At 69.5% G+C, this 55174-nt stretch carries 52 protein-coding genes (2 of these 52 running past the window's edge); 28 read left to right on the forward strand and 24 right to left on the reverse strand.

Translation table 11 applies throughout. The features are described 5' to 3' along the window. Positions 1 to 297 carry the 5' portion of a barstar family protein gene (locus GGR64_RS14020; RefSeq protein ID WP_184646582.1) on the reverse strand. Its footprint begins 165 nt before the window's first position, so 297 of the gene's 462 nt are visible here — the first part of the coding sequence; its start codon is at positions 295 to 297; the stop codon falls past the left edge of the window. Continuing rightward, a complete protein-coding gene (locus GGR64_RS14025; RefSeq protein ID WP_184646584.1) occupies positions 294 to 761 on the reverse strand; it encodes a ribonuclease domain-containing protein in 468 nt (155 codons plus the stop codon). Before GGR64_RS14025 ends, GGR64_RS14020 begins: the two co-directional genes overlap by 4 nt. Before the next feature lie 295 nt (positions 762 to 1056). Between GGR64_RS14025 and GGR64_RS14030 the strand changes: the two genes are divergently transcribed. Beyond that, a complete protein-coding gene (locus GGR64_RS14030; protein ID WP_048492197.1) occupies positions 1057 to 1668 on the forward strand; it encodes a superoxide dismutase in 612 nt (203 codons plus the stop codon). 436 nt (positions 1669 to 2104) lie between these two features. Here the strand turns inward: GGR64_RS14030 and GGR64_RS14035 are convergent, their stop codons facing one another. The 3 genes from GGR64_RS14035 to GGR64_RS14045 all read right to left on the reverse strand — a co-directional run bounded on the left by GGR64_RS14035 (position 2105) and on the right by GGR64_RS14045 (position 7279). Continuing rightward, positions 2105 to 2992: an endonuclease/exonuclease/phosphatase family protein gene (locus GGR64_RS14035; protein ID WP_167087781.1), complete on the reverse strand. Its 888-nt coding sequence runs from the start codon at positions 2990 to 2992 to the stop codon at positions 2105 to 2107. 180 nt (positions 2993 to 3172) lie between these two features. Further along, positions 3173 to 5428, reverse strand: coding sequence for a glycoside hydrolase family 3 C-terminal domain-containing protein (locus GGR64_RS14040; RefSeq protein WP_184646585.1), 2256 nt, complete (start codon positions 5426 to 5428; stop codon positions 3173 to 3175). 78 nt (positions 5429 to 5506) lie between these two features. Next, the gene (locus GGR64_RS14045) at positions 5507 to 7279 is read right to left on the reverse strand and encodes a M14 family metallopeptidase (RefSeq protein ID WP_184646586.1); all 1773 of its coding nucleotides are present in this window, start codon (positions 7277 to 7279) and stop codon (positions 5507 to 5509) included. A gap of 421 nt (positions 7280 to 7700) precedes the next feature. Between GGR64_RS14045 and GGR64_RS14050 the strand changes: the two genes are divergently transcribed. Further along, entirely contained in the window at positions 7701 to 9257 is a 1557-nt protein-coding gene (locus tag GGR64_RS14050; protein ID WP_184646588.1) for an oligopeptide:H+ symporter, read from the forward strand. Between the two features lie 8 nt (positions 9258 to 9265). Continuing rightward, the gene (locus GGR64_RS14055) at positions 9266 to 9901 is read left to right on the forward strand and encodes a rhomboid family intramembrane serine protease (protein WP_184447679.1); all 636 of its coding nucleotides are present in this window, start codon (positions 9266 to 9268) and stop codon (positions 9899 to 9901) included. A gap of 148 nt (positions 9902 to 10049) precedes the next feature. Here GGR64_RS14055 and GGR64_RS14060 read toward each other — a convergent pair whose 3' ends face one another. Continuing rightward, entirely contained in the window at positions 10050 to 10256 is a 207-nt protein-coding gene (locus GGR64_RS14060) for a hypothetical protein (RefSeq protein ID WP_160970717.1), read from the reverse strand. A gap of 215 nt (positions 10257 to 10471) precedes the next feature. On the opposite strand from GGR64_RS14060, the gene GGR64_RS14065 reads away from it, so the two are divergent. From GGR64_RS14065 to GGR64_RS14075, 3 genes are all read left to right on the forward strand, one after another. Further along, positions 10472 to 10756, forward strand: coding sequence for a GNAT family N-acetyltransferase (locus GGR64_RS14065; RefSeq protein WP_184646590.1), 285 nt, complete (start codon positions 10472 to 10474; stop codon positions 10754 to 10756). 103 nt (positions 10757 to 10859) lie between these two features. Next, positions 10860 to 11687, forward strand: coding sequence for a DUF3298 and DUF4163 domain-containing protein (locus tag GGR64_RS14070; RefSeq protein ID WP_184447680.1), 828 nt, complete (start codon positions 10860 to 10862; stop codon positions 11685 to 11687). 137 nt (positions 11688 to 11824) lie between these two features. Then, positions 11825 to 12343 (forward strand): MarR family transcriptional regulator, encoded by a 519-nt coding sequence (locus tag GGR64_RS14075; protein ID WP_184646592.1) that lies wholly within the window; start codon positions 11825 to 11827, stop codon positions 12341 to 12343. 27 nt (positions 12344 to 12370) lie between these two features. Here GGR64_RS14075 and GGR64_RS14080 read toward each other — a convergent pair whose 3' ends face one another. Together GGR64_RS14080 and GGR64_RS14085 are read right to left on the reverse strand one after the other, a co-directional pair. Continuing rightward, positions 12371 to 13153 carry a hypothetical protein gene (locus GGR64_RS14080; RefSeq protein WP_221236217.1) on the reverse strand — a complete coding sequence of 261 codons (783 nt, stop codon included), beginning with the start codon at positions 13151 to 13153 and terminating at the stop codon, positions 12371 to 12373. Further along, positions 13150 to 13683: an RNA polymerase sigma factor gene (locus tag GGR64_RS14085; RefSeq protein WP_160970710.1), complete on the reverse strand. Its 534-nt coding sequence runs from the start codon at positions 13681 to 13683 to the stop codon at positions 13150 to 13152. The genes GGR64_RS14080 and GGR64_RS14085 overlap by 4 nt, the downstream gene beginning before the upstream one ends. An 83-nt stretch (positions 13684 to 13766) precedes the next feature. Here GGR64_RS14085 and GGR64_RS14090 point away from each other — a divergent pair, with 83 nt between their 5' ends. Together GGR64_RS14090 and GGR64_RS14095 are read left to right on the forward strand one after the other, a co-directional pair. After that, a complete protein-coding gene (locus GGR64_RS14090; protein ID WP_260303024.1) occupies positions 13767 to 15068 on the forward strand; it encodes a S8 family serine peptidase in 1302 nt (433 codons plus the stop codon). Between the two features lie 104 nt (positions 15069 to 15172). Then, on the forward strand, positions 15173 to 15958 hold the full coding sequence (locus tag GGR64_RS14095) for a hypothetical protein (protein WP_184646594.1): 786 nt from the start codon (positions 15173 to 15175) through the stop codon (positions 15956 to 15958). 181 nt (positions 15959 to 16139) lie between these two features. Here GGR64_RS14095 and GGR64_RS14100 read toward each other — a convergent pair whose 3' ends face one another. Then, a complete protein-coding gene (locus GGR64_RS14100) occupies positions 16140 to 18326 on the reverse strand; it encodes a M3 family metallopeptidase (protein ID WP_184646596.1) in 2187 nt (728 codons plus the stop codon). 333 nt (positions 18327 to 18659) lie between these two features. Here GGR64_RS14100 and GGR64_RS14105 point away from each other — a divergent pair, with 333 nt between their 5' ends. Continuing rightward, complete coding sequence (locus GGR64_RS14105; RefSeq protein WP_184646598.1) at positions 18660 to 19151, forward strand: glutathione peroxidase; 492 nt, start codon at positions 18660 to 18662, stop codon at positions 19149 to 19151. A gap of 260 nt (positions 19152 to 19411) precedes the next feature. Here GGR64_RS14105 and GGR64_RS14110 read toward each other — a convergent pair whose 3' ends face one another. The 3 genes from GGR64_RS14110 to GGR64_RS14120 all read right to left on the reverse strand — a co-directional run bounded on the left by GGR64_RS14110 (position 19412) and on the right by GGR64_RS14120 (position 22602). Next, positions 19412 to 20191 carry a ferredoxin--NADP reductase gene (locus GGR64_RS14110; protein WP_184646600.1) on the reverse strand — a complete coding sequence of 260 codons (780 nt, stop codon included), beginning with the start codon at positions 20189 to 20191 and terminating at the stop codon, positions 19412 to 19414. 103 nt (positions 20192 to 20294) lie between these two features. Beyond that, positions 20295 to 20693 (reverse strand): hypothetical protein, encoded by a 399-nt coding sequence (locus tag GGR64_RS14115; RefSeq protein WP_184646602.1) that lies wholly within the window; start codon positions 20691 to 20693, stop codon positions 20295 to 20297. Positions 20694 to 20718: 25 nt separating this feature from the next. Beyond that, entirely contained in the window at positions 20719 to 22602 is a 1884-nt protein-coding gene (locus GGR64_RS14120; protein WP_184646604.1) for an ABC transporter ATP-binding protein, read from the reverse strand. Between the two features lie 149 nt (positions 22603 to 22751). Here GGR64_RS14120 and GGR64_RS14125 point away from each other — a divergent pair, with 149 nt between their 5' ends. Beyond that, a complete protein-coding gene (locus GGR64_RS14125; protein WP_160969458.1) occupies positions 22752 to 23012 on the forward strand; it encodes a hypothetical protein in 261 nt (86 codons plus the stop codon). Between the two features lie 701 nt (positions 23013 to 23713). Here GGR64_RS14125 and GGR64_RS14130 read toward each other — a convergent pair. The 3 genes from GGR64_RS14130 to GGR64_RS14140 all read right to left on the reverse strand — a co-directional run bounded on the left by GGR64_RS14130 (position 23714) and on the right by GGR64_RS14140 (position 26341). Next, a complete protein-coding gene (locus GGR64_RS14130) occupies positions 23714 to 24616 on the reverse strand; it encodes an arginine deiminase-related protein (RefSeq protein WP_184646606.1) in 903 nt (300 codons plus the stop codon). Positions 24617 to 24934: 318 nt separating this feature from the next. After that, positions 24935 to 25375: a carboxymuconolactone decarboxylase family protein gene (locus GGR64_RS14135; protein ID WP_184646607.1), complete on the reverse strand. Its 441-nt coding sequence runs from the start codon at positions 25373 to 25375 to the stop codon at positions 24935 to 24937. Positions 25376 to 25459: 84 nt separating this feature from the next. Beyond that, entirely contained in the window at positions 25460 to 26341 is an 882-nt protein-coding gene (locus tag GGR64_RS14140) for an RNA polymerase sigma-70 factor (protein WP_184646610.1), read from the reverse strand. Positions 26342 to 26442: 101 nt separating this feature from the next. Between GGR64_RS14140 and GGR64_RS14145 the strand changes: the two genes are divergently transcribed. From GGR64_RS14145 to GGR64_RS14160, 4 genes are all read left to right on the forward strand, one after another. After that, positions 26443 to 27963, forward strand: a complete 1521-nt coding sequence (locus tag GGR64_RS14145; RefSeq protein ID WP_184646612.1) for a fumarate hydratase — start codon at positions 26443 to 26445, stop codon at positions 27961 to 27963. A gap of 109 nt (positions 27964 to 28072) precedes the next feature. Then, complete coding sequence (locus tag GGR64_RS14150; protein WP_184646614.1) at positions 28073 to 28708, forward strand: glutathione S-transferase family protein; 636 nt, start codon at positions 28073 to 28075, stop codon at positions 28706 to 28708. Between the two features lie 333 nt (positions 28709 to 29041). Next, a complete protein-coding gene (locus GGR64_RS14155; RefSeq protein ID WP_260303025.1) occupies positions 29042 to 29431 on the forward strand; it encodes a DUF2946 domain-containing protein in 390 nt (129 codons plus the stop codon). A gap of 35 nt (positions 29432 to 29466) precedes the next feature. Beyond that, positions 29467 to 31521: a TonB-dependent copper receptor gene (locus tag GGR64_RS14160; RefSeq protein WP_184646618.1), complete on the forward strand. Its 2055-nt coding sequence runs from the start codon at positions 29467 to 29469 to the stop codon at positions 31519 to 31521. A 258-nt stretch (positions 31522 to 31779) separates the two neighbouring features. On the opposite strand, the gene GGR64_RS14165 is transcribed toward GGR64_RS14160, so the two are convergent. Both GGR64_RS14165 and GGR64_RS14170 read right to left on the reverse strand, forming a co-directional pair. After that, on the reverse strand, positions 31780 to 32931 hold the full coding sequence (locus tag GGR64_RS14165) for a phospholipase A (RefSeq protein ID WP_160969448.1): 1152 nt from the start codon (positions 32929 to 32931) through the stop codon (positions 31780 to 31782). A gap of 142 nt (positions 32932 to 33073) precedes the next feature. Then, positions 33074 to 33559: a DUF456 domain-containing protein gene (locus tag GGR64_RS14170; RefSeq protein ID WP_160969447.1), complete on the reverse strand. Its 486-nt coding sequence runs from the start codon at positions 33557 to 33559 to the stop codon at positions 33074 to 33076. Positions 33560 to 33797: 238 nt separating this feature from the next. Between GGR64_RS14170 and GGR64_RS14175 the strand changes: the two genes are divergently transcribed. Continuing rightward, the gene (locus GGR64_RS14175; protein WP_184447695.1) at positions 33798 to 34016 is read left to right on the forward strand and encodes a cold-shock protein; all 219 of its coding nucleotides are present in this window, start codon (positions 33798 to 33800) and stop codon (positions 34014 to 34016) included. Between the two features lie 75 nt (positions 34017 to 34091). On the opposite strand, the gene GGR64_RS14180 is transcribed toward GGR64_RS14175, so the two are convergent. Further along, the gene (locus GGR64_RS14180) at positions 34092 to 34574 is read right to left on the reverse strand and encodes a glycine zipper 2TM domain-containing protein (protein WP_184646621.1); all 483 of its coding nucleotides are present in this window, start codon (positions 34572 to 34574) and stop codon (positions 34092 to 34094) included. A gap of 343 nt (positions 34575 to 34917) precedes the next feature. Continuing rightward, positions 34918 to 35346 carry a cytochrome c gene (locus GGR64_RS14185; protein WP_184646623.1) on the reverse strand — a complete coding sequence of 143 codons (429 nt, stop codon included), beginning with the start codon at positions 35344 to 35346 and terminating at the stop codon, positions 34918 to 34920. Positions 35347 to 35472: 126 nt separating this feature from the next. On the opposite strand from GGR64_RS14185, the gene GGR64_RS14190 reads away from it, so the two are divergent. Next, a complete protein-coding gene (locus tag GGR64_RS14190; protein ID WP_184646624.1) occupies positions 35473 to 36285 on the forward strand; it encodes a tRNA threonylcarbamoyladenosine dehydratase in 813 nt (270 codons plus the stop codon). A gap of 6 nt (positions 36286 to 36291) precedes the next feature. On the opposite strand, the gene GGR64_RS14195 is transcribed toward GGR64_RS14190, so the two are convergent. The 3 genes from GGR64_RS14195 to GGR64_RS14205 form a co-directional block, all read right to left on the reverse strand. Next, on the reverse strand, positions 36292 to 37698 hold the full coding sequence (locus GGR64_RS14195) for an EAL domain-containing protein (RefSeq protein WP_184447698.1): 1407 nt from the start codon (positions 37696 to 37698) through the stop codon (positions 36292 to 36294). A 471-nt stretch (positions 37699 to 38169) separates the two neighbouring features. After that, positions 38170 to 38964 (reverse strand): TatD family hydrolase, encoded by a 795-nt coding sequence (locus GGR64_RS14200; RefSeq protein ID WP_184646627.1) that lies wholly within the window; start codon positions 38962 to 38964, stop codon positions 38170 to 38172. Between the two features lie 5 nt (positions 38965 to 38969). Next, positions 38970 to 39206, reverse strand: a complete 237-nt coding sequence (locus tag GGR64_RS14205; RefSeq protein WP_048491350.1) for a DUF6116 family protein — start codon at positions 39204 to 39206, stop codon at positions 38970 to 38972. A 173-nt stretch (positions 39207 to 39379) separates the two neighbouring features. On the opposite strand from GGR64_RS14205, the gene GGR64_RS14210 reads away from it, so the two are divergent. The 6 genes from GGR64_RS14210 to GGR64_RS14235 all read left to right on the forward strand — a co-directional run bounded on the left by GGR64_RS14210 (position 39380) and on the right by GGR64_RS14235 (position 45120). Next, positions 39380 to 40195 carry a glycine zipper 2TM domain-containing protein gene (locus GGR64_RS14210; protein WP_184646628.1) on the forward strand — a complete coding sequence of 272 codons (816 nt, stop codon included), beginning with the start codon at positions 39380 to 39382 and terminating at the stop codon, positions 40193 to 40195. A 100-nt stretch (positions 40196 to 40295) separates the two neighbouring features. Beyond that, positions 40296 to 41471, forward strand: a complete 1176-nt coding sequence (locus GGR64_RS14215) for an acyl-CoA dehydrogenase family protein (protein WP_184646630.1) — start codon at positions 40296 to 40298, stop codon at positions 41469 to 41471. A gap of 48 nt (positions 41472 to 41519) precedes the next feature. After that, positions 41520 to 42059, forward strand: a complete 540-nt coding sequence (locus GGR64_RS14220; protein ID WP_184646632.1) for a GNAT family N-acetyltransferase — start codon at positions 41520 to 41522, stop codon at positions 42057 to 42059. A 101-nt stretch (positions 42060 to 42160) separates the two neighbouring features. Next, on the forward strand, positions 42161 to 42838 hold the full coding sequence (locus GGR64_RS14225) for a glutathione S-transferase family protein (protein WP_184646634.1): 678 nt from the start codon (positions 42161 to 42163) through the stop codon (positions 42836 to 42838). 52 nt (positions 42839 to 42890) lie between these two features. Then, positions 42891 to 43445, forward strand: a complete 555-nt coding sequence (locus tag GGR64_RS14230) for an NADPH-dependent FMN reductase (RefSeq protein WP_184646636.1) — start codon at positions 42891 to 42893, stop codon at positions 43443 to 43445. A gap of 256 nt (positions 43446 to 43701) precedes the next feature. After that, positions 43702 to 45120: a replicative DNA helicase gene (locus GGR64_RS14235; protein WP_184646638.1), complete on the forward strand. Its 1419-nt coding sequence runs from the start codon at positions 43702 to 43704 to the stop codon at positions 45118 to 45120. An 82-nt stretch (positions 45121 to 45202) separates the two neighbouring features. On the opposite strand, the gene GGR64_RS14240 is transcribed toward GGR64_RS14235, so the two are convergent. Beyond that, positions 45203 to 45697 carry a hypothetical protein gene (locus tag GGR64_RS14240; RefSeq protein WP_167087769.1) on the reverse strand — a complete coding sequence of 165 codons (495 nt, stop codon included), beginning with the start codon at positions 45695 to 45697 and terminating at the stop codon, positions 45203 to 45205. Positions 45698 to 46210: 513 nt separating this feature from the next. Here GGR64_RS14240 and GGR64_RS14245 point away from each other — a divergent pair. The 3 genes from GGR64_RS14245 (at position 46211) to GGR64_RS14255 (ending at position 49982) form a co-directional block, all read left to right on the forward strand. Further along, positions 46211 to 47632: a deoxyribodipyrimidine photo-lyase gene (locus GGR64_RS14245; protein ID WP_184646640.1), complete on the forward strand. Its 1422-nt coding sequence runs from the start codon at positions 46211 to 46213 to the stop codon at positions 47630 to 47632. 95 nt (positions 47633 to 47727) lie between these two features. Further along, positions 47728 to 49182, forward strand: coding sequence for a wax ester/triacylglycerol synthase family O-acyltransferase (locus tag GGR64_RS14250; protein WP_184646642.1), 1455 nt, complete (start codon positions 47728 to 47730; stop codon positions 49180 to 49182). 95 nt (positions 49183 to 49277) lie between these two features. Continuing rightward, on the forward strand, positions 49278 to 49982 hold the full coding sequence (locus GGR64_RS14255; protein WP_160969419.1) for an OmpA family protein: 705 nt from the start codon (positions 49278 to 49280) through the stop codon (positions 49980 to 49982). Between the two features lie 90 nt (positions 49983 to 50072). Here GGR64_RS14255 and GGR64_RS14260 read toward each other — a convergent pair whose 3' ends face one another. Beyond that, a complete protein-coding gene (locus GGR64_RS14260) occupies positions 50073 to 51170 on the reverse strand; it encodes a LysR family transcriptional regulator (protein ID WP_184646644.1) in 1098 nt (365 codons plus the stop codon). 347 nt (positions 51171 to 51517) lie between these two features. On the opposite strand from GGR64_RS14260, the gene GGR64_RS14265 reads away from it, so the two are divergent. The 3 genes from GGR64_RS14265 to GGR64_RS14275 all read left to right on the forward strand — a co-directional run. Further along, positions 51518 to 52291 (forward strand): SDR family oxidoreductase, encoded by a 774-nt coding sequence (locus tag GGR64_RS14265; protein ID WP_184447707.1) that lies wholly within the window; start codon positions 51518 to 51520, stop codon positions 52289 to 52291. Continuing rightward, complete coding sequence (locus GGR64_RS14270; RefSeq protein WP_184646646.1) at positions 52288 to 53493, forward strand: efflux RND transporter periplasmic adaptor subunit; 1206 nt, start codon at positions 52288 to 52290, stop codon at positions 53491 to 53493. Before GGR64_RS14265 ends, GGR64_RS14270 begins: the two co-directional genes overlap by 4 nt. A 140-nt stretch (positions 53494 to 53633) precedes the next feature. Then, positions 53634 to 55174: the start of a multidrug efflux RND transporter permease subunit gene (locus GGR64_RS14275; RefSeq protein WP_184646648.1), read on the forward strand. It continues 1630 nt past the right edge of the window; only the first 1541 of its 3171 coding nucleotides appear in the window; its start codon is at positions 53634 to 53636; its stop codon lies beyond the right edge, outside the window.

Consider the following 55174-nt stretch of genomic DNA (forward strand, 5'->3'; position numbering starts at 1 on the left):
CCCGGCGTCCTCCAGCAGCAAGGCGTAGCCGCGCGGCGAGGGCAGCCAGGACAGGTCGCGCAGGCCATCGGTGAGCGCGTCCCAGTTGCGGCCGAAGCCGGGTGGGAAGTCCAATTGCGCGGCCAACCGCATCAGCAGCATGGCCTTGCCGGTGCAACCGTCCAGGTCGATCCGGCACAGCCGCAGGCCGGCGTCGCGGGCCAGGGCGGCGACGCTGTCCAGGTCGCGGTTGGCGACGCGATACACGCCGGAGGCAGCCGGCTCGGCCAGGTTCAGCGCGAACGGGAAGCCGCTCATGGCGTCGGCCCCGCACCGCCGACCTGGAAGCTGCGGAAACTGTCGTAGTGGTCGTCGCTGTAATACCAGACCTGCGGCGGCGTGCCGCCGGTGACGATGCGGCGCGCGCCGCGATGCGACAGGCCGGGGGTATCGACGGTGTACTCGCGGTAATAGCCGCGCGGTTGCGTCGGCAACCGGTGCTCGCGGTTGCCGAACACGCTGCCATCCTGGCGATGCGGGAACGGGCCGCCACGCAGGATCAGCACCACCGTGGCGCGCGCTTCGGGCGGCAGAAACGCCGGCAGTTCCGGCGATGCCGCGTCGGCGGGCGTGGAGTTGCCGGGTGCGGTGTATGGGGTCTTTGCGGCGGCGTCGAGCGAGGGCGCGAATTGCTGGTGCGGCGGATGCTGCAGCCCGCGGATGCCCCACAGCCCGCCGACCAGCAACACGATGGCGGCGATCAACAGCACGGGCTTGCGCATGGACTCTCCTGCAGGAACGGCAGCGGCGCGCGGCATGGCGCCATCGCGCACAGTATGGGCCGCCCTGCCTGTTCCCGCTCTAAACGCCGCCGGTCACGCCTGTGACGCGTGCGATTCACATCCGACTAACCGGGGCGTGGGGCATGGTAGGCGCCGATTCGTAAGGCCGGCCGGCACCGCCGCCGCGGGATGGGACGATGTTTCCCCAGCCGCGCCCTTGGTAAGGTTGCCGACCGTCCCTACCATTGCTCACGCAACGCTCGTCCTTTCGACGGCGAAAGTCCAGGAGAACCGCATGGCCTACACCCTCCCCAAGTTGCCCTACGCCTACGACGCGCTGGAACCGCACATCGATGCGCAGACGATGGAGATCCATCACACCAAGCATCACCAGACCTACATCAACAACGTCAACGCCGCGCTGGAAGGCACCGAGTACGCCGATCTGCCGATCGAGGCGCTGGTGTCCAAGCTGAAGTCGCTGCCGGAGAACCTGCAGGGTCCGGTGCGCAACAACGGCGGCGGCCATGCCAACCACTCGCTGTTCTGGACGGTGATGGCGCCCAATGCCGGCGGCACCCCGAGCGGCGACGTCGGCAAGGCGATCGACAGCGAGCTGGGCGGCTTCGACAAGTTCAAGGAAGCTTTCACCAAGGCCGCACTGACCCGCTTCGGTAGCGGCTGGGCCTGGCTGAGCGTCACCCCCGACAAGAAGCTGGTGGTCGAGAGCACCGCCAACCAGGACAGCCCGCTGTTCGAGGGCAACACCCCGATCCTGGGCCTGGACGTGTGGGAACACGCCTACTACCTGAAGTACCAGAACCGCCGTCCGGACTACATCGGCGCGTTCTTCAACGTGGTCGACTGGAAGGAAGTGGAGCGCCGCTACCACGCCGCGATCGGCTGATCGCGCGTCAGCGCCGCAGCAGCAAGAAGGCCGGGTTCGCCCGGCCTTTTTTTGTGTGTGTCAGACAGAAGCGCTGGTAGTGCGGGCGGGGCGTGGCAGCGAGGTGCGGAGAGGCAGGTTGGCACGTGCCTTCGCGCGCGTGAGCAGCGTGCTTCGGCAGCGATGGCGGTCTGCGCCGCATCGGCCACCGCTTGCGCCGCTGCGTCGCCAGGGCACCTCGAACAACCTAGGGACGCACCTGTAGGAGCGGCTTCAGCCGCGATGGGCGTTACCGGGAATGCCCGTCGCGGCTGAAGCCGCTCCTACAACAGATGCGGTGATGCGTGACGAAGGCAGGGCATTAGCGGTGCACGATCGTTGCGTGCAATGGCACACCGCCGGTCCATCCCCACGCGCCGTATCGCACGGCGTGCGACCACGTCCAGCCTGCCGTCCGCTACGGCGCCGGTTGCAGCGATGTCGGCATCGGGTCCAGCGGCTGCAGTGTCATCAGCAGGCCACGCGTGCCGGCTGCAGGCAGGCCCGGCGCCGGCGCGAACAGGCGTGCGCCGCGCAGCGGGCGGAAGTGGCCGCGTTCGAAGAACACGTGGTCGGCCGCCGCCGTCGTGGCGGGTGCCCGCACGTCGATCCGGTTGCGTGGCGACTCGCCGCGCACGCTGCCGTCCTCGAAGCGCACCGCCAGCGGCGCCAGTTCGGGCGCGCGCGCTGCGGCGAAGAAGCCGCCCGCCAGCAGCGAAGGCACGCCCTCGGCGGTGGCATCGATCCATGCCATCAGATCCTCGGCCTGTTCGCGGCGGCTGGCGCTGCCGTCGCGCGCGGCGTGCAGTCGAGTGAAGTACAGGTTCACCGGCTGCCCGTGCAGGTCCACCCGCACCAGGCCGGCCACGCTGTAGTCCTCCAGCGGATGCAGCAAGGTCTCGGCTTCCTCCAGCACCGGCAGGCGGGTCAGCAGCGCGTTGCCGCGGCGTTGCGGTCGGCTCGGCGGATCGGGGCTGATGAAGTGGCAGTGGTAGCCCAGGCGAGCCGCCAGCCATTGCGCCTGGTTCGGCATCTCCGGTGTCTGCAGCACTTCCTGCAGGGCGATGGCGTCGGGGTGCAGCCGCTGCAGGGCCACCACGATGCGCTCGCGGCGCGCGGGCCAGTCGTCGCCCTCCTGCGCCTGGCGTGGATCGACGGCGAGCGTGAGGGTGACCACGGTAAGGGGGCTGTCCGGCGCTGCCTGGACCGTCGGCACCGCGTCGGTCATCGCCTGCGCCTGTGCCAATGCCGCCACGGCCAGCAACAGCCAGCCGGTGCGATGCCATTGGAAGACGCGGGGATTCATGTGGCGATGCTACGGCGCAGGGTCTCAGGGTTGCGTATACAGCCGGCGGCGCTGCGGCAGCCGCCACACAATCGTTGCTGCGCACGTCGCGATCGCGAACATCGCCCCGCCGCCGGCGCGCACAGGCGCGGAGGCGGGGCGGGAACCGAGCCGAGGCGCGCGGGCGCCGCAGCCCCTCGCTCAGTGCTGCAGCACGCCGTCCTTCAGGTGCAGCGGCGCGCGCGCTTCCACCTGCGTCGCCGAACGGCCCAGCAGCAGCTCGTAGTCGCCGGCGGCGATGTGCCAGTGGCGCTTCTTCGGATCGAAGTCGGCCAGGGTCTTGGGCTCGGCGACGATGCTGACGTGGCGGCTCTCGCCCGGCTTGAGCATCACCTTGTCCCAGCCGACCAGGCGGATCGGGGCGTGGTGGCCCTGCGGCAGGCGCAGGTACAGCTGCGGCACGTCGGCGCCTTCGCGATCGCCGGTGTTGCGCACATCGAAACTGGCGACGACGTGGCTACCGTTGGCCTGCACCTTGAAGTTCGAGTAAGCGAACGTGGTGTAGGACAGGCCATAGCCGAACGGATACACCGGCTCCAGGCCGCGCGCGGCGAACCAGCGGTAGCCGACGTTGGCGCCTTCGATGTTGTAGTCGACGTTGCTCCCCGGCGGTTGCGCCGGCTTGAAGCCCAGGCCGGGAATCGACGGCCGCGGCAGTTGCGACACGTCGCGCAGCCAAGTCACCGGCAGGCGGCCGGACGGATTGACCTCGCCCAGCAGCAGCCGCGCCAGACCTTCGCCGCCGCGGATGCCCGGGTACCAGGCCTCCAGCACCGCCGGCACCTGCTGCAGCCACGGCATCGCCACCGGGCCGTTGGTCTCCAGCACCACCGCCGTCTTCGGGTTGGCCTTGACCACCGCCGCGATCAGTGCGTCCTGCTTGTCGGGCAGGGCGATGTCCGGCAGGTCCACCGATTCGGCCGACCATTGTGTGGCGAACACGATCGCCACCTCGGCCTCGCGTGCCAGCTTGGCCGCGGCCGCGGGATCGTCGCCGCTGGCGTAGTCGATCTGCGCATCCGGCAAGGCCTTGCGCAGCGCCTGCAGCGGCGAGGACGGATGGAACATCACCGGGCCCGGCCAGGTGGTCGGGGCAATTCCCGGCACCGCGTTGCCGCCGTTGACGGTGACCCCGACCATCGAGGAACCGCCGCCGCCGATCACACCCTTGTCGGCATGCCCGCCGATCACTGCGATGCGGCGCAGGTTGCGCGACAGCGGCAGCAGCTTGCCCTCGTTGCGCAACAGCACCGTGCCTTCCTCGACCACGCGCTGCGCGGCCAGGCCGCCGGCGGCATCGTCGATCGGCTGGTGCTGCGGCGGGTTGTCGAAACTGCCGGTGGCGATGAAGGCGCGCAGGATGCGCTTGACCATGTCGTCCAGGCGCGCCTGCGGCACGGTGCCGGCGGCCACCGCCATGCGCAGCGGCTGGTCGAAGTACACCGCCTTGTCGAACACTTCGCCGGCCGACTGCTGGTCCAGGCCGGCCAGCGCCGCCTTGGAGCCGCTGTGCACGCCGCCCCAGTCGGACATCACGTAGCCGGGGAACTTCCACTCCTGCTTCAGCACCTGGTTGAGCAGGTAGTCGTGCTCGCAGCCGTACACGCCGTTGATGCGGTTGTACGAACACATCACCGAGCCGGGCTGGCCGATCTTCAGCGCCAGCTCGAAGGCCAGCAGATCCGATTCGTGCATGGCCTGTTCGCCGATGTCGGCGCTGTGGGTGTTGCGCCCGGTCTCCAGGTCGTTCATCGCGAAGTGCTTCATGGTCGAGACCACGTGCTGGCTCTGCACGCCGCGGATCGATTCGCCGACTAGTACGCCGGCCAGCAGCGGATCTTCGCCGGCGTACTCGAAGTTGCGGCCATTGCGCGGGTCGCGCTGCAGGTTGACGCTGCCGGCCAGCAGCACGTTGAAGCCCTGCTGCCAGGCCTCGCGGCCCATGGTGGCGCCGCCAGCGAAGGCCAGCTCGCGGTTCCAGGTGGCGGCGGTGGCGGGGCCGGAGGGCATCGCGGTGGCGTGGTCGCCGGGGCGGATGTTGCCGGGGTTGGTCACGCCGACGCCGGCATCGGCCAGCTGCTGTGCGGGGATGCCCAGGCGTTCGACCGCCGGCACGTAACCGGCCGAGCCGGTCGCGCCGGGCGGACGCGGGCCGCCGTCCTTGCCCAGGCCGAAGTAGCTGTGCAGCATCTGGAACTTCTCGTCCGGGGTCATCGCCTGCACCAGCAGCGCGGCGCGCCGGTCCGGCGACAGGCTGCGGTCGTTCCAGGGACGCTGCGCAGCAGCGGCGTTCGGCGTGGACGCCGTGCCCGCGGCCGTCGCCGGCGGCGCGGCGGAGGCGGAGGCGGGCGAGGCCAGCGCGAGGGTCAGGCAAAGGGATCCTGTAAACGTTTTCATATCGGGGCGAACAGCCTCTCTAGCAGATAAAGGGAAGGCGCATCGGGGGGAGTCGGGGGGGGAGGGCGGAACCGCGCGTCAGGACGGTGCTTCGTCGCTGCGCATGACCGGGTACAGGCGGTAGCGCTCGTCCCAGGAGCTGTGGCGGCGGTAGAAGAACTCCAGCCGCGCTTGCGGGTCCTTGGCGAAGGCCGCGTCGTGTTCGAGCTTGTCCTCGAACTCGGCCTTGAGCGCCGGGTCGCTGGCCAGCATCTGCCGCGCCACGTCCTCGGCGACGTAATCCTCCATGTATTCGGCGCGCTCGAACGCGCTGTTGAACTCGCCCCATTGCAGCAACGAGTCCGGCGCCTGCGGCTCCAGCAGCGCCATCAGCAGCCGCGCCTTGGGCTGGGCGATCGGCACGAACAGCGCGCCGGCGCCGACTGCGCGGGTCTCGGGTTTCCAGGTGCCGGTGACGCTGAGCCGCTGGTGGCCTTCGGACGAGCGCGCGGCGAAGCTGGCGTCGTCGGCGCGGAAGGTCTGCACCGGCAGGGTGGCGTCGTGGTCCAGCGTGCGGAAGGCAATGCCGTGCTGGCGCAACTTGGCACCGACCAGGGCGGCCTGCGCCGCCGGCACCAGGTAGCCGGCGCGCGGCGCGGCGACTTCGACGCTGGGCACGATCTGGTCGCGCAGCGGCACGCGCCATATCTGCGGGGTGCGCTCGTCGTAGCGGGTCATCAGCGCGCCGGAGACCGGCGAGAGCGTGCGCGTATAGGCGTAGCCGCGGAAGTCCACCAGGTGCGAGGCGTCGGTGGTGCGGTAGTCCAGCGCCACGGTCTTCCCTCCCAGGGCTTGCGCGCGCACGTCGGCGGCCAGTGCGTCGGCGCGCCACTGCGCACCGTGCCGCGCCACCTGCTGCAGTACCGAGACGATGGTGTTGCGGGTGATGCGCACGCGCTCGGGGTAGCGCTTCCACGAATGCGTCTCCACCAGCATGCCGAAGCGGTTGCGCAGCTGAAAATAGCCGTGCGAAAAGCGCGGTGTCGGCACGCCGTCCTCGAAGCCGGAGGTCGGGTCGTCGTTGACCACGAACGAGGGGTAGTAGGGCAGCGGCAGCGAGCCCTGCCGCTTCAGGTCGGCGAGCACGCCGTCGCGCAGGCGCAGGCCGTCGCCACGCAGCGCGGTGTCGCCGGCGTGCAGCGGTTCCACCTGGATCGACACGTCGTGCTCGAACTGCGCGCCGTCGGTGACGTGCAGGTCCACGTACAGCAGCGGATCCCATTGCTCGACCAGGCGCAGCATCGCCTGCATCTCCGGCGCATCGGCCTTGACGTAGTCGCGGTTGAGGTTGAGGTTCTGCGCGGTGGTGCGCCAGCCCATCTGCTCCGGGCCGCGCTGGTTGGGCCGGTTCCAGGCGCCGAAGCGCTCGTGTCCGTCGACGTTGAACACCGGCACGAACAGCCACACCTGCTTGTCCAGCGCGCCGCGCGCGGCCTGGCCGTCGAGCAGCTGGCGCAGCGCGAGGAAGCCGGCGTCCTTGCCGTCGATCTCGCCGGCATGGATGCCGCCCTGGATCAGCACCACCGGCAGCTTGCGCGCCTGTGCGGCGGCGGGATCGAATGCGCCGGAGGTGGACACCGCCAACGCCTTCATCGGCCGGCCTTCCGGCGTGGTGCCGAAGTCGAAGCAGCGCACCGCGTGCGGATAGCGCTGCGCGAACGCATCGCACAGCGCGATGGTTTCGGCGTAGCGGCCGGTGCGCGCGAACCCGCTGCGCTCGGCCTCGGTGGACAGGCCCGCCTCGCTGGCCAGCGATGGCATGCTGCACAGCAGCATCGGCAACAGCAGGGTGGCCAGCCAGGCTCGGATCATCTCGGCACCGTGTCGGAACAGACCCCCATGATGCGGGCAGCGCGCCGATTGCGAAAGCACCCTGGGGCGTGTCACCCATTCCCGAGCATGCTGCGCCGCGCTTGCGCGTGCCTGTGGAAAGGAAGAGCGAGGGCGTGGACGTGCGTCCACGCCCGAGCGATGACGCGGCCACGGGCGCGCGCAAGCGCGGCCCTTCGGGTTGGGCCTGGCAGGCGTGCTGCCGGCGTCGCGCGGCTTGACCTGGCCAGTCAGGCGCTGCGCCACGCAACGCCGGCAGCGCGCCTGCCAGACCCAACGCGGCATACTCGGGAATGGGTGACACGCCCTAGCGGTTCGATTCGCCGGAACGTTGGGGTAACCTTCTGAAAATTTTGCCTGGACGAGGGCCCGTGAGCAGCCAAGCCACCACGAGACACGCCGCATGAGCGCGGCGCAAGAGCGCGCCACCACGCGCATGCCGCGGCAGATTCCGTACATCATCGGCAACGAGGCCTGCGAGCGCTTCAGCTTTTACGGGATGCGCAACATCCTGGTGCAGTTCCTGATCACCTCGCTGCTGCTGCAGGAAGTGACCGCGCCCGGCCGCGAGGCCGAGGCCAAGCACATCATGCACAGCTTCATGATCGGCGTGTATTTCTTCCCGCTGCTCGGCGGCTGGCTGGCCGATCGCTTCTTCGGCAAGTACAGCACCATCCTCTGGTTCAGCCTGATCTACTGCGTGGGACACCTGTGCCTGGCGCTGTTCGAAGGCCACCGCAACGGCTTCTTCCTCGGCCTGGGCCTGATCGCGCTGGGCGCGGGCGGGATCAAGCCGCTGGTGGCCTCGTTCATGGGCGACCAGTTCGACCAGGGCAACAAGCACCTGGCCAAAGTGGTGTTCGACGCCTTCTACTGGATCATCAATTTCGGCTCGCTGTTCGCCTCGCTGCTGATCCCGCTGGCGCTGAAGAACCTTGGTCCGGCGTGGGCGTTCGGCATCCCCGGCATCCTGATGCTGGTGGCGACCCTGGTGTTCTGGGCCGGGCGCCACCGCTACGTGCGCGTGCCGCTGCGGCCCAAGGATCCGCACGGCTTCGCCCAGGTGGTGCGCACCGCGCTGCTGCGGCAGGCGCCGGGGCAGGGGCGTCCCGGGCTGGCCCTGGCCGGCGTGGCGATGCTGCTGGCGCTGGGCACCTTCGCGCTGGTGCCGACGCTGGGCCTGGTGATCTGCCTGTGTCTGGCGCTGGTGCTGCTGCTGGCCGGCATCGGCGGCGGCACCTGGTGGCAACTGGAGCGCGCCCGCGCGGTGCATCCGGACGCCGCGGTGGACGGCGTGCGCGCAGTGTTGCGGGTGCTGGTGGTGTTCGCGCTGGTCACCCCGTTCTTTTCGTTGTTCGATCAGAAGGCCTCGACCTGGGTGCTGCAGGGCCAGCAGATGCAGATGCCGGCATGGTTCAGCGCCTCGCAGATGCAGGCGCTGAATCCGGCGCTGGTGATGCTGCTGATCCCGTTCAACAACCTGGTGCTGTACCCGCTGCTGCGCCGGCGCGGTTACGAGCCGACCGCGCTGCGGCGGATGACCGCCGGCATCGCCTTCAGCGGCCTGGCCTGGATCGTGGTCGGCAGCCTGCAGGTGATGATGGATGGCGGCGACGCCTTGTCCATCGCCTGGCAGATCCTGCCGTATGCGCTGCTGACCTTCGGCGAAGTGCTGGTCTCGGCGACCGGCCTGGAGTTCGCCTACAGCCAGGCGCCGCAGTCGATGAAGGGCGTGGTGATGAGTTTCTGGAACCTCACCACCACCGTCGGCAACCTGTGGGTGCTGCTGTCCAACGCGGCGGTGCGCAATGACCGCGTCACCGCGCACATCGGCAGCACCGGGCTCAGCGAGACCGCGTTCCTGATGTTCTTCTTCGCCGCCTTCGCTTTCGTCGCCGCACTGCTGTTCGGGCTGTACGCGCGCCGCTACCGCATGGTCGACCACTACCGCCCCGCCTGAGACCCCGCATGCCCTCCGTCACCCCCGTCAACCTGATCCTGATCGTCCTTACCGTGCTGGTGTCGTGGGCGGCGTTCAACAACCGCCGGCTGCTCGACCGGCTGATTCTGTGGCCGCCGGCGGTCGATCGCCACAAGCAGTACGACCGGCTGGTGACCTACGGCTTCATCCACGCCGATTTCCCGCACCTGCTGTTCAACATGGTCACGCTGTACTTCTTCGGCGGCCCGATCGAGGTGCTGATGGAGCGGCTGACCGGCAACATGCTGGTGTATCCGCTGTTCTACCTGGCGGCGCTGGTGGTCTCGATCCTGCCCAGCTACCTGAAGAACCAGAAGAATCCCAACTACATGAGCCTCGGCGCGTCGGGCGCGGTGTCGGCGGTGCTGTTCGCCTTCATTTTGATGGCGCCGTGGACCGGGATCTTCTTCTTCTTCATCCCGATTCCGATCCCCGCCATCCTGTATGCCGTGTTCTACGTCGGCTACAGCATCTGGATGGACCGCCGCGGCGGCGACAACGTCAACCACAGTGCGCACCTGGCCGGTGCGGCGTTTGGCGTCATGTTCCTGCTGATCATGGAGCCGTCGGTGCTGCAGCACTTCCTCGGTGAGCTGGCGAACCCGCGCTTCGGGCGGGGGTGATACGCGGCGCGGCGGTGCCTGCACGGCGGTGCGCGATCGGCACCTTTCGGATGCGGTGCATCAGGTGGACGCAGGGCGTCAGTGCGCTCGTGGACCACCGTATCGCGGACAGGCTGGCTGCGGCGGCGCGTGCGGCCGCCGTCGCCGCTCAGCGGGTCTGCTGGCCGCGCAGCTGCACCTTGGCGCTGCCGATAGCCGCGTTCTCGTAGGTGACCTTGAGGCGCTGGTAGACCTCGTCGTCGAGCTGCTGGAACTCGCCGCCATGATGGTCGCCGCTGACCGACAGTTGGAACAGCCCTTCCAGCAGGGAGGCGTTGTGGTCGCCCTGGTTGTATTTGTTCTCGTTCTCGCTCATGCGCGTGGCTCCCTGTTGGATCGCTGCGTGATGGGAGGTGCAACTCCCATGCCAGGTTTTCGTCCTGTCCTGGCGGTATCGGCCGCGCGCGGCACGACTTGAGCGGCGTCCGGGTGACGCGCCGCGTCGGCGGCGTGACGCGGTGAGGCACGTGTTTCACATGGCCACGGCGAACCGCAGCGGACACTGCGTCCTCCGCTACACAGCCAGCCCTCATGTCCGAACCCACCGTCCCGATCGCGCACGATCCGCAGCAGCGGCGCTTCACCCTGGAGGTCGACGGCCACCGCGCCGAACTCGATTACGTGCTGGAGCAGGGGCGCATGGTCATCACCCACACCGGGGTGCCGACGTCCATCGGCGGGCGCGGCGTGGCGGCGCAGCTGGTCACCGCCGCGCTGGACCACGCGCAGGCGCAAGGCTGGAAGGTGGTGCCGGCGTGTTCGTACGCGGCGGTGTTCATCCAGCGGCATCCGCAGTACGCCGCGCTGCTCGCCTGAGCGCGCAGCATCGCAACGGCGCGATAATGCGCGCCAATCCACAGATATCGCAGGAACAGGGGCAGTCGACGTGAGTAGGGCAGAGACGATGGGCAACGGGCGGATGGCATGGACGGCACTGGCGGTCGCGGCGGCGCTGGCACTGGCCGGCTGCAAACGCGAGGAACCGGCCGCCGCACCGGCGCCCGCCGCGGCACCGGCACAAAGCGAAGCCGCCGCGCCTGCGGAGCCGGCGCAGACCGCACCGCCGGAACTGAAGGACATCGTCGAACACAGCCCCAGCTATGTGGTCGGGATCACCTTCCCGCCGTCGATCAACCGTTATCCGGGATTGGCCGACGCGGCCAACCGCTATGCGCAGAGCGCGCGCAGCGAGCTGATGGAAGCGGTCGACGGCCTTGGCAACGATCGCCCGCGCGCGCCCTACGAACTGTCGCTGCAGTTCGAGATGCTGCTGGAGCGCCCGGACCTGGTCGCGCTGAGTGCCGACGGCAGCCGCTATACCGGCGGCGCCCACGGCGAGCCGCTGGTGGCGCGCTGGGTGTGGCTGCCGCAGCAGCAGCGCATGCTCACCGCCGAGACGCTGATCCCGGATGCGACGCACTGGAAGCAGGTGGCCGACTATGTCGCCGCGCAGCTGCGCCAGGCGGTGCAGACACGGGTCAATGCCGAGCAGGTGCCGCCGGAGGATCAGGACGAGCAGGTGCGTAGCGCCAGCAAGATGATCGCCGAGGGCACCGAGCCGCAGCCCGGCAATTTCAGCCAGTTCCAGCCGCTGGTCGACGCAGCGGGCAAGATCACCGCCTTGCGCTTCGTGTTCCCGCCGTACCAGGTGGGGCCGTATGCCGATGGCACGCAGACCGTGGACGTGCCGGCCAGCGTGCTGCGCGAGCTGGTGGCGCCGGAGTACGCGCCGCTGTTCGCCGCCTGAGAGGTCGCCACCGCGCCGGCGCACGACGGCGCGTGGCGCATGGCGTGCACAGCGCGCCAGAACGCAACGCATGCCCTCGTCGTGGCGGGGCGCAATGGTTAGCATTGACCGCTTCCCCCACTTGCAATCGATTTCTCATGGGCAGTTTTGATCAGACCGAGCGGCGCGTGGCGCACACCTGCGCGCGCTATCCGGCCTTTCCGCGCGAGCCTGCCGTCCTGGTCCGGCTGGTCAAGCATCTGTACAAGCGCGTGCATGCCAACGCCAGCGGCGTGCTCAAGGAATACGGCATCAGCCCGCCGGAATACGAGATTCTGATGATGCTGTACGGCACGCCCGAGCAGCGCATCACGCCCACCGAGGTGGCCGAGGCCGCCAGCGAGAAGCCGGCCAACATCACCCGTCTCACCGACAGCCTGTGCAGCAAGGGACTGCTGTCGCGCACTGCCAGTCCCGACGACCGGCGCAAGGTCGCATTGACCCTGCAGCCGGACGGCATCGCCCTGATCGAGCGGCTGCTGCCGGACGTCTGCGCGTTCCTGGATACGGAGACGGCGGCGCTGGATGCCGGCGAGCAGCAGCAGTTGGAGATGCTGCTGAAGAAGATGCTGGCCGGCATCGATGGCCTCGATGCCGCAGCCGAGCCGATGACCTAGGCCGCGCTGCCTGCGGGGTGGGGCCGCCTAGCGCCAGCCGCGCGCCCGCGCGCGCTGTTCGCCGTCGGCATCCAGCGCCTCGCCGACGATGCGCGCATCCACCGCTTGCAGCACCGCGGCCGGCATCGGGCTGGCCGCCATGCGCATGCCGCTGCCATCGTGACTTTCGCTGGCGGGCACCAGCAACTCCACCCGCCATGCGCCATCGCGCTGGCAGGCCAGGCCGGCGCTGGCGCTCGGCAGGGCGAAGGTGCGGCAGTAATGGCCGTCGCGATCGCGGAAGCTCAGGCCGATGCGAACGCCGCCCTGGGGTTGGCCGGACAGCTGCTGCGCCAGTGCCTGCGCCAGCACGCCCTCGGCGACGCCCCCCTGTGTTGCGGCGACGGTCGGGCGCGGCGCAGCGCCCTGCGGCAATTGCCGCTGCGCGATCCACAGCCCCAGCAGCAGCGCCGCCGCCAACGCCGCCGGCAGCGCCCAGCGGCGGCGTGCACGCGGCCGCAGTGGCGTCGGCCGGCTCGCATGCGCCGTCGCCTGGACGGGCGGGGGAGATGACGCAGCGACAGCAGCGTCCTGGTCGGGCGCTTCGGCCGGTCGCGCGCGCGCGGCGGCGAGCAGGCGCTCTGGCACCTCCTCGTCCAGCACCGGCGCGAAGCCGGCAAGCAACCGCGCCTGCAGGCTGCGCAGCCGCTGCAGGGCCTGCGCCAGTTGCGGGTCGGTGCGTAGCGCCGCTTCCACCTGGGCGGCCTGCGCCGCATCCAGTTCGCCGTCGGCGTAGGCCTGCAGGGTGAGTGCATCGATCGTGCTGTTCATGCGGTCGCCTCCAGTGACGCTTGCAGGGCTTCGCGACCGCGCGCGAGCCGGCTGGTGAGTGTGCCGAGCGGAATCTCCAGCACCGCCGCGGCGTCCTTGTAGGACAGGCCTTCGATCAGCACCAGCGCGATCGCCAGGCGTTGTTCCTCGGGCAGGCCGGCCATCGCCGCCTGCACCGCCATCCAGTCCTGCTGCCGCTCCAGCGGCGTGTCGCCGACGTGTTCGCCCTCGGCGGCATCGACGAACACCTGTCGCCGTCGCCGCTGCGCCCGTACCTCGTCGATCCAGGCGTGGCGAATGATGCCGTACAGCCAGTACTGCAGCGGCGTCTCCGGCCGCCATTGTTCGGCGCGGCGCAGTGCGCGTTCGATCGCGATCTGCAGCAGGTCGTCGGCATCCTCGCGATGGCCGGCGACGGCACGCGCGAAGCGCCGCAGTTGCGGCAGCAGGGTACAGATGCCGTCGCCGACGGCGGCCGTGGGATCGGCGTGCATGTGGGGGATACGTTCGGCGGAGGCGTTTTCTTCCATGGGCGCGGCGCGGCGTTCACGGCATGTCGGAATGGCTGGATTAGTGTGGCACGCCAACAGGGGCGGGCGACGGAGCGGGGGGCATGGCGACGGGTAGGCGAATGCGCTGGATGGCGGCGGCCTTGCTGGCGGTGGCGACACCGGCATTGGCGCAGCTGGCGCTGCCATCGGCGGGCGGGCTGGTGCAGGACGTCACCCAGGGCGTGCACAGCGGCATGGATCGGTTGGGACAGTCGATGCAGGACGCGCGTGGCGATCTCGAACGGCTGCGCCTGAAACGCCTGCAGGCGCTGCTGCGCAGCGATCCGCGTGGGTTGGAGCGCGACGAGGGCGGCGCCGTGGTGATGCGCGGGCAGGTGGTGGCGCTGGAGCCGGACCCAGCCGCGTTGCAGGCGGCGCAGGCGGCCGGCTTCGCCGTGTTGGAGCAGCGCAGCTTCGGCGAATTCGGCCTACGCTTGGTGGTGCTGCAGGTGCCGTCGGGCCTGTCCACGCGCCGCGCGTTGCAGCAATTACGCGAGCGCGATCCGCAGGGTCAGTACGACTACAACCACGTCTACAGCGGATCGGCCGCGACGCCACCAGCACCAGCACCTGCCAGCGCGCCCGCGGCACCGGCAGCCGCAAGCGCTGCGGCGGGCGGATTCGTGGTCGGCCTGATCGATAGCGGCGTGGACGCGTCGCATCCGGCGCTGGCCGGCGTGCAGGTGCAGACCTGGGGCTGCGGCGGGCAGGTGCGCGCGCAGCCGCACGGCACGGCGGTCGCCTCGCTGCTGGCCGGCCGCGCGGTGGCGCACGGGCCGTTCGCGCGCACGCTGTATGCGGCCGATATCTACTGCGGGCAGGCCGACGGCGGCACCGTGGTGGAGTTGGTCGGCGCGTTGGCGTGGATGGCGCAGCAGCAGGTGCCGGTGATCAATATCAGCCTGATCGGCGGCCCCAACCGCGCCTTGCAGCTCGCCGTGCAGCGCATGCTCGCGCGCGGCCATGTGCTGGTCGCAGCGGTGGGCAACGACGGCCCGGCGGCACCGCCGCTGTATCCGGCCGCTTATCCCGGAGTGATTGGCGTCACCGCGGTGGATGCGCGTGCGCGGGTGTTGCCGGAGGCCGGGCGAGGACCGCAGGTGGCCTTCGCCGCGGTCGGCGAATTGATCGCCGCGGCGCCGCAGGGCCGTTGGCAGACGCAGCGCGGCACGTCGTTCGCCGCGCCGCTGGTAGCGCGGCTTGCTGCGCAGGCGTTGCCGCAGCCGGATCCACAGGCGGCCGCGCAGGTGCGTGCCCAGTTGCAGGCGCAGGCGCGCGATCTCGGTGCGCCTGGCGCCGATCCGGTATACGGCGCCGGGCTGCTCGGCGCGGACCTGCCGCTGCAGCGCGCGCCGGGCGGCTGAACGCATTCTGTCTGCGCCGATCCCGGCCGGGATGTTCTGCGCCGTTCGACACGTAGGACCAGGTGAGAGCCGCAGATGGCCTGCGGCGTCATGAGGAGAACGCGATGAACGGCAAGACTCTGTTGGCGAGCGCGGTGCTGGTGGCGACAGTGGCGCTGACCCCGGGTGTGGCCGGCGCGCAGGTGCTGGGCGGCGCGGGCAGCGTGGGCGGTGCCGTCAACGGCACGCTGGGCGGCCTGGGGGGCGGCAGCCTCGGCGGCAACGGAATGGGGGCGGGCCGCCTGGACGCCGGGGTTCCGCTGGATCGGGCGCGCAGCGGCATCGAGCAACAGTCGCAGCGTACGCGGATGGCGGCACAGCGGGCGGCGGCGCGTGGCGCGGCCACGGCGGACGGTGCCGCGCAGCGCGCGGGCACCGCGGTGAACGAGGGCCGGACGCTGGCCGGCAACGCTGCCGCCAGCGGCAATGCGGCGGCACGGAATACGGCCGGTAGCGCGATGGGCCAGGCCAATGCTGCGCTCGGCGCGGCGCGCAGCGCGGTCAATCCCACTGCGACGTTGTCCACGGCTGGCAATGCCGCTGGTGCAGTCGATGGCATGGCCGGTCACGGTGCGGGCGCGGCGAATGCGGCCGGCAATGGCGGTAGCAACGGTGCCGTCAACGGTGCTGGTCTGCCCACGGTGCCGGCGCTGTCCGGGAGCGGCCATGCCACTGGTGCGGCCAGCGGCAGCGCGTCTCATAGCGCAGGCACGCGTGGCGGGTCGGTGTCGGGCCAGGCGGGTGCGGGCGGCCAGGGCGGTGCGCAGGCCGGCACCGGTCAGGCGCAGGGACAGGCCGGCGGCGCGGCCTCGTTGGGCGTCAGCGTCGATGCCTCCGGCAACGGCCAGTAGCCGCTTGCGGACTGCACGCGGCGCACTGCGTGTCGCCGCTGAAATAGCAGGCTGAAAAACACGACGCCCGGCTGGGCCGGGCGTCGTGCGTGTTGCGTCTTGCGGTTGGTCGCGGGTGTCTTCCGCCGCGATGTCGTCGCGAGGTGGCGGCACGGCCGCGTGGGCCAGGCCGCGATGCGCCTCAGCGCGCGCTCGGCGTCGCCGCCGGCGTGGCGTTGAGGCCGCGCTTCTCCAGCAAGGGTTCGATCTGCGGTGCGTGCCCGGCGAAGTCCTGGAACAACTGCATCGCATCGACGCTGCCGCCGCGCGAGAGCAATGTCTTGCGGAAGCGGTCGCCGTTGGCGCGGCTCAGCCCGCCGTGCTGCTTGAACCACTGCTGGGTGTTGGCGTCCAGCACTTCGGACCAGATGTAGGCGTAGTAGCCGGCCGCGTAGCCGCCCATGATGTGGCTGAAATACGGCGTGCGGTACCGCGGCGGCACCGGCGCATAGGCGATGCCGTCGGCGGCCAGCGCCTTGGCCTCGAAATCCATCACGTCCGATGCCGGCGGCACCTGGCCGGCGCTGAGCTGGTGCCAGCGCTGGTCCAGCATCGCCGCACCCAGGTACTCGGTGGTGGCGAAGCCCTGGTTGAACTTGGCGGTGGCCACCACCTTGTCCAGCAGCACCTGCGGCATCGGCGCGCCGCTCTGGTAGTGCTTGGCGTAGTGCTTGAGGATGGCCGGATCGTCGGCCCACATCTCGTTGACCTGCGAGGGGAACTCGACGAAGTCGCGCGGCACGCTGGTGCCGGAGAAGTATGGATACTTCACGTTCGAAAACATGCCGTGCAGCGCATGGCCGAACTCGTGGAACGCGGTGGTGACTTCGTCCCAGGTCAGCAGGGTCGGCTGGCCGGCCGGCGGCTTGGGGATGTTGAGGTGGTTGGCGACCACCGGCTTGTCGCCGGTCAGCGCCGACTGCGACACGTAGGAGCTCATCCACGCGCCGCCTCGCTTGGACTCGCGTGCGTACATGTCGGCGATGAAGATCGCCAACTGGCTGCCGTCGGCGTCGAACACGTCGTAGACCAGCACGTCGTCGCGGTAGGTGGGCAGGTCGGTGCGCTGCTTGAAGGTCAGCCCGTACTCCTGGTTGGCGGCGTAGAACACGCCATTTTCCAGCACGTTCTTCAGTTCGAAGTAGGGCTTGAGCTGGGCCTCGTCGAAGTCGTACTTGGCCTGGCGCACCTTCTCGGTGTAGTAGGCCCAGTCCCAGGCTTCGAGCTTGAAGCTGGGCTTGCCGGCGGCCTTCTGTTCCTGGTCGATCATCGCCTGCAGGTCGGCGGCCTCGCGCTTGGCGTTGGCCACCGCGGCCGGGGCCAGCTTGCCGAGCATGGCGTTGACCGCTTCGGGAGTCTTGGCGGTCTGGGTTTCCAGCGAGTAGGCGGCGTGGTTCGGGTAGCCGAGCAGCTTGGCACGGTCGGCGCGCAGGGTCATGATCCGCGACACCAGCGCGGTGTTGTCGTACGGGCCGCCGTGGCTGCCGCGCGACACCGAGGCTTCGTAGATCTTCTGCCGCAGCGCGCGGTCCTTGAGCTGGGCCAGCGGCGGCTGGCCGGTGGTGTTGAGCAGGGCGATCACGTACTTGCCGTCGAGCTTGCGCGCCTTGGCCGCTTCGGCGGCCGCGGCGATCTGCGCATCGGACAGGCCGTCGAGCTGCTTGACGTCGTCCACCACGACCGCGGCGGCGTTCACTTCGGCCAGCACGTTCTGGCTGAACTTGGTGCCCAGTTCGGCCAGCTCGGCGTTCATCGCCTTGAGCTTGGCCTTGTCCGCGTCGTTGAGCTTGGCGCCGTCGCGGACGAAGTCGCTGTGGTACTTCTCGATCAGGCGCACGCCCTCCGCGTCCAGGCCGAGCTGGTTGCGGGTGTCGTACAGGGTCTGGATGCGCGCGAACAGCTTGGGGTTGAGCGCGATCGCGTCGCGGTGCGCGGCCAGCTTGCCGGCGTACTCGGCCTGCAACTGCTTGCGGGTGTCGTTGGTGTCGGCACCGACCAGGTTGAAGAACACGGTGGTGGCGCGGTCCAGGACTTGCCCGCTCTTCTCCATCGCCACGATGGTGTTGTCGAAGGTCGGCTTGGCCTGTTGGTCGGCGATGGCCTGGATTTCCTTCAACTGCTGCGCCATGCCGGCGTCGAACGCGGGGGCGAAGTCGCTGTCCTTGATCTTGTCGAACTGCGGGTAGTGCAGCGGCAGCGGGCTCTCGGCGAAGAACGGGTTGGCCTGCGTGGCCGCCGTGGCGGCGGTGGGCGTGGTGGCTGGAGCGGCGTAGGCGGGCATGGCGAGTCCGAGCGTGGCGGCGAGGGCAAGGGCGAGGCGAGAGGTCATCAAGCGGTATCCGCAATCATGGTGATCGGGCAGGCTACCCCAGGCAAGCAGGCGTGGCCTGTGACGAAAGCCATGGGAGCGCTGCAGCATCGACGCTTGTTTCTCAGGGCTTTGCGGCATTTGGCGTGAACCTTGATGCAGTGCGCTCTCATGCGCGGCTGCGCCGGTGAAGGCGGTTGCATGGGTGTTGCGCTGGCAGTGTGTTGCCTTGTCCGCGCGAGCGCCTGCGATGCTGGCTTGCGCGTGTAGTCCGGCCTGCTGGCGACGCGTGCGGGCACCGCGTAGGATCGCGTCGAACCAGCGCCGCCGCGGCGCGCCGCAGCACGAGGAATCATGGACACGCCGACCACCGCCTACGCCTTCACCGCGACCACGCTGGACGGGCAGACGCAGCCGCTCGCCGAGTACACCGGCAAGGTGCTGCTGATCGTCAATGTCGCCTCCAAGTGCGGTTTCACGCCCCAGTACGCCGGGCTGCAGGCGCTGTGGCAGCGCTATCGCGAGCGCGGACTGGTGGTGCTGGGCTTTCCCTGCGACCAGTTCGGCCACCAGGAACCGGGCGATGCCGCGGAGATCCGCCAGTTCTGTTCGCTCAGCTACGACGTCGATTTCCCGATGTTCGCCAAGGTGCAGGTCAACGGCGACGGCGCGCATCCGCTGTGGCGCTGGCTCAAGCAGCAGAAATCCGGGCTGCTCGGCATCGCCGCGATCAAGTGGAATTTCAGCAAGTTCCTGATCGGCCGCGACGGCCAGGTGCTGGCGCGCTATGCGCCGACCGACAAGCCGGAAGCGCTGGCGGCCGATATCGAGCGGGCGCTGGGCTGACGATTCGACCGCAAACGCCCGGCGTGGTCCCGAATGCCGGGGTGGTTGCCTTGCCCTTGTGGTAGGGACTTCAGTCCCGACGCCTTTGACTCGAACGCGTCGGGACTGAAGTCCTTCCCACACACGATTTCGCCACTATTGCGCTTTGGCCTGCCGCCATGTCGCTTATGCCGGTAGGAGCGGCTTCAGCCGCGATGCGCTTTACCGGTAAAGCCTGTCGCGGCTAAAGCCGCTCCTACGACGGGAGACGCGCAGCGCCGTTACTTCTCGACGAACGCGCGCTCGAACACGTAGTGGCCCGGCGAGCCGATGCGCGGCGAGGCGACGAAGCCGCGGGCGTCCAGGGTGTGGCGCAGGTCGGCCAGCATCTGCGGGCTGCCGCAGATCATCGCGCGGTCGTGTTCCGGGTTCAGCGGCGGCAGGCCGAGGGTGCGCTGCATCTCGCCGCTCTCGAGCAACTCGGTAAGGCGGCCGCGGTTGCGGAAGTCTTCGCGGGTCACTGCCGGGTAGTACAGCAGCTTCTCGCGGATGGTCTCGCCGAGGAACTCGTGCTGCGGCAGTTCCTTCTCGAAGTAGTCGCGGTAGGCCAGATCCTTCTCGAAGCGCACGCCGTGGGTGAGGATCACCTTGTCGAAGCGCTCGTAGGTTTCCGGGTCCTTGATCACCGACAGCCACGGCGCCAGGCCGGTGCCGGTGCCCAGCAGGTACAAATGGCGGCCCGCGTGCAGGTCGCTGATCAGCAGGGTGCCGGTGGGCTTCTTGCCGACCAGTACCGAATCGCCGGGCTTGATGTGCTGCAGGCGCGAGGTCAGCGGGCCGTCCGGCACCTTGATGCTGAAGAACTCCAGCTGCTCTTCCCAGTTGGCGCTGGCGATGGAGTAGGCGCGCAGCAGCGGCCGCGTCTCCGTCTCCAGGCCGATCATCACGAACTGGCCGTTGTCGAAGCGGAAGCCGTCGTTGCGGGTGGTGGTGAAGCTGAAGTAGTCCTCGGTCCAGTGGCGGACATCGAGCACCGTTTCGGGGCCAAAAGCGGAAGACATGCCGTTGATCGTGATGGGGAAGGAACGGCGGCCATTCTACCCCATGCCGGCTCAAATGAGATCAAATCTCATTTGTGGCCCGGTGCCGATCACGCGATCCGGCTTACTTCTCGAACGAGACCTCGTAGGACAGGTATAGCGGCGCCTGCGGCGGTGCCAGCAGCGGGCGCTGGCGCAGGAAGCGCTCCAGGCACAGCGCCAGCGGGGTGGTGCCGTTGCGCCAGCTGGCGCCGACGCTGCCGTCGGCCTGCACCTGCACCACCACGGTGAACGGCGAGGTGTCCGGACGCGGCGTGGCGCAACTGGCTACACCCTCGTCCAGTGCCGCGCGCTGCAGGGTCTGCAGGCGCTCCTGCATGGCCGCCGGCAGGGCGGCCTCGTCGCGGTCGGCCAGGGTCTTGGCCGCGGCGTAGTCGGAAGGCGCCGGCGTGTCCGCGGCGGGAGCGGCGAGTGCCGGGACGGCGAGGGCGGCGGCGAACAGGCAGGACAGGGTGCGGAGCATGGCGGTGTCGGAAGGGGCGGACAGGCTAACGATACCCAGCGGCCTGCAGTTCGAACAGCTCCGCGTAGCGGCCGCCCTGCGCCATCAGTTCGTCGTGGGTGCCGCTGGCCTCGATCCGGCCATCGGCCAGGACCAGGATGCGGTCGGCCATGCGCACGCTGGAGAAACGGTGCGAGATCAGCACCGCGGTGCGGTTGTCGGACAGTTCCTTGAAGCGCTGGAACACCTCGAACTCGCTGCGCGCATCCAGCGCGGCGGTCGGCTCGTCGAGGATCATCACCTGCGCGTCGCGCATGTAGGCGCGGGCGATGGCGATCTTCTGCCACTGCCCGCCGGACAGGTCCACGCCGGTCTTGAAGCGGCGCCCGATCACCTGCGCGTAGCCCTGCGGCAGGCCGTCGATCAGCTCGGCGGCCATCGCCCGTTGCGCGGCGGCGCGGATTCGCGCCGCGTCGTCCAGCGCGTCGACCTGGCCGACGCCGATGTTCTCGCCGGCGCTGAAGTGGTAGCGCACGAAATCCTGGAAGATCACCCCCAGGTTGGCGCGCAGGTCGTCCAGGTCGTAGTCGCGCAGGTCGCGCCCGTCGAGCAGGATGCGGCCCTCGTCCGGGTCGTACAGCCGCGCCAGCAGCTTGACCAGGGTGGTCTTGCCGGCGCCGTTCTCGCCGACCAGGGCCAGCACCTCGCCGGCGCGCAGCGCGAAATCCAGGTGCCGCACCGCCCACTGCTCGGCGTCCGGGTAGCGAAAGCCGACGTTCTCGAACACGAAGCCCTGCACGATCGGCCGCGGTACCGGCACCGCGCCCGGACGGCTGCGGATCTCCGGGACGATGCGGAAAAACGAGTACAGATCGTCCAGGTACAACGCCTGCCCGGCCACCTGCGAGAAGCCGATCAGCAGACCTTCCAGCAACTGCCGCAGGCGCAGGAAGCTGCCGGCCAGGAAGGTCAGGTCGCCGATGCTGAAATCGCCGCGCACGGTGCGCCAGGCGATGTAGCCATAGGCGCCGTAGTAGCCCAGCGTGCCCAGCGCCGCCAGCACGGTGCCCCACAGCATGCGCTTGCGCGCCAGCGCGCGGTTGGCCTGGAAATAGCGGTCGGCCAGGGCGCGGTAGCGGGTGATCAGGAAGTTGTGCAGGTTGAAGATCTTCACTTCCTTGGCGGTCTCGACGCTGGCGCCGAGCTGGCGCAGGTAGTCGAGCTGACGGCGTTCGGCCGTCCACTGGAAGTTGAGCGAATACCCCAGCGCGTTGAAGTGCGCCTCGCCGATGAAGGCCGGCACCAGCGCCACCGCCAGCAGGGCGATGAGCCACGGCGCGTACACCAGCAGGCCGACCGCGAAGCTGGCCACGGTGATCGCATCCTGCACCTGGCCGAACAACTGGCTCATCAGGTTCATGCGGCCCATGGTCTGGCGCCGCGCGCGGTCCAGCCGGTCCTGTTGTTCCGGGTCCTCGAAATCCTCCAGGTCCAGCTGGGCGGCATGCTCCATCAACTGCACGCTGGTGGTGTTGTTGAACAGCTCCGACAACAGCGTGTCGGCATAGCTGACCAACCGCCCGAGCAGGTCCGAGGCGATCGCCAGCGCCAGCTCCAGGCCCAGCAATTCCAGCAGCCGGTTCAGGCGGCCGCTGGCCAGGGCCTGACCCAGCGAGTCGAACCCGGGCGATTGCCCAACCAGGTGGATGGCCTCGTCGATGATCAGCTTGCCCACGTACAGCGAGGCCACCGGCAGCAGCGCCCGGATCACGCGCAGGCCGATGCTGCTGAGGGTCAGCCAGCGGCTGGTCTGCCAGATCTGGCGCAGGAACGGCGGCAGGTTGCGCATCGCGTCGAAGCGCTCGCGCAGGCTTGGGCCGGTGGCGGGCGCGGTGCGGGCGCCGCCATGGGAAGGGGAGGTAGATGCCATCGGCGCATTGTGCCGGGGGCGGGCGTGCGCGGGGAGTGTGGACTGCGCCGGGGCCGAGGCTGCACCGGCGCTGACGCCGGTGGCTGGCGCGCGATGTCTGAAGACGAGGAGTGGCTTAGCATCGTGGATGTCCAGCCAAGGCCGTTGCCATGTCCGATCCTGCCGCGCCTGCATTTGCCCGCCTGCGTGCGCACATGCCGTCGTGGCGCGAACTGCTGGGCTGCACGATTTTCGCCTTGGTGGCCACCGCGCTGCTGCTGTGGGGCAACGCCGCCGTGTTGGTGTTGACGCTGTCGTATGTGGCTTTCGCGATCGGCTACAGCCTGTTTCGCTTGTTCGGCGGGCGCGGCGGCATCGATCTCGAACAGTTGTGGCGCGATGTGCTCGATGCGGTACTCGGTCTGTGCTGATGGGGGCTGGTTGCGGCTGGCCTGTCCGGCGCGGCGCCATGTCATGCGGCGTCTCCGTACCCTCACCCCAACCCCTCTCCCGGTGGGAGAGGGGCGAGCGCTTTTCCTTCTCCCGCCGGGAGAAGGTGCCCCGAAGGGGCGGATGAGGGTACGGGCGAAGCCTCGAAATGCTTGCTACCGCCAAGCGTTCCATGGCGGCCGTACCCTCACCCCAACCCCTCTCCCGGTGGGAGAGGGGCGAGCGCTTTTTCCTTCTCCCGCCGGGAGAAGGTGCCCCGAAGGGGCGGATGAGGGTACGGGCAAAGCCTAGAAATGCTTGCTACCGCCAGGCGTTCCATGGCGGCCGTACCCTCACCCCAACCCCTCTCCCGGTGGGAGAGGGGCTAGCGCTTCCCTTCTCCCTGCGGGAGAAGGTGCCCCGAAGGGGCGGATGGGGGTACGGGCGAAGCCTCGAAATGCTTGCTACCGCCAGGCGCTCCGTGGCGGCCGTACCCTCACCCCAACCCCTCTCCCGGTGGGAGAGGGGCTAGCGCTTCCCTTCTCCCTGCGGGAGCAGGTGCCCCGCAGGGGCGGATAAGGGTGCGGGCGAAGCCTCGAAATGCTTGCTACCGCCAGGCGTTCCATGGCGGTCGTACCCTCACCCCAACCCCTCTCCCGATGGGAGAGTGGCTGATTCTGCGTCTCACGGGAGCATCTTTGGCTTATTCGTCCAGCCGCAGCGTCAGGCACTTGGCGGCGCCGCCGGCCTTGAGGAATTCGTCCAGCGGGGTCTGCACCACGCGGTAGCCGATCGCGGCCAGCGCGGCGCATAGCGTGGGCGAGGCGCGGTTGAGCAGCAGGGTGTCGTCCAGGTCCACCGCGTTGCAGGCGAAGGCGAGGGCGTCGGCCTCGCCGACGGCGATGCGCCGCGAGGCCGGGATGTGCTGGGCGATCGCCTGCTGCGCGTCGGCATCGAACGCGGCCGGGTAGTACAGCAGGTAGCCGTCGCGCAGCGGGCAGAAGCAGGTGTCCAGGTGATAGAAGCGCGCGTCGACCAGGCGCAGCGGCACGACTTCGATGTCCAGCAGGTCGGTCAGTTCGTGCGCGGCGGCCAGGTCGCTGCGGTGGCCGTGGCCCATCCACAGCCGGCGTGCGCCGCGGTCCAGCAGTGCGTCGCCGGCGCCTTCGAAATACACCTGCTCCGGCAGTTCGCGGATGCGCAGCCCGGCCTGGCGACACCAGGCGGTGAACAAGGCTTCCTCGCCACGGCGTTCGGCGTGGCGGAAGCGGCTGGGCACGAAGCGGTCGCCAAGCACCAGGCCGGCGTTGGCGCTGAACACCATGTCCGGCAGCCCCGGGGCGGCGGCGATGCAGTCGACGCGCGCTCCTGCCGCCTCGGCGGCGGCCACCAGCGCGTTCCACTGCGCCTGCGCCCGCTCGCGGCTGGCGGCGTGGACGTTGCCTTCCATCCAGGGGTTGATCACGTAGTCCACCGCGAAGTGCTGCGGCGCGCACATCAGCAGGCGGTGGCCATGGCCGGCGGCGCTGCGGAACTGCGGCTCGGGGGAGGCGAGGGCCAGGTCGGTCTCGTCGGCCAGGCCGCCAGCAAGGACGTTCTCGATCATGCGCGCACTCCGCGTCGGGGATGCGCGCCACGCTAGCGGCGCCGTGTTGCGAGGACATGTCGGCGGACTGGTGGCGGGATTGGGGATTCGGGATTGGGGATTCGTGCAAGCAGAACCGCGCGCGCTGCGGGTCTGCTGGCGTCGGCGTGCGTGGTCGTGGTCCAGCGGCGAGCAACCGGGAGTTTTGAAACGCCACGCATCCTTGCCGACTACGCGATCCTGCCCCCGATTCCCGATTCCCGATTCCCGATTCCCGATTCCCCAATCCCCAATCCCCAATCCCCAATCCCCAATCCCCAATCCCGGCGCGCAGCGCCTTTACGGCAGCGCCGGCTGCAGACCCACGCCCAGCCGGTTCCAGGCGTTGATCACCGCCACGGCCATGGTCAGGGCGCTGATCCCGGCCGGATCGAACTGCGCCGCCAGCGCGTCGTAGACGGCCTGCGGCGGCGCGCCGGCGGGCAGCGTGGTCAGCGCTTCGGCCCAGTCCAGCGCGGCGCGCTCGCGTGCGTCGAAGAAGCGGCTGTCGCGCCAGGCGGCGAGGGTATCGAGCTTGCGTGGCTCGGTGCCGGCCTTGCGCAGGGCGCTGGCATGCATGTCGATGCAGTAGGCGCAGCCGTTGAGTTGGGAGACGCGCAGGAACACCAGTTCGGCGAGGGCGCTGCCGAGCACGCCATCGTGCACGTGCTGGCTGGCGGTCAGCAGGGCACGGAACGCTTCGGGTTCGTGGCGGGTGTAGTCGATGCGATGGAAGTGCATGGTGGGTCGCTCATGGCGGCCACCGTGGCCGCCTTCCCCTCCAGGACGCACCTATGCGTCGCGGCGTGACAGCGCCGCCGCAGGTCATTCGCGGCTGGCTGCAGGCGGCGCGGTCGGGGCCGGCAGCTTGTCCGGGTTCATCAGGGTCAGCACCTCGGCGATGCGCTCGCCGTCGATCAGCAACAGCGTCGCCGACTGCAGGCGTGACCCCAGGAAGCGTAGGATCGCCGGTTCGCCATTGACCGTGCCGATCCGCGTTTGCAGGCCCAGGTCGCGCCGCGCCAGCGCCCAGTACAGCCGGCCGATGCGCTCGGCGCCGTGCAAGGGGCGCAGGCTGGCGGTGACCTTGCCGCCGCCGTCGGAGCGCAACTGCGCGTCGGCATGCAGCAAGGCGGCGATGGCGGCGCGGTCGCCGCGCTGCGAGGCGTGCAGGAAGCGCTCCAGCAACTGGCGGTGGCGCTCGGGGGTGACCGCGAAGCGCGCCTGGCCCTGGCCGAGCCGCTCGCGCGCCCGGTGCACCAGTTGCCGGCAGCCGGCCTCGCTGCGTTCCAGGGCGCGGCCGATCTGCGCGTAGTCGTAGTCGAACGCCTCCTTCAGCAGGAACGCCGCGCGCTCGTGCGGGTTCAGCCGCTCCAGCAACGCCAGGAACGCCACCGACACCTGTTCGGCGCGGTCGTGGCGCTCGGCCGGGTCGGCGTCGTCGGCGATCTCCAGCGGCTCGGGCAGCCACGGGCCGACGTAGTGGACGCGGGCGCTGCGCGCCGCGCGCAGGCGGTCCAGGCCGAGCCGGGTGGTGGCGGTCACCAGCCAGGCTTCGGCGTCGCGGATCGCGCCGCGGTCGCTGGCCTGCCAGCGCAGCCAGGCGTCCTGCACGGTGTCCTCGGCGTCGGCGCGGCTGCCGAGCAGGCGGTAGGCCAGGCCGAACAGCCTGGCGCGGTGGGATTCGAAGGTCGGATCGTGGGTCATGACGACCAGGACGGAACAGGGCGTGCCGGCGTGACACCGGGCGGGGCCGCCACTTTGCCCTAAAATGGGCGGGTTTCCCCCCGCCAGCCGCAGAGCCAGCCGTGACCTCGATCAAGCAGGAAGACCTCATCCAGTCCGTCGCCGACGCGCTGCAGTACATCAGCTACTACCACCCGGTCGACTACATCAAGAACCTGTCCGCGGCCTACGAGCGCGAGCAGTCGCCGGCGGCCAAGGACGCCATCGCGCAGATCCTGATCAATTCGCGCATGTGCGCCGAGGGCCACCGGCCGATCTGCCAGGACACCGGCATCGTCACCGTGTTCCTCGAGATCGGCATGAACGTGCGCTGGGACGACGCCACCATGGGCGTGGAGGACATGGTCAACGAGGGCGTGCGCCGCGCCTACAACCATCCGGACAACAAGCTGCGCGCCTCGGTGCTGGCCGACCCGGCCGGCAAGCGCCAGAACACCAAGGACAACACCCCGGCGGTGGTCAACGTGAAGGTCGTCCCCGGCGACACCGTCGACGTCATCGTCGCGGCCAAGGGCGGCGGCTCGGAGGCCAAGAGCAAGTTCGCCATGCTCAACCCGTCCGATTCCATCGTCGACTGGGTGCTCAAGACCGTGCCGACCATGGGCGCCGGCTGGTGCCCGCCGGGCATGCTCGGCATCGGCATCGGCGGCACCGCCGAGAAGGCGATGCTGCTGGCCAAGGAAGCGCTGATGGAGCCGATCGACATCGTCGACCTGCAGGCCCGCGGCGCGTCCAACCGTGCCGAGGAACTGCGCCTGGAGCTGTACGAGAAGGTCAACGCGCTGGGCATCGGCGCGCAGGGCCTGGGCGGCCTGACCACGGTGCTGGACATCAAGGTCAAGGACTACCCGACCCACGCCGCCAACCTGCCGGTGGCGCTGATTCCCAACTGCGCGGCCACCCGCCATGCGCACTTCACCCTGGACGGCAGCGGCGCGGTGATGCTGGATCCGCCCTCGCTGGAAGACTGGCCCAAGCTGACCTACAACCCGACCAACGCGCGCCGGGTGAACCTGGACACCATCACCCGCGAGGACGTGGCCAGCTTCAAGCCGGGCGAGACGATCCTGCTCAACGGCAAGCTGCTGACCGGCCGCGACGCCGCGCACAAGCGCATGATCGACATGCTCAACCGCGGCGAGACGCTGCCGGTGGACTTCACCAACCGCTTCATCTACTACGTCGGCCCGGTCGATCCGGTACGCGACGAAGTGGTCGGCCCGGCCGGCCCCACCACCGCCACGCGCATGGACAAGTTCACCCGGCAGATGCTGGAGCAGACCGGCCTGCTGGGCATGGTCGGCAAGTCCGAGCGCGGCGACGCGGCGATCGCCGCGATCCGCGACAACAAGGCGGTGTACCTGATGGCGGTCGGCGGCTCGGCCTACCTGGTGTCCAAGGCGATCAAGGCCAGCAAGGTACTGGCGTTCGAAGACCTGGGCATGGAGGCGATCTACGAGTTCGAGGTCAAGGACATGCCGGTGACCGTGGCGGTCGACGCCAGCGGCGAGTCGGTGCACAAGACCGGCCCGCGCGAGTGGCAGGCGCGCATCGGCAAGATCCCGGTGGTGGTCGAGGCCTGATCGGCCGTACCGCGAACGCCGGCGAGGACGCCGGCGTTCTGCGCGACGCTGGCGGCGCGCCGGCGTCGCGGCAATAATCGGCGCTGGTTCCGCCTCCGGGGAAAGCGTCGTGTCCATCGTGCTTTACGGCTCGCCCAGTACCGCCTCATTCGTCGTGCATTGGTTGTTGATCGAACTGCAGGTCGATTTCGAACTGCGTATGCTCGATTTCGAGCGCCAGGAGCAGAAACGTCCCGAGTACCTGGCGATCAACCCGCAGGGGAGGGTGCCGACCCTGGTCTTGGACGGGCAGGTGCTGACCGAATCGGTCGCCATCGCCATGCACCTGGCCGACCTCTATCCGCACGCCGGCCTGGCGCCGCCGCCCGGCACCCCCGAGCGCGCGGCCTACTACCGCTGGATGCTGTTCGGCGCCTACACCCTGATGCCGGCCTACCGCGACTGGTTCTATCCCGACGAACCGGCCGGCGCCGACAACGCCGAGCGCGTGCGCGCCAGCGCCCGCGCATTCCTGGAAAAAGCCTGGGACGAGGTGGCCACGCACCTGGAGCAGGGCGGCCCCTACCTGCTGGGCGAGCACTGCAGCGCCGCCGACTTCGTGCTGGTCATGCTGATGCGCTGGTCGCGCAACATGCCGCGGCCCACCGACAGCTGGCCGGCGCTGAAGGCCCTGGCCGAGCGGATGAAGGCGCGCCCGGCGTTCCACGAGACCTATCGGCGGGAAGGCATTACCGACTGGGTGTGAGCAGGGTGCGGGTGCGCTGATCGGAAGCGACGGCGGCTGCATTGCCTGGCGTCGGCTATCGGGTTTTTCCGGCAGTTTTCTGCGGCAACGAAACAGCGCTCGCGGAAGCTGCGCAAGCGGTTTCGTCTTGCGCTCTATATTGGAGTCGAACCAACGACGCGCGGATCAACAGGCACTGCGCTGACCGCTCGCGTGGTTTGCCGTCCCCATCCTGCGTCACGTTGTCGCACCCGGCACCGCGGTCGGCTCGTTGTCGGCGCTGCCGCCTAGAATGACGCGGTGTCCGCCCTCCGTGCTCCTGCCCGACTGCGCCGCCTGATGCGTTGGCCCGCCTTGCTGGCCGCGCTGTTGCTGGTGGTCGCGCCGGTGGCCAGCCGGTTGCTGGAGGCCGCAAGCCTGCCGGTGCCGATGTGCACGGCGGCCGGGTTGCAGGCCGCCGCGGACGTGCTGCCGCAGCACGCTGCCGTCCACGCTGGTCATGACGACGCGTCGGGCGCGCAGCGCGACCATGGCCCGGACCATGCCGCCTGCGACTACTGCGTGCTCGCCGCGCGGCTGCTGCCGTGGCTGGCGATCGTCCTGCTGCTGGCCGCGTCGCTGCCGGCGCCGAGGGCCACCACGCTGCTGCGCCATCGTGTCCATGCCGCCGTGCGCTGGCGCGCGCACGCCGCACGCGGGCCGCCAGTTGTTCTCCAGAACGCTCTCCTGTTTCCGGTGCGCTAGGCGCGCCGGCGCCGTTCTTTTCTGGAGTTCACCTCATGCCTCAGTTCCTGCCGTCGCCCGCGCGGGCGGCGTTGTCGTGCTGCATCCTCGCGAGCCTGTTTCCCGCCGCCGGCCACGCCGAGACGCCCGATGCCACCACCCTCGACCGGATGCAGGTGACCGCCACCGCGCCGGTCGCGCCGCTGACCTGGACGGTCGATCCGAAACTGCCGCGGCAGCCTGTGCCGGCCAGCGACGGCGCCGACTATCTGAAGACCGTGCCCGGCTTCGCCGCGATCCGCAACGGTGGCACCAACGGCGATCCGGTGCTGCGCGGCATGTTCGGCTCGCGGCTCAACGTGCTCAGCAACGACGGCACCCTGGTCGGGGCCTGCCCGGCGCGCATGGACAACGCCTTGTCCTACATCGCCCCGGAAACCTTCGACCGGCTCACCATCGTCAAGGGCCCGCAGACCGTGCGCTGGGGACCCGGCGCCTCCGCCGGCACAGTGCGCTTCGAGCGCGACACCCCGCATTACGCCGCGCCCACGCTGGAAGGCGAAGCCAGCGCGCTGGTCGGCTCCTGGAACCGCAACGACCAGACCCTCGACCTGCGCGGCGGCAACCGCAGCGGCTACGCCCGCGTGGACGCCAACCGCTCCGAGTCCGGCGACTACCGCGACGGCGATGACGCGGTGGTGCCGTCGCGCTGGCGCAAGTGGAATGCCGATGCCGCGGTCGGCTGGACCCCGGATCCGGACACCGTGCTGGAACTCTCCGCCGGCACCGGTGACGGTCTGGCCCGCTACGCGGGGCGCAGCATGGACGGCGTCCAGTTCCGCCGCCGAAGCTATGCCGCGCGCTTCGAGCGCACCGGCCTGCCCGGTGCCTGGGAAGCGCTGCGCGCCAATGCCTATGTCAACGACGCCGACCACGTCATGGACAACTACACCTTGCGCCGGCCCAACCCGCAGTCGGCGATGCCGATGCCGATGGCCTCCAACGTGGACCGGCGCACCAGCGGCGGGCGCGTGGAATCGGAGTGGCGCTGGGAGCAGATCGTGGTCCAGGCCGGCGTCGATACCCAGCAAAGCCGCCACCGCGACCGCAGCGCCAGCGGCGAGGGCGTGTACCGGAGCCTGCCGTGGCGCACCGACGCGCGGTTCGACAACCTCGGCGCCTTTACCGAAGCCACCTTCGGTGCCGGCACGGCGCAGCGCTGGATCGCCGGCCTGCGCCTAGACCGCGCGCAGGTCGAGGACACCCGCCGCAGCGTCGGCATGATGGGCATGCCCAATCCCACCGCCGGGCAGACGCGCAGCGAAGACCTGGGCAGCGGCTTCCTGCGCGTGGAACGCAACCTCTCGGCCGACACCGTCTGGTATGCCGGCTTCGGCCGCAGCGCACGCATGCCCGACTACTGGGAACTGTTCTCGGCCGACATGGGCCCGATGGGCGCGGCCAATGCGTTCGCCGGGCTGCGTCCCGAGCGCACCACCCAGCTCGACCTCGGCCTGCAGTACCGTGGCGCGACCGTGCAGAGCTGGGTCTCCGCCTATGCCGGGCGGGTGCAGGACTTCATCCTGTTCACCTACGCCGACGGCGGCATGATGGGCACTACCACCCGTGTCGACAACGTCGACGCGCGCATTGCCGGCGCCGAGGCGGGAGTGGACTGGCAGCCGCGGCAGGGTCTGACCCTCGGCGGCACGCTGGCCTATGCCTGGGGCGAGAACCGCAGCGACGGCACGCCGTTGCCGCAGATGCCGCCGCTGGAATCGCGGCTACGGCTGGAGTGGGAAGGGCAGCGCTGGTCGGCCGGTGCGCTGCTGCGCGCGGTCGCGCGACAGGGACGGGTGGCGTTGGACCAGGGCAATGTGGTCGGCCGCGACCTCGGCCGCAGTGCCGGCTTCGCCACGCTGGGGCTGAGCGGTGGCTATCTGGTCAGCGCGGCGTTGCGGTTGAGCGCGGGCATCGACAACGTGTTCGACCGGCGCTACAGCGAACATCTCAACCTCGCCGGCAGCGCCGACTTCGGCTTTCCGGCCGATCCGGTGCGCATTGCCGAACCGGGCCGCAACCTGTGGTTGAAGGGCAACTACCGGTTCTGAGCGATCGGCGATCGGCGATCGGTGGGCGCGGTCGCATGGCGACTGCGCCGCCATCGGGGTAGGGCGCTTATGTGCGCCCAGGCACAACGCATGCAGCTCTCATCGAGGCGGCGCCGCATACGAAAAACTTCAACGCTGCCTGCGTCCGTCGTGACTGCAGCAATCCAGACGTCCGCGGGTCGCGCGCGGAATGCGCGACCAGCACACGCGACGCCCGCCAGTCGGGCGCCGCGCGTGCCGCTCAGGCGTGGCGTTGGCTCAGAACCATTCCAGCAGCGAGATGCCTACGCCGACGTAGGTGGCGCGGTGGTTGTAGTCGATCATGCTCTCGCCGTAGCCGTCGAACACCTGCACATGGCCGCGCAGCAGGTTGCTGATCGGGAAGCCCCAGTCCAACTGCACCGCGCCGTGCGAACGGTCGCCGCCGCGCAGCGAGTGCCGCGCCATCAGCGCCACTTCGTGGCCGTTGCGGTTGTAGATCAGGGTCGCGTCGCCACGGCCCATGTAGTCCTCGATGTCCGGGTTGTTGTCCTGCTTGCGGCTCTCCGGGATGCGGTACCAGGGGCGCAGCACCAGCGCCCAGTTGTCGCGGTCCAGGCCGATGTTGAGCATTGCCCGGTTCCAACTGCGCGACAGCGGATCGCTGCGGCCGTTGGACTGGTGGGTCAGCTGGATGCCGGTCATCCGTCCCTTCCAGCCGAACAGGCTGTAGTTGTTGCGGAACACCAGCATCAATTCCGGCTCGTAGTTGGTCTCGCGGAACGGGCGCGACTGCTCCGAGTTGTAGACCTGCCAGCGCGAGCTCTGGGTGTAGGCACCCCACAGGTCGCCGTTGTCGCCGAAGATGTTCTCCACGATCTTGGTCTTGAAGCTCAGCTGGAACTTCGCCTCCACGCTGTCCAGCGGTTCGGCGGTGGTCACCGTGTTGACCGGGTTCGGCGAGGACGGCAGCTCGTTCTTCTTGCTGGTCCAGAACGCCGGCAGCAGGTACACCGGCTTGTAGGCGCGCAGCTGGAAGGTGCCCAGCTTGGAGTCCTTGGCCAGTTCCCAGCGGCTGTCCAGCAGCGAACCCTTGCCGGCATTGGCGATGGTGCTGTCGTAGCGGTCCTGCTTGAAGATCGCGGCGGCGCGCTGGCGGGTGCGCTCGGCGACGCCGGCATCCTCCGGCACGCTGGCGTCCAGCTGTTGCTTCTGGCGTTCGCTGGCGACCTGCGCGGCGGCATCGGCCGCCTGCGGGTCGGCGGTCCGGCGCGACAGCGCCTGGTCGTAGCAGGCCAGGCGGGCGGCGTCGCTGGAGATGGCCACGCAGGCTTCCGGCGAGGCGGGAGTGGGCAGGACTTCCTGCGCATGTGCAAGCGGCACGGCCGCGATCGACAGCAGTAACAGGGGGCGGACCTGGCGGTGGGACATGCGGTTCTCGCTGCAACGGGCGGCGCGGGCGGGTGGTGCGCTGCCGGGGTGAATGGCCGGCAGCGAAAATACAGGAAGTGACGACAACAGGGTCATCACGCGTTCATGCTGTCGCCGCGACGCCGTCTTCAGGCAGGCGTCTTCAGAGCAGCCAGGCCACCGCGAACACCGCGAGCATCGCCAGCGCCAGGCCGAGTTTGGCGGCGGTGCCCAGCACGATCCCCAGCCAGGTGCCGACGCCGACCCGGGTCGCCTGGCGCAGTTCGCGGCCGTGCCAATACTCCCCGGCCAGGGCGCCGACGAAGGGGCCGACGAACAGCCCGATCGGCATGAAGAACATGCCGGCGATCCCGCCCAGCACCGATCCCCACAGCGCCTTGCGACTGGCGCCGACGCGCTGCGCGCCGAACGCGGTGGCCAGCAGGTCGACCAGCAGCGACAGCGCGGTGAGCACACCCAGCACGGTCAGCGTCGGCCAGCCGAGGCGTTGGAAGCCATCGGCCCAGGCCGCCAGCAGCATCCCGGCGAACATCAGCGGTGTGCCGGGCAGGGCCGGCAGCAGCACCCCCGCCAGCCCGACCAGCACCAACAGCCCGGCACACAGGTAATAGATGAACGCAGGGTCCACGTGGCTCACCGCGGGGGAGATTTGGGGGTTGACAGATGGGGTCTTTTTGCTGATTGCATTTTCATTTTGACCGGGGTAAGTTGCAGCCGCTGCGTTTGCAAAGGTCACCGTGAATCGTGGCCTGATGCGGTAGATCCATCGATCCGCTACATCGTTATACCTCGCTTCCTCCTTGCAACCAGCCGCCGCCCCCACGGCGTACCCACCCCTGAGACGAGTTCCAAGGAGTAAGTCCATCATGAACGGCACTGGCAATCGCGAAAACGGCACCGTGAAGTGGTTCAACGATGCCAAGGGTTTCGGTTTCATCAGCCGCGAAAACGGCGAGGACGTGTTCGTGCACTTCCGGGCCATCCAGACCCAGGGCTTCAAGAGCCTGAAGGAAGGCCAGAAGGTCAGCTTCACCGTGGTGCAGGGCCAGAAGGGCCTGCAGGCCGACGCGGTGCAGCCCATCTGAGGATTGCCGCGCGATGTGGCGCGCAGCAAAAAGGCCCGCATTGCGGGCCTTTTTGCGTTTTCAGGGGATACCGGATCAGCGCGGCACGACGCGCCCGTTGACCACGCGCACGTAGGTGTTCTCGCGCACCCCGGCCAGGTCGCGCTGGTTGACCACGATCACCCGGCCATCGTCCATCTGCACGTGTACGTCGTAGGTGTCGCTGGTGACGTTCTTCTGGATCTCGTTGCCGGCGAGCGCGCCGGCTGCCGCGCCGGCCACGGCGGACACGTTCTGGTTGCCCTTGCTGCCGCCGGTGTGGTCGGAAATCTCGTGGCCGGCGACCGCTCCGACGATGCCGCCCAGAATCGCGCCGGTCGCCGATGGCGCCGTGCGCCCGGACGCCACGGTGTCGATGCGGGTGACGATGCCGCAGTCGGCGCAGCGCGTCTGGGTGTAACCACCGCGCGCCGGCTGGCTGTAGCCGCCGCCGTACCCGCCGCCATAGCCGGGGGACGTGGCGCAGCCTGCCAGCGCCAGGGTCGCCACGGCAGCGGTGGCCATCAATTGGATCTTCATGGGTGCTCTCCTCAAACAGTGATGGAGCGCGGCGGCAGCGCCGCGTTCGCACGCATCCTGTCCACCCCTGCGTGAATGCAACGCCAACCCTGGCGGGTGCCGTTCAGCCTCGCGGCGGCTGGCGTCAGCGCCAATTCATCCACACGCACGGGTGTGGATCAGCACAAAAACCGGCCCGCAGGCACCGAGAGGGGTAACGGCGGGACAGCCTGAGCATCTGCCGGCGGATGATGGGAACAGCACGATGCCACGTCGCCAGCAAGGCACACCGGGTTTTATCGACACGGGCCACGCCACTTCGGCGAAACCCGCATGACCGGTCGGTGCCGATCCCGCCGGAGCCTCAGCGGAAATCGCGATGGCAGGCGTCGCAGCGTTCGTCGATCTGCTGGCGTGCCTGCGCCAGCGCGGCGCAGTCGGTCGGTGGTTGTGCCAGCGCCGCGTCCACGCCGGTGCGTAGCGCATCGGCGTGCTCGCGAAAGCGGCTGTCGTCGGCCAGGTCGGGGAATGCCGTGCTCAGCTCGTCGCCGAGCAGGCGCAACGTGCGCAGCCGCGCCTGCGGCCCCGCGCCGCTGCATTGCCGATGCGCGGTGTCGCGTTCGAGCAGCGCCAGTTGCTTGCCCATGACCTGCATCAGGCTGCGCGGGAACGGATCCTGCCGCGCCTGCACCGCACGCAGTGCCATCACCGTCAGCACCAGGCCGAGCAGCAGCCCGGCCAGCAACACGAACAGATAGCGGGACGCGGAGGCGGGCGGAGGCGGCTTGGCCATGGCGGCATGCGCGGCGGGAAAGGAATCCCGATGGTACGCCTGCCGTCGCCTGCGCAGCCCAGCGGCGCAATCCCGAATCCCCAATCCCCAATCCCGGCTCCACCGGCAATCCCCTAAAATGGGCGCATGAACGAACAATGGCGCGAGCGCTTCGCCGGCATCGACCGGCTCTACGGGCAAGGCACGATCGAGCGGCTGGCGCACTGCCGGGTGGCGGTGGTGGGCATGGGCGGGGTCGGCTCGTGGGTCGTCGAGGCCTTGGCGCGCTCGGCGGTCGGGCATCTGACCCTGATCGACGCCGACGACATCTGTGTGTCCAATACCAACCGGCAGCTGCCGGCACTGGCGGGTCAGTACGGACGCAACAAGGCGGTGGCGATGGCCGAGCGCTGCGCGGCGATCAATCCGCAGATCGAGGCGCTCGCGGTCGAAGCGTTCCTGACGCCGACCAACATCGCCGAACTGCTCGATGCCGGCTTCGACCTGGTGATCGACGCCTGCGACAGCTTCCGGGTCAAGGTCGAGACCATCGCCTGGTGCCGGCGCCGCAAGCTGCCGCTGCTGACGGTGGGCTCGGCCGGCGGACGTACCGACCCGACCCTGGTGCGGATCCGCGACGTGTCGCGCACCGAGCACGACGCGATGCTGGCGCTGATCCGCAAGAAGCTGCGCAGCGAATTCAACTTCCCCAAGAACCCGCAGCGCTACTTCGGCGTGCCGGCGGTGTACTCGCTGGAGAACGTGCGCTATCCGCAGGCCGACGGCAGCGTCTGCGGACTGCGCCCAGTGTTGGGTCCGGATGCCGCCTTGAACCTGGACTGCGGCGCCGGGCTGGGCGCCGCCACGCACATCACCGGGGCCTTCGCCTTCGCCGCGGTCGGCAAGGCGCTGGAGATGCTGTTGAAGCGCGCCGCGGCGCGCGAGGCGGCGGCCGCCTGACGCGTGCTAGGTCGGCGCCGTCGCGCCGGTCGCCAGGTTGCGCTCGGTGGCCGCCTGCAGGACGGCCAGCCGTTCCAGGTCCTGCGCCGGCTGCGGCCGGCCGAACAGGAAGCCCTGGAAGTGCCGGCAGCCCATCGCCGAGAGCATCTCGCACTGCTGCGCCTCCTCGATGCCTTCGGCGAGCGCGACCATGCCCATCACCTCGGAGATCTCCACGATCTTGGCCAGCAGGCGCCGCGAGGACTCGTCGGCCTTGGCGTCGTTGACGAACTGCCGGTCGATCTTGAGCTTGGTGACCGGCAAGGTCCGGAGCATCGCCAGCGAGGAGAAGCCGGTGCCGAAGTCGTCCAGCGCCCAGCCGATGCCGAACGCCTTGAGTTCGTGCATCTTGGTGCGCACTCCGGCGGTGTCCACGTACAGCGCCGACTCGGTCAGTTCGAATTCCAGCGATGCCGGCGCCACGCCCTCGCTGCTGATCACCTGCTTCACCGAGGCCACGAAGTTGGGATCGAGCAACTGCACCGGGCTGACGTTCACCGCCACCACCAGCGCATGCAGGTCCGGCTCCTGCGACCAGCGCCGCAGCGTGCGGCAGACCTGACGCAGCACTTCCAGCCCCACTTCGCGGATCAACTGGCTCTCTTCGGCCAGCGGGATGAACTTGTCCGGGGTCAGCAGCCTGCCGCTGGGATGGCGCCAGCGCACCAGCGCCTCGGCGCCGAGCATGCGGCCGTTCGCGTTGACCTGCGGCTGGTACAGCACCTCGATCTCGCCGTTGCCGACCGCACGCGACAGTTCCCGCTCCAGCGAAATGCGCGCGTTCACGTCGTTGCGGTAGATGTGCAGGATCGCCGCCAGCAGGCCGGCGGCGCACGCAAGGTTGGAGATCGCGCCGAGCCGGCGCATCCCCAGCGGCGGCGAGGACGCCGGCGCCAGCCAGTCCAGTTCGCCCGAGCCGAACGCGACGAAGGCGCCCAGGCAGGCCATCGGGAACACCAGTGCGCGGTAGCGGCGGCTGCGGTCGAACACGAACAGCGCGCCGGCCGCCAACGGCAGGAAGAAGGTGTGCACCGAGCGCGGCACCGTGCCGATCGGCGCGTCGATGATCGAGATCACCAGCACCACGACGAAGATGCCGTGCGCCACCAGCGACAGCGAGGCCTCGTCGCAATGGCGGCGACGGCCGAGCGCGAGCAGCCCGACCGCAGTCAGCCCGACGAAGGCGAATGCCAGTTCTGGCCGCCCGTAGTACAGGTAGCACACGGTCCAGAAGGTGCCGAGTGTGGTGCACGAGACCCCGGCCAGGGTCAGGGTGCTGCGCATCTTGCGGCTGCGATTGCTGTCGCGGAACTTCAGGGAGACCCAGCTTTCGCCGTTGGAGGCGTGTTTTTCCGAATTCGCGACGCTTTTCATCGTCGCAGCGCCCGCCTATGCGCCGTCGTCGCTCGCACCGGAACGTCGGCGAAGCACGCGATCGAACACGTACGCGGCGCGCTGTGGAGAAGCGGGTAGGGGATGCGGCTTGCCGGTTGTTTCACGCCAGGAGGATCCGATCTGCCAGAACGCGTGCCATCGAGCCGGCCGCCGAGCCTTTGCTGAGAGCGAACGGGTTCACACTCCGGTGCCTGGCGGACAAAAGATCCGCTCGCCGTTTCAGCGCGGTGCACAGTAGCAGAAGCAAGCGTGCCGAAACGCTATCGAAAGGCGACGTTCCGGCTGCTCAGTTCACAGTTTCGTGCGAAAGGTGCGCGGCAAGCGGATTTTCAGTGCGCTGGTGCGTCATGCGAGGGCGTTGGCCGCTCCGCGCGGTCCGCGATGGTGGTGGTTGCGGACGGCGGCGACACCGTGGCGAGGGCCGTCGACTGTCTGCGAGACAGTCCTGCGTCAGGCCGGATCGGTCGCGCCAGCGAGCGTGTCGGGCAAGCCGAACAGGCGGCGTGCATTGGCCGTGGTCTGTGCGGCGATGGAGGCGGCAGGTGCGTCGCGCAGCTCGGCGATGGTGTCCAGCACCGTGCGCAGCCGCGCCGGTTCGTTGCGCTGTCCGCGGATCGACGCATCGGGCTGGTCCGGCGCATCGGTTTCCAGTAGCACCTGTTGCAACGGCACCGCGGCGGCCAGCCGGCGCAGGCGCTGCGCGCGCTCGTAGGTGACCGGCCCGCCGAGGCCGATCAGGAAATCCAGCGACTGCAACTGCGCGGCCTGTTCGGCGCTGCCGGCGAAACTGTGCACCACGCCACGCACGCGCCCGACCTTGCGGATCGCCAGGATCACCGCGTCCACCGCGCGCCTGGCGTGCACGATCACCGGCAGGTCGAACGCGCGCGCCAGCTGCAGTTGGCCGACGAAGTAACGCTGCTGCTCGGCTTCGTCCAATCCTTCGACGAAGAAATCCAGGCCGCACTCGCCGATGGCGCAGGGACGCTCGCGTTCGATCCACTCGCCGAGCAACGGCAGGTGCTCGGGACGATGCTGGTCCAGAAACAGCGGATGCATGCCATACGCGGGATACAGGCCGGGGGCGGCCGCGCAGACCGCGCGCAGCTTGGGCCAGGACGCCGCGGTCACCGCCGGCACCACCTGCGCCCGCACGCCCGCCGCCTGCGCGCGTGCGATCACCGCGGCGCGGTCCGGGTCGAACTCCTCCGCATCCAGGTGGCAGTGGCTGTCGATCAGTTGCATGGCGCTCAGCGGCGTACGCGCTGCGCGGTGGAGGTCAGCGGTTCGGTGGCCGGCGCCGGCGTGCGGGTCTTCCAGTTGGCCAGCAGCAGGGTGCCCAGGCCGAACACGATCTCGTCGATGAAGGGCACCGGATCGGGCAGCAGCACGCTCAGTACGAACAGGCCGGCGGTGATCTTGAACAGCGTCGGGTAGCGCAATTTGCCCGCCCAGCGCAGCAGCGGATAGACGATCGGATTGGGCATGGCACGTTCTCCGGGGCAGCGGTGGAAACGCTAACAGCCTCGATATGGCGACATTCCGGCGGCGTTACCAGCCGCGGCGCCGGCGCGTTGCTGAATAGGGAGCGGATTGGTTCAGCTTCCGCATGGTAATCACAGCACCGTAGACAACGCGGTCAGCCCGCAGGAGAGCACACATGAAAAGCACTACGACAACCGTTCTGGTCGCGGCTGGCGCCTTGCTGGTCGGCGGCGTGGCCACCGCGGCCTTCATGAACAATCGCGACAAACCCGTGGACGTCGCCAACAGCGACGTGCGCCCGGCCCTGGACAATACGCGCGGCGACAGCGCGCTGGACAACAGCGTCGGCGGCAAGCTGGAGTACGCCGACGTGGTGCGGGTCGACCCGATCACCCAGAAGCAGCAGCGCTACGCCGAGGTGATCGGCACCGAGCCGCTGCGCGAGACCTCCACCACCACGACGCCGCGCCAGGTGTGCAACGACGTGGTGGTGCAGGAGCGCCTGCCCGAGCGCGACGGCAACGTCGGCGGCACTGTGGTCGGCGCGCTGGTCGGCGGCCTGCTCGGCAACCAGGTCGGCCACGGCAATGGCCGCAAGGCCGCCACCGCGGCCGGCGCGGTGGCCGGCGGCTTCATCGGCAACCGCATCGACCAGAATCACGTCGGCGGCCGCGTGGTCGACCGCACCGAGCGCCAGTGCCACACCGAGAACAGCACGGCGCAGTCCTCGACCATCACCGGCTACAACGTGACCTACCGCAACGACGACGGCACCACCGGCACCATGCGCATGGACAGCAAGCCGGGCAACCGCATCGCCATGGGTTCGCAGGACGTGGTCAAGGGCTACGACGTGACCTACCGCTACGACGGCCAGGAAAAGACCGTGCGCATGGACGACCGCCCGAACAGCGACCGCTTGCCGGTGCTGGACGGCCGCCTGGTCACCCAGACCGCCTCGGCCGGCGACGTCGCCGTCAGCCAGCGCTGAGTCGCAGTTTGGATGCACCCCCGAAGGCCGGCGCTTGCGCCGGCCTTCGTCTATCTGGAGGCGGCGGCGCGGGCGGGGCCGATACAATGCGGTTTTCGCCGTGGACACCGCCATGCCCCTGCCTTGCGACGATCTGTTCGACGTAGCCGCGCTGCTCAGCGAGGAGGAGCGTGCGATCCAGCAGGCGGTGGCGCGCTTCGTCGATGCCAAGGTGCTGCCGGTGATCGGCGATGCCTTCGACCAGGCGCGGTTCCCGCGCGAACTGGTGCCGGAACTGGCGCAACTGGGACTGCTCGGCGCCAGCCTGCCGCCCGGGCAGGGCGGCGGCGGCCTCAACGCGGTCTGCTACGGCCTGATCTGCCAGGAACTGGAGCGCGGCGACAGCGGCCTGCGCAGCTTCGTCAGCGTGCAATCCTCGCTGTGCATGTATCCGATCCACGCCTACGGCAGCGAGGCGCAACGCCAGCGCTGGCTGCCGGCGATGGCCGCCGGCACCGCGATCGGCTGCTTCGGCCTGACCGAGTCCCAGGGCGGCTCCGACCCGGCGGCGATGCAGACCCGCGCGGTGCGCGACGGCGACGGCTGGCGCCTGAGCGGCAGCAAGATGTGGATCACCAACGGCAGCATCGCCGACGTGGCGATCGTGTGGGCGCAGACCGAGGACGGCATCCAGGGCTTCCTGGTCGAGGCGGGCACGCCGGGCTTCGGCACCCAGGACATCGCGCACAAGATGAGCCTGCGCGCCTCGGTGACCTCGGCGCTGTTCTTCGATGAGGTGCGCCTGCCCGACAGCCAGCGCCTGCCTGGGGTGCGCGGGCTGAAAGGACCGCTGGGCTGCCTGACCCAGGCCCGCTACGGCATCAGCTGGGGCGCGATCGGCGCGGCCATCGCCTGCCTGCGCGAGGCGCTGGCCTACGCTGGCGAGCGCATGCTGTTCGGGCGGCCGCTGGCGGCGACCCAGAGCGCGCAGATCAAGCTCGCCGACATGGCGCGGCGCATCGCCACCGCGCAGTTGCTGGCGCTGCAACTGGGCCGGCTCAAGGATGCCGGCACGCTGCAGCCGGCGCAGGTGTCGCTGGCCAAGTGGAACAACGTGCGCATGGCCCTGGACATCGCCCGCGAGTGCCGCGACCTGCTGGGCGGTGCCGGCATCACCACCGACTACGGCGCGATCCGGCATGCGCTGAACCTGGAATCGGTGATCACCTACGAGGGTACCGAGACCGTGCACCAACTGGTGGTCGGCCGCGAGCTGACCGGCATCAATGCGTTTTGAACCCATGGCCCGCGCGCGGCGCGGGCCCTTTTTGCAGGAGAACCGAGGATGAGTGTCTTCGATGTGCGCGTGGAAACCGAGCGCCTGTTGCTGCGGCCGCCGACCGCCGAGGATTTCGCGGCGTTCTGCGCATTTTCCGCCGATGCGCAGACCATGCATCACCTCGGCGGCGTGCAGGCGCCGTCAGTCGTCTGGCGCGGCCTGGCGACGATGGTCGGCAGCTGGCAGTTGCAGGGCTTTGCGATGTTCTCGGTGATCGAAAAGCGCAGCGGGCAATGGATCGGCCGGGTCGGTCCCTGGCAGCCGCACGGCTGGCCGGGCACGGAGGTCGGTTGGGGCATCGCGCGTGCGTACTGGGGCCATGGCTATGCGCCGGAGGCGGCCGCGGCGTCGATCGACTGGGCGTTCGCGCAGTTGGGCTGGAGCGAGGTGATCCATGTGATCGCACCGGACAACGCCAACTCCAAGGCGGTGGCGAGTAAGCTCGGTTCGCAGTATCTGCGTCCCGGGCAATTGCCGGAGCCGCTGCCGCAGGAGCCGATCGAGGTTTGGGGCCAGTCGCGCGCGCAATGGCAGGCGCGGCGCTGACCCGCGGCCGCGGCGGAGCGTCGTCCGGGGGCCGAGGCCCCGCTCTTGCGAATCCCCATTCCCGACTCCCCAATCCCGATCCCGCAAGCAAGGAGCGGCGCATGGCATCCGAACGCTTCCCCCTGACCGTGTACGGCATGGCGCTGTCCGGCAATTGCTACAAGGTGCGACTGTTGCTGGAGCAGCTCGGCTGCGCCTACCGTTGGGTGGAGATCGACAGCGCCAACGGCCAGACCCGCACCCCGGCGTTCCTGGCCAGGAATCCCAACGGCAAGGTGCCGCTGCTGGAGCGCGAGGACGGGCGCGTGCTGGCCGAATCCAATGCCATCCTGTGCTGGCTGGCCGAGGGCACCGCGTATCTGCCCGCCGATTCCTGGCAGCGCGCGCAGGCGCTGAGCTGGCTGTTCTTCGAGCAGTACAGCCACGAACCCTACGTGGCGGTGGCGCGCTTCGTCTGCGGCTGGACGCCGCCCGACTCGCCGCGCCGCGCGGAGTTGCCGCGCCTGCGCGAGGGCGCGATGCGGGCGCTGGCGGTGATGGAGCAGCACCTGCAGACGCAGGCCTGGTTCACCGGCCCGGCCTACGGCATCGCCGACATCGCGCTGTTCGCCTACACCCACTGCGCCGGCGATGCCGGCATCGTGCTGGCGCACTATCCGGCGCTGTGCGACTGGCTGCAGCGGGTGCGCGCGACGCCGGGTTTCGTGGCGCTGCCGGAGTTGCCGGACGACGTGCGCGCGCGTCTGGCGCTGAGCGGAACGCAGGCGGCGTTCACCTGACTGCCGCGCGCCGGCGGCTAGCCTGCAGGTCCATTCGGTCAGGAGCAATGCCATGAGCCAGTACCGCATCGCCGTCTTCGTCGGCAGCCTGCGCAAGGAGTCGTTCAACCGGCGCCTGGCGCACGCGCTGGAGCGACTCGCCGGTGACCGTGCCAGTTTCGAGTACGTCGAGATCGGCGACCTGCCGCTGTACAACCAGGACCACGACCACGACTACCCGGCGCAGGGCCGGCGCCTGAAGACGCAGGTCAGCAACGCCGACGCGGTGCTGTTCGTGACCCCCGAATACAACCGCTCCATCCCCGGCGTGCTCAAGAACGCCATCGACCTGGGCTCGCGGCCGTACGGCGACAGCGCCTTCGCCGGCAAGCCGGCGGCGGTGTGCGGGACCTCGCCGGGGGCGATCGGCACGGCGATGGCGCAGCAGCACCTGCGCAACGTACTGGCCTATCTGGACATGCCGGTGTTGGGCCAGCCGGAGATCTTTCTGCAGTTCAAGGAAGGCCTGATCGCCGAGGACGGCACCATCGACGACGAGCGCACGCGCAAATTCCTCGCCGGCTTCGTCGACAAGTTCGTTGCCTGGATCGACGAACTGCAGGCCTGAGCGCTGCCGCGGCATGTGCCGTCGGTGGCGCACGGGTAGGGCGAGCCTTGTGCGGTGGGGCATCGGCGAGGTTCTCAACCGCTTGTCCCCAGACTTGTCCCCAGCCCTGGCGAGCGGGCGGCGACGCGCGCGGCGTCGCTCGGGCAGGCGTCTCGGGAAACGCCCTAGCCGCAGCCCGGCGCGGCGACTAAAATCGGCGCCCGGGCCGCGGTGAGGCCGCGCCCGGCGCCCGCGCCCCACAGAGAAGACCCAGCCTATGTCCGCCCGTCCCGGCTACCGCAGCGATCGCAAGAGCGAACGCAGCGAACGCAGCGAGCCGCGTCTCGACCAGTTGCGCGTGCCGCCGCACTCGACCGAGGCCGAACAGGCCGTGCTCGGCGGCCTGATGCTGGCGCCTGATGCCTATGACCGGGTCAACGATCAGCTCACCGACAACGATTTCTATCGGCGTGATCACCAACTGATCTATCGCGCGATCCGCGAGCTGGCCGAGAAGGGGCGCCCGTTCGACGCGGTGACCCTGGGCGAATGGTTCGAATCGCAAGGCAAGCTGGAGATGGTTGGCGACGGCGCCTACCTGATCGAACTGGCCAGCACCACGCCCTCGGCGGCCAACATCGTCGCCTATGCGGAAATCGTCCGCGACAAGGCGGTGCTGCGGCAGTTGATCGAGGTCGGCACCACCATCGTCAACGACGGCTTCCAGCCGGAAGGGCGCGAGAGTTCCGAACTGCTGGCGTCGGCGGAAAAGGCCGTGTTCCAGATCGCCGAGGCCGGCGCGCGCGGACGCAGCGACTTCGTGGCGATGCCCGGCGCGTTGAAGGACGCGTTCGAGGAGCTGCGCAACCGCTTCGAGAACGGCGGCAACATCACCGGCCTGCCGACCGGCTACAACGACTTCGACGCGATGACCGCCGGCCTGCAGCCGACCGACCTGATCATCCTCGCCGCGCGCCCGGCGATGGGCAAGACCACCTTCGCGCTGAACATCGCCGAGTACGCGGCGATCAAGTCGAAGAAGGCGGTGGCGGTGTTCTCGATGGAAATGTCCGCCTCGCAGCTGGCGATGCGCCTGATTTCCTCCAACGGCCGCATCAATGCGCAGCGCCTGCGTACCGGCCAGCTCGAGGACGAGGACTGGGCGCGGGTCACCGGCGCGATCAAGATGCTCAAGGAGACCAAGATCTTCATCGACGACACGCCGGGCGTGTCGCCGGAAGTGCTGCGTTCCAAGGCGCGCCGGCTCAAGCGCGAACACGACCTGGGCCTGATCGTGATCGACTACCTGCAGCTGATGTCGGTGCCCGGCAACAGCGAGAACCGCGCCACCGAGATTTCGGAGATCTCGCGCTCGCTCAAGGGCCTGGCCAAGGAGCTGGGGGTGCCGGTGATCGCGCTGTCGCAGCTCAACCGCTCGCTGGAAACGCGCACCGACAAGCGCCCGGTGATGGCCGACCTGCGCGAATCGGGCGCGATCGAGCAGGACGCGGACATGATCGTGTTCATCTACCGCGACGACTACTACAACAAGGAAAATTCGCCGGACAAGGGCCTGGCCGAAATCATCATCGGCAAGCACCGCGGCGGCCCGACCGGGTCGTGCAAGCTCAAGTTCTTCGGCGAATACACCCGCTTCGACAATCTCGCCCACGATTCGGTGGGTGCGTTCGAGTAAGCCCGCGCGCTGCACGCAGTCCACCTGGCGAGCGCGGCACCCGCAACGTTCCGGGCGCCGGCTCGGTGGCGTGACGCGACGATCAGTAGGGAATCTCGATCTCGGCGTTGCTGGTGGCGTCGTAGGTGTTGGCGCCGTACTCGGCGTGGTGGGTGCACACCACGGTGATCTTGCGGTAGATCCCGTAGACGAAGTTGGACGTGAAGTGCACGTCCACCAGTGCACCGTTGCCTTCCTCGTCGTAATCGGTGGTGTAGCCGTTGCCGAACGGGTCGTAGGCGTTGCAGCGCACGTTGATGTAGCGGGCGTCGACGCGATCGTTGTTGGCGTTGGCGAAGCGCGAGTAGGCGCGGATCTTCAGGCGCTTGCCGCCGGCGGGGCGGTTGTCGGACTCGTAGCCCTGGTTCTGGATCACGCCCTGCAGCGTGTAGACCGGCGTGCTGCCGCCGCCGCTGCCCGGCGGTTGGTAGCCGCAGGAGCCCGGGCCTTCCTCGATCTCGGTACTGCAGGCCATCGCCAGCGGGGCGGCGAGGCTCAGTGCCAGGGTGAGGGCGGCTTTTGCGATGCGCTTGTCCATGGGTGTTGCTCTCCTGAGGTCATTGCGGATGTCGGCGATGGGCATGGCCGTGCTGCGCCGTTCGCTGCCCGCAGCGCGTCCGCGGCCCTGGCGATGCAGGTCCGGGCGCGCGGGCGGTTCGGGGCGCACGCAACCGCGCCCGCCGGCCGTGGTGGCCGTGAGGTCGCAGAGGCGATGGCGGATGTTCCCCGTGCGCGCGAAACGGCCGTGGCCATGTCGTGCGCGGTGCAGCGAAAGCACGGATGACGTCCTTCCCCGAACGTCATCCGACAGTAGCGGTCGCGGCGCCGCTTCGACATGACGGCGCCCGCCTCGGCGTTATAGCAGGGCAGGCGAGGCGCACGAGCGCGGCGTGTGGCGATGTCTACGAAATCCTGTCAGTGCGCACTCGCCGGGCCAGCACCGGCACCGCCACCGGCAGCGTCCAAGCGCGTGCGGTTCGCGTCGCGGCATGCTCACCTGGCCGCTGCACGCGATTCGTATCATGGCGCGTCCTTCGCTGCGTCCCCTCGCATGAGCTACGCCATCGTCTGGTTCCGGCGCGACCTGCGCCTGCACGATCAACCCGCCTTGCAGGCTGCGCTGGATGCCGGGCACACGCCGGTGCCGGTGTATCTGCACAGCCCGGAGGACGAGGGTGCCTGGGCCGCAGGCGCGGCCTCGCGTCGCTGGCTGCAGCGCTCGCTGGCGGCACTGGACGCGCAGCTGCGCGAACGCGGTTCGCGCCTGATCCTGCGCCAGGGCCCGGCCGAAACCGCATTGCGCCAGGTGATCGCCGAGTGCGGCGCCGTAGCGGTGTACTGGAACCGCCGCTACGAGCCGGCCACGCAGCCGCGCGATGCGCGGCTCAAGCGCGAACTGCGCGAGCAGGGCCTGGAGGTGCACAGCCACAACAGCGCGCTGCTGTTCGAACCCTGGCAACTGGCGACGCAGCAGGGCGGCCCGTACAAGGTGTTCACCCCGTTCTGGCGCAGCGCCTTGAGCCATTGGCAGGTGCCGGCCCTGCAGCCTGCGCCGAAGACGTTGCCGTCGCTGCCCGCGGAGCTGGAGAGTCTGTCACTTGAGCGGCTCGGCCTGGCGCCGGCACTGGACTGGGATCGCGGCTTCTGGGAAGTCTGGCAGCCGGGCGAGGCGGGCGCGCACGAGGCGCTGGACGTGTTCGTCGATGGCGCGCTGCGCGACTACCTCGCCGGCCGCGACCGCCCCGACCAGGTCGGCACCTCGCGGCTGTCGCCGCACCTGCATTTCGGCGAGATCGCGCCGTGGCGCATCGTTGCGACCCTGGAGCAGCAGCGCCGCGCCGCCACCGCCGCGGCGATCGACGGCTACATCCGCCAGCTCGGCTGGCGCGACTTCGCCCACCACCTGCTGCACCATTTTCCGGAGACACCCGAGCGCAATCTCAATCCGCGCTTCGACCGTTTTCGCTGGGCCAAACCCGATGCGGAGACATTGCAGGCCTGGCAGCGCGGACGCACCGGCGTGCCGATCGTCGATGCCGGCCTGCGCGAGTTGTGGCACACCGGCTGGATGCACAACCGCGTGCGCATGATCGTCGCCAGCTACCTGTGCAAGCACCTGCGCGTGCATTGGTCCGAGGGCGCGCGCTGGTTCTGGGACACCCTGGTCGATGCCGACCTGGCCAACAACACCCTGGGCTGGCAGTGGGTGGCCGGCACCGGCGCCGATGCCGCGCCGTATTTCCGCGTGTTCAATCCGGTGACGCAGGCGCAGAAGTTCGATCCGAAGGGCGAGTACATCGCGCGCTGGGTGCCGGAACTGGCGGCGCTGCCGGTGGCCGACCGCTTCGCCCCGTGGCAGGCGCCGCAGCGGCTGGCGCACGCTGCGCCGCAGTATCCGCTGCAGCCGATCGTGGACCTGGCGGCCGGCCGCGATGCGGCATTGGCCGCCTACCGCCAGACTGCCGCCAGCTGAGCACCGCGCCGTGTTGCGCGGCGCAGCACGGCTGCACGCGCGATTGACGCCCTTCGCGGGGCCATGATTCACTCCGGGCTCGGACAGGAGCCCGCATGGCCACCAGCTCAGCTCGCCGCAAGCCGCAGCGCGAACCGATGTCGCGCGTGGACACCGCCTGGTTGCGGATGGACCGGCCGACCAACCCGATGATGATCACCGGCGTGCTGATGTTCGACGAGCCGCTGACCTTGCCTGCGCTCAAGCAGCTGGTGCGCAAGCGCTTCCTGGCCTTCCCGCGGTTCCTGCAGAAGCCGGTGGAAACCGCCACCGGCGCCTACTGGCAGCGCGACGACGATTTCGACCTGGACTGGCACGTGCGCCTGTCGGCCTTGCCCGGGCGCGGCCAGAAGAAGGCACTGGAGCGCTTCGCCGGGCAGATGGCGTCCACGCCCTTGGACAAGACCAAGCCGCTGTGGCAGTTCCACCTGATCGAACGCTACGAAGGCGGCTCGGCGCTGGTGGCGCGCATCCACCACAGCTATGCCGATGGCATCGCCCTGGTGCAGGTGCTGCTGTCGCTGACCGATACCCAGCGCACCCCGGAGCCGTCGGCGCAGCTCGAGCGCGCCTGGCTCAAGGACGACGGCAAGGAAGTCGTGCGTCGCGTCGGCGCGGTCGACCGCTATCTCAAGCTCGGCGGGCGCATGCTCGACAAGGGCCGGGCCATGGCGCAGGACCCGAACCTGCCGCAGATGCTGGCGCGCGAAGGCGGGCTGATCGGCCGCGAGCTGGTCAATGCCTTGCTGCTGGCCGACGATCCGCCGACGCTGCTGCGCGGGCGCCTGGGCGTCAGCAAGCGCGTGGCCTGGGCCGAGCCGCTGGACCTGGACGAGGTCAAGTCGGTCGGTCGCGCCTGCGACTGCACGGTCAACGACGTGCTGATGGCGACCATGGCCGGCGCCCTGCGCGACTACATGCTCGAACGCGGCGAACGCCTGGACGGGGTGACCCTGCGCGCCACCGTGCCGGTCAACCTGCGGCCGCTGGAGCACGCGCGCAAGCTCGGCAACCACTTCGGCCTGGTGTTCCTGGACCTTCCGGTGGGCGAGGCCAATCCGGTGCGGCGCCTGCAGTGCGTGGCCGCGTCGATGCAGCAGCTCAAGCAGTCGCGCCAGGCGATGGTGGTGTTCGGCCTGCTGGCGGCGGTGGGCATGGCGCCGGCGGCGCTGCAGTCGGCGGCGCTGGACCTGTTCAGCCGCAAGGCCACCACCGTGGCGACCAACGTGCCGGGGCCGCAGCAGCCGCTGTACCTGGCCGGCAGCCGCGTGCGCGAGATGATGTTCTGGGTGCCGCAGACCGGTTCGATCGGCGTGGGCGTGTCGATCATGAGCTACAACCACCGCGTGCACTTCGGCCTGATCGGCGATGCGCGGCTGATTCCCGATCCGGATGCGGTGATGCGCCGGGTCGGTGCCGAATTCGAGAAGCTGCTGTACCTGGCGCTGATGGGCGATTGGGAGCAGCCGCTGCGCGCGGCCGACGCCGAAGACCTGCTGCCGTCTTCCTGAACCGGGCGCATCGCGCGCCGGGCTGCGTTCATCCGCGCCTCGCGTACCGCTGTTTATGCTGCGGCCACGTCAAACCAGGTTCGGGAGAGAACACGATGAAAACGACCGCCCTTCGCGGCATGTCCGTGGCCCTGGCCAGTGCGCTGGTGCTGTCCGCCTGCGCCACCGGCGGCTCCTACGTGCAGCGCGACCAGTACGGCAATCCCACCGAGCAGCAGAACCGCACCGGCCGCGGCGCGCTGATCGGCACCGCGGTCGGCGTCGCCGCCGGCCTGCTCAGCGGCAGCAGCGCCACCGAGCGCCGCCAGCACGCGATGATCGGCGCCGGCATCGGCGCGCTCAGCGGCGCGGCGATCGGCAACTACCAGGATCGGCAGGAGCGCGCGCTGCGCGAGCGCACCGCCAACACCGGCATCGACGTGCGCCGCGACGGTGACAACATCACCCTTAACCTGCCCGACGGCATCACCTTCGACTTCAACCAGTCCACGCTCAAGCCGCAGTTCTATTCGGCGCTCAACGGCGTGGCCCAGACCCTGGGCGAATACAACCAGACCATGATCGAAGTGGTCGGGCATACCGACAGCATCGGCAGCGATGCGGTCAACCAGCGCCTGTCCGAACAGCGCGCGTCCTCGGTCGCCGCCTATCTGACCGCGCAGGGCGTGCAGCCCGAGCGTATCCAGACGCTGGGCGCCGGCAAGAAGTATCCGATCGCCGACAACAGCACCGAGGCCGGCCGCGCGCAGAACCGCCGCGTGGAAATCCGCGTGGTCCCGCTGCGCTCCTCCGCCGGCTGACCGATCCGGCGACGGCAACAACGAACGGGCCGCATTGCGGCCCGTTCGCGTTTCTGCGCTGCTGCTGCGACGCGTCGCGCGCGGCGCGGCTCAGACCAGCGCCGCGTCCTCTTCGTCCTCGGCTTCCGTCTCCAGTGCCGCGTCCGTCGGCACCGGTGCGGCGGCCACGCGCGGCAGGCTGGGCAGCGACTGCGTGTTCATCGCCACGCCGCTGCACAGGGTGAACTCGGCGCCGTCCTCGGCCTGCTGCGTGGCCAGCTTGGCCGGGCACTGCGCCATCATGTAGCTGACGTCGAAGTTGAGCTTGTCGACCAGGAAGTCGACGAAGGCGCGCACCTTCGGCGAGAGCATGCGTCCGCCCGGGAACACCGCGTTGAAGTCCAGGTCCGGCCCGACCCAGCCGCCGAGCACGCGCCGCGCCTTGCCGGCCTCGATCAACGGCTTGATCGTCGCATCGCTGGCCAGCACCAGGCCTTCGCCGCAGACCAGCCCGCCGATCAGCGCCGCCGAATCGTTGGCCAGCAGGATCGGCTGGACCAGGAACTCGCCGCTCTGCTTGCCGTTGCGCAGCGGCCAGCACAGCCGGCTGCCACCGCCGCGGCCGGTGCTCAGCGCCAGCGTGCGGTGGTGCTGCAGGTCGTCCGGATGCAGCGGTTCGCCGTGGCGCTCGATGTAGTAGGGGCTGGCGAAGACTTGGGTGCGGAAGGTGGCGAGCTTGCGCGCGACCATGGTCGAATCCGGCAGCGTGCCCATGTGCAGGGCCACGTCCACGCCTTCGGCGATCGGGTCGACCTTGTCGCTGGTCATGATCATTTCCAGCCGCACTTCCGGGTGCTGGCGGTGGAACTCGCCCAGGATCGGCGCCACCCAGGAGATGCCGGCCGAGTAGGGCACGCTGAAACGCAGCCAGCCGCGCGGGCCGGCCTGCAGTTGGCCCACCGCGCTCTCGGCTTCCTCCAGTTCGCGGGCGATGCGCTGGCAATGCTCGTGGTAGACCGCGCCGGCCTCGGTCAGCCCGAGCCGGCGCGTGGTCCGGTGCAGCAGGCGCGCGCCCAGCCGCGCCTCCAGGTCCTGCACCTTGCGGCTGACGGTGGTCTTGGGCAGGCCGAGGGCATTGGCCGCGGCGATGAAGCTGCCTTGCTCGACCACCTTGACGAAGATCAGGGTGTCGTTCAGATCGTGGCTCATGACGGTTCCTTGAGGTGGAGACGATTGGACCGGTAGCGGGACGATTATTCCCCTTAATTCGGACTAATCAAGTGCGGCTTTGGCGCCTAATTTGTCCGCATTCGCCATCACCGACGGTCTTTGCCCATGTCGATGCGCACTCTGTTCCAGTTTTTCGCCTGCCCCGATCGCCAGCCGCGGCGCCGTTCTGCACCGGTGGCGCCGGCGCAATCCCTTTACCCGAAAGCGTTTCGCGAGTTCACCCCGCCACCGCGGCGGCAGGGCGGCAGCAGTCTACGCCTGGGTGCGTCCGGCACCGACCGCCTGGGTCGAATCGCGATTGTCCCGTCCGCGGGAGGAAAAGTCCCGTGAGCGGGATGTTGGCCCCCGAGGTCCTGGTCCTCGGCGGCAGCGGCACGGTCGGCCAGGGTGTGGTACAGGCGCTGCTGGAGGCGGGCAGCCCGGTGCTGGCAGTGGCGCGCGACCGCGCCCGCCTGGCCGAACTGCGCGATCGCCACCGCGACGAACCCGGCCTGGACGTGCTGTGCGGCTCGGTCGGCACCGACGCCGCCGCCGCGGCCCTGGTGGCCGAGATCGCACAGCGGCCGCGGCCGCTGGCGGCGGTGGTCGCCGCCCTGGGCAGTCCGCTGCGGCCGGGGCGTCTGCTGGAGCGGCCGCTGGGCGCGCTGCGCCGGCGCCTGGATGCCGACCTGCTGCCGCATCTGGCTGCGGCCCGGCATCTGCTGCCGTTGCTGGCGCAGCACGAGCGCGGCGCCCGTTACGTATTGCTCGGCAGCCCCTGCGCGCTGCGCGCCTGGTCCGGGCATGGCGACAGTTCGGTGGCGGCGGCGGCGATCCGCATGCTCGCCCAGGTGCTGCACGAAGAAGCCAAGCCGCTGGGCGTGCACGTGCACCTGCTGTCGCTGTCCGAGCCGGTGTGCCGCAGCGACGATGCCATCGGCGAGTGCCCGGACTGGTTCACCACCCTCGGCGTTGGCCGCGCCGTGGTTCACCTGCTCGCCGATCCGCAGCGACCGGACCGCGCCCTGGTCGAGATCGACCGCCGCCACGTCGCCCGCCCGCGCAGCGCCCTGCTCAACGCCTTGCCGTTCTCCTTCTCCACCCACGAGGTCTCTCCATGAATCCGATTCCGATGCCGTCGCGCCTGCTGCCGGGCGCCCTGCGCCCGCTGGCGGTGGCGCTGCTGGTCGCCACGCTCGCCGCCTGTGGCGGCAAGGCCAACGAACAGGGCGCGCCGCCGCCGCCGAGCGTGGGCGTGGCGCCCGCACTGCAGAAGCAGATCAGTCAGTGGGACGAGTTCAGCGGCCGCGTCGAAGCGGTCGAGCACGTCGACCTGCGGCCGCGCGTGTCCGGCTACATCGACAAGGTCAACTATGTCGAAGGGCAGGAGGTGAAGAAGGGCGATGTGCTGTTCACCATCGATGCGCGCAGCTACCGTGCCGAACTGGCGCGCGCCGAGGCCGACCTGGCGCGCGCACGCACCCAGGCCAAGCTCAGCGCCAGTGAGGCCGCGCGTGCCAAGACCCTGTCCGAACAGCAGGCCATCTCCACCGAGAGCTGGGAACAGAAGCGCGCCGCCGCCGAGCAGGCGCAGGCCGACGTGCTGGCCGCGCAGGCGGCGGTGGACACCGCACGTTTGAACCTGGAATGGACCCAGGTACGTGCGCCGATCGCCGGCCGCGCCGGCCGCGCCATGGTCACCGCCGGCAACCTGGTCAGCGCCGGCGACAGCGCCAGCGTGCTGACCACGCTGGTGTCGCTGGACAAGGTGCACGTGTACTTCGACGCCGACGAAGGCACCTTCCTGCGCTATGCGCAGATGGCGCGCGACGGCCAGCGCCCGAGCGAGCGCGACGGCAGCCTGCCGGTGCAGGTCGGCCTGGTCGGTGAGGACGGCTATCCGCATGCCGGCAAGGTCGATTTCCTCGACAACCAGCTGGTACGCAGCACCGGCACCATCCACGTGCGCGCGTTGCTGGACAACGCCGATCGCCGCTTCACTCCCGGCCTGTTCGCGCGGGTGCGGCTGCTCGGCAGCGGCCGCTTCGATGCGGTGCTGATCGACGACCGCGCGGTGCTCACCGACCAGGACCGCAAGTACGTGTACGTGGTCGACAAGGACGGCAAGGCGCAGCGGCGCGACGTGCAGCTCGGCCGCAGCGCCGATGGCCTGCGCATCGTGACCAACGGGTTGTCCGCCGGCGACAAGGTCATCGTCGACGGCGTGCAGAAGGTGTTCATGCCCGGCATGCCGGTGCAGGCCAAGCCGATCGCGCAGACCACGTCGCCGGCCGCACCGCACCAGGCCGTCGCCCTCGACTGAGTCGCGGGCGCCGACGCAGCACCTGCCGGGTCGTTACGTATCGGCCGCGCCCGCCGGGCCAGTGATGGCCCGGCACCGCCACCGGCATGCCTGCGTCCGCGCCCGGTCCCCCGTTTCATCCGTTTCCAGGACCACCACCCATGGACTTTTCCAGATTCTTCATCGACCGGCCGATCTTCGCCGCCGTGCTGTCGATCGTCATCTTCGCCGCGGGCCTGATCGCCATCCCGCTGCTGCCCATCGGCGAATACCCGGACGTGGTGCCGCCCTCGGTGGTGGTGCGCACGGTGTATCCGGGCGCCAACCCCAAGGTCATCGCCGAGACCGTCGCCACGCCGCTGGAGGAAGCGATCAACGGCGTGGAGAACATGATGTACATCAAGTCGGTCGCCGGCTCCGACGGCGTGCTGCAGATGACCGTGACCTTCCGCCCGGGCACCGATCCGGACGATGCCGCGGTCAAGGTGCAGAACCGCGTGGCGCAGGCGCAGGCGCGCCTGCCCGAGGACGTGCGCCGGCAGGGGGTGACCACGCAGAAGCAGTCGCCCACCTTCCTGATGGTGGTGCACCTGACCTCGCCCAAGGGCAAGTACGACACGCTGTACCTGCGCAACTACGCACGCCTGCACGTCAAGGATGCGCTGGCGCGGATCCAGGGCGTGGGCGATGCGCAGGTGTTCGGCGGTGGCGACTATGCGATGCGCGCCTGGCTGGACCCGGAGCGGGTGGCCGCGCGCGGGCTCACCGCCAGCGACGTGGTCGCGGCGATGCGCGAGCAGAACGTGCAGGTTTCCGCCGGCCAGCTCGGCGCCGAGCCGATGCCGGAGAGCAAGTTCCTGACCCTGATCAATGCCCAGGGCCGCCTGCGCACCGAACAGGAGTTCGGCGACATCGTGCTCAAGGTCGGTGCGGACGGCCAGACCGTGCGCCTGTCCGACGTCGCGCGCCTGCAGCTGGGCGCCGGCGACTACACCCTGCGCGCACAGCTGGACGGCAAGAACGCGGTCGGCATCGGCATCTTCCAGGCGCCGGGCGCCAATGCGCTGCAGATCCGCGACCAGGTCATCGCCAAGATGGACGAGCTGACCAAGCAGTTCCCCGACGACGTGAAGTACGAAGCGGTGTACGACACCACCATCTTCGTGCGCGACTCGATCAGTGCGGTGGTGCACACCCTGCTGGAGGCGGTGCTGCTGGTGGTGCTGGTGGTGATCCTGTTCCTGCAGACCTGGCGCGCCTCGATCATTCCGTTGATCGCGGTGCCGGTGTCGGTGGTCGGCACCTTTGCCGCGCTGTACCTGCTGGGCTTCTCGATCAACACGCTGACCCTGTTCGGGCTGGTGCTGGCGATCGGCATCGTGGTCGACGATGCGATCGTGGTGGTGGAGAACGTGGAGCGCAACATCGAGGAGGGGCTGACCCCGCTGGCGGCCGCGCACCAGGCCATGCGCGAGGTGTCCGGGCCGATCATCGCGATCGCGCTGGTGCTGTGCGCGGTGTTCGTGCCGATGGCGTTCCTGTCCGGGGTGACCGGGCAGTTCTACAAGCAGTTCGCGGTGACCATCGCCATTTCGACGGTGATCTCGGCGATCAACTCGCTGACCCTGTCGCCGGCGCTGGCCGCGCGCCTGCTGCAAGCCCATGACGCGCCCAAGGACCGCCTGTCGCGCGGCATGGAGCG

It is taken from the genome of Xanthomonas sp. 3307 (assembly GCF_014199735.1).
GTDB classification, from domain to species: Bacteria; Pseudomonadota; Gammaproteobacteria; order Xanthomonadales; family Xanthomonadaceae; genus Xanthomonas_A; species Xanthomonas_A rydalmerensis.

Excerpts from the sequence above, each read along its gene's own strand:
- GGR64_RS14105 (WP_184646598.1), top strand. The coding sequence starts at position 18,660 with ATGGACACGCCGACCACCGCCTACGCCTTCACCGCGACCACGCTGGAC.
- GGR64_RS14140 (WP_184646610.1), bottom strand. The coding sequence starts at position 26,341 with ATGACCCACGATCCGACCTTCGAATCCCACCGCGCCAGGCTGTTCGGC.
- GGR64_RS14115 (WP_184646602.1), bottom strand. The coding sequence starts at position 20,693 with ATGCTCCGCACCCTGTCCTGCCTGTTCGCCGCCGCCCTCGCCGTCCCG.
- GGR64_RS14185 (WP_184646623.1), bottom strand. The coding sequence starts at position 35,346 with ATGGCCAAGCCGCCTCCGCCCGCCTCCGCGTCCCGCTATCTGTTCGTG.
- GGR64_RS14030 (WP_048492197.1), top strand. The coding sequence starts at position 1,057 with ATGGCCTACACCCTCCCCAAGTTGCCCTACGCCTACGACGCGCTGGAA.
- GGR64_RS14260 (WP_184646644.1), bottom strand. The coding sequence starts at position 51,170 with ATGAGCCACGATCTGAACGACACCCTGATCTTCGTCAAGGTGGTCGAG.
- GGR64_RS14040 (WP_184646585.1), bottom strand. The coding sequence starts at position 5,428 with ATGAAAACGTTTACAGGATCCCTTTGCCTGACCCTCGCGCTGGCCTCG.
- GGR64_RS14095 (WP_184646594.1), top strand. The coding sequence starts at position 15,173 with ATGAACGGCAAGACTCTGTTGGCGAGCGCGGTGCTGGTGGCGACAGTG.
- GGR64_RS14220 (WP_184646632.1), top strand. The coding sequence starts at position 41,520 with ATGAGTGTCTTCGATGTGCGCGTGGAAACCGAGCGCCTGTTGCTGCGG.
- GGR64_RS14035 (WP_167087781.1), bottom strand. The coding sequence starts at position 2,992 with ATGAATCCCCGCGTCTTCCAATGGCATCGCACCGGCTGGCTGTTGCTG.
- GGR64_RS14160 (WP_184646618.1), top strand. The coding sequence starts at position 29,467 with ATGCCTCAGTTCCTGCCGTCGCCCGCGCGGGCGGCGTTGTCGTGCTGC.
- GGR64_RS14130 (WP_184646606.1), bottom strand. The coding sequence starts at position 24,616 with ATGATCGAGAACGTCCTTGCTGGCGGCCTGGCCGACGAGACCGACCTG.
- GGR64_RS14225 (WP_184646634.1), top strand. The coding sequence starts at position 42,161 with ATGGCATCCGAACGCTTCCCCCTGACCGTGTACGGCATGGCGCTGTCC.
- GGR64_RS14245 (WP_184646640.1), top strand. The coding sequence starts at position 46,211 with ATGAGCTACGCCATCGTCTGGTTCCGGCGCGACCTGCGCCTGCACGAT.
- GGR64_RS14250 (WP_184646642.1), top strand. The coding sequence starts at position 47,728 with ATGGCCACCAGCTCAGCTCGCCGCAAGCCGCAGCGCGAACCGATGTCG.
- GGR64_RS14165 (WP_160969448.1), bottom strand. The coding sequence starts at position 32,931 with ATGTCCCACCGCCAGGTCCGCCCCCTGTTACTGCTGTCGATCGCGGCC.
- GGR64_RS14240 (WP_167087769.1), bottom strand. The coding sequence starts at position 45,697 with ATGGACAAGCGCATCGCAAAAGCCGCCCTCACCCTGGCACTGAGCCTC.
- GGR64_RS14230 (WP_184646636.1), top strand. The coding sequence starts at position 42,891 with ATGAGCCAGTACCGCATCGCCGTCTTCGTCGGCAGCCTGCGCAAGGAG.
- GGR64_RS14200 (WP_184646627.1), bottom strand. The coding sequence starts at position 38,964 with ATGCAACTGATCGACAGCCACTGCCACCTGGATGCGGAGGAGTTCGAC.
- GGR64_RS14025 (WP_184646584.1), bottom strand. The coding sequence starts at position 761 with ATGCGCAAGCCCGTGCTGTTGATCGCCGCCATCGTGTTGCTGGTCGGC.
- GGR64_RS14100 (WP_184646596.1), bottom strand. The coding sequence starts at position 18,326 with ATGACCTCTCGCCTCGCCCTTGCCCTCGCCGCCACGCTCGGACTCGCC.
- GGR64_RS14070 (WP_184447680.1), top strand. The coding sequence starts at position 10,860 with ATGGCATGGACGGCACTGGCGGTCGCGGCGGCGCTGGCACTGGCCGGC.
- GGR64_RS14055 (WP_184447679.1), top strand. The coding sequence starts at position 9,266 with ATGCCCTCCGTCACCCCCGTCAACCTGATCCTGATCGTCCTTACCGTG.
- GGR64_RS14085 (WP_160970710.1), bottom strand. The coding sequence starts at position 13,683 with ATGGAAGAAAACGCCTCCGCCGAACGTATCCCCCACATGCACGCCGAT.
- GGR64_RS14050 (WP_184646588.1), top strand. The coding sequence starts at position 7,701 with ATGAGCGCGGCGCAAGAGCGCGCCACCACGCGCATGCCGCGGCAGATT.
- GGR64_RS14135 (WP_184646607.1), bottom strand. The coding sequence starts at position 25,375 with ATGCACTTCCATCGCATCGACTACACCCGCCACGAACCCGAAGCGTTC.
- GGR64_RS14090 (WP_260303024.1), top strand. The coding sequence starts at position 13,767 with ATGGCGACGGGTAGGCGAATGCGCTGGATGGCGGCGGCCTTGCTGGCG.
- GGR64_RS14080 (WP_221236217.1), bottom strand. The coding sequence starts at position 13,153 with ATGAACAGCACGATCGATGCACTCACCCTGCAGGCCTACGCCGACGGC.
- GGR64_RS14065 (WP_184646590.1), top strand. The coding sequence starts at position 10,472 with ATGTCCGAACCCACCGTCCCGATCGCGCACGATCCGCAGCAGCGGCGC.
- GGR64_RS14180 (WP_184646621.1), bottom strand. The coding sequence starts at position 34,574 with ATGAAGATCCAATTGATGGCCACCGCTGCCGTGGCGACCCTGGCGCTG.
- GGR64_RS14195 (WP_184447698.1), bottom strand. The coding sequence starts at position 37,698 with ATGAAAAGCGTCGCGAATTCGGAAAAACACGCCTCCAACGGCGAAAGC.
- GGR64_RS14045 (WP_184646586.1), bottom strand. The coding sequence starts at position 7,279 with ATGATCCGAGCCTGGCTGGCCACCCTGCTGTTGCCGATGCTGCTGTGC.
- GGR64_RS14060 (WP_160970717.1), bottom strand. The coding sequence starts at position 10,256 with ATGAGCGAGAACGAGAACAAATACAACCAGGGCGACCACAACGCCTCC.
- GGR64_RS14125 (WP_160969458.1), top strand. The coding sequence starts at position 22,752 with ATGTCCGATCCTGCCGCGCCTGCATTTGCCCGCCTGCGTGCGCACATG.
- GGR64_RS14210 (WP_184646628.1), top strand. The coding sequence starts at position 39,380 with ATGAAAAGCACTACGACAACCGTTCTGGTCGCGGCTGGCGCCTTGCTG.
- GGR64_RS14205 (WP_048491350.1), bottom strand. The coding sequence starts at position 39,206 with ATGCCCAATCCGATCGTCTATCCGCTGCTGCGCTGGGCGGGCAAATTG.
- GGR64_RS14175 (WP_184447695.1), top strand. The coding sequence starts at position 33,798 with ATGAACGGCACTGGCAATCGCGAAAACGGCACCGTGAAGTGGTTCAAC.
- GGR64_RS14120 (WP_184646604.1), bottom strand. The coding sequence starts at position 22,602 with ATGGCATCTACCTCCCCTTCCCATGGCGGCGCCCGCACCGCGCCCGCC.
- GGR64_RS14190 (WP_184646624.1), top strand. The coding sequence starts at position 35,473 with ATGAACGAACAATGGCGCGAGCGCTTCGCCGGCATCGACCGGCTCTAC.
- GGR64_RS14270 (WP_184646646.1), top strand. The coding sequence starts at position 52,288 with ATGAATCCGATTCCGATGCCGTCGCGCCTGCTGCCGGGCGCCCTGCGC.
- GGR64_RS14255 (WP_160969419.1), top strand. The coding sequence starts at position 49,278 with ATGAAAACGACCGCCCTTCGCGGCATGTCCGTGGCCCTGGCCAGTGCG.
- GGR64_RS14075 (WP_184646592.1), top strand. The coding sequence starts at position 11,825 with ATGGGCAGTTTTGATCAGACCGAGCGGCGCGTGGCGCACACCTGCGCG.
- GGR64_RS14235 (WP_184646638.1), top strand. The coding sequence starts at position 43,702 with ATGTCCGCCCGTCCCGGCTACCGCAGCGATCGCAAGAGCGAACGCAGC.
- GGR64_RS14110 (WP_184646600.1), bottom strand. The coding sequence starts at position 20,191 with ATGTCTTCCGCTTTTGGCCCCGAAACGGTGCTCGATGTCCGCCACTGG.